At 67.2% G+C, this 57,335-nt stretch carries 55 protein-coding genes (1 of these 55 cut by a window edge); 5 read left to right on the top strand and 50 right to left on the bottom strand.

Going from position 1 to position 57,335, the window contains the following annotated elements; all coding sequences use genetic code 11:
• The 3 genes in view from zwf to pgl are tightly spaced (at most 42 nt apart) and all read left to right on the top strand, a layout consistent with a single transcriptional unit that may run on beyond the window.
• A protein-coding gene (gene zwf, locus E3227_RS09095; protein WP_136651238.1) for a glucose-6-phosphate dehydrogenase crosses the window boundary here: on the top strand, positions 1-1,506 show its 3' portion. The gene continues 30 nt to the left of window position 1, outside the view; the window shows 1,506 of its 1,536 coding nt (coding positions 31-1,536); its start codon lies off the left edge, out of view; it ends in the stop codon at positions 1,504-1,506.
• Positions 1,507-1,548: 42 nt separating this feature from the next.
• Positions 1,549-2,481, top strand: a complete 933-nt coding sequence (locus E3227_RS09090; RefSeq protein WP_136651237.1) for a glucose-6-phosphate dehydrogenase assembly protein OpcA — start codon at positions 1,549-1,551, stop codon at positions 2,479-2,481.
• A 25-nt stretch (positions 2,482-2,506) separates the two neighbouring features.
• Complete coding sequence (pgl, locus tag E3227_RS09085) at positions 2,507-3,223, top strand: 6-phosphogluconolactonase (protein WP_144318237.1); 717 nt, start codon at positions 2,507-2,509, stop codon at positions 3,221-3,223.
• On the opposite strand, the gene secG is transcribed toward pgl, so the two are convergent.
• From secG to E3227_RS08990, 19 genes are all read right to left on the bottom strand, one after another.
• Entirely contained in the window at positions 3,224-3,460 is a 237-nt protein-coding gene (gene secG, locus E3227_RS09080) for a preprotein translocase subunit SecG (protein WP_144318236.1), read from the bottom strand.
• Positions 3,461-3,478: 18 nt separating this feature from the next.
• Positions 3,479-4,261, bottom strand: a complete 783-nt coding sequence (gene tpiA, locus E3227_RS09075; RefSeq protein WP_144318235.1) for a triose-phosphate isomerase — start codon at positions 4,259-4,261, stop codon at positions 3,479-3,481.
• Positions 4,262-4,281: 20 nt separating this feature from the next.
• On the bottom strand, positions 4,282-5,499 hold the full coding sequence (locus E3227_RS09070; protein ID WP_144318234.1) for a phosphoglycerate kinase: 1,218 nt from the start codon (positions 5,497-5,499) through the stop codon (positions 4,282-4,284).
• A 106-nt stretch (positions 5,500-5,605) separates the two neighbouring features.
• Complete coding sequence (gap, locus tag E3227_RS09065) at positions 5,606-6,619, bottom strand: type I glyceraldehyde-3-phosphate dehydrogenase (protein WP_136651232.1); 1,014 nt, start codon at positions 6,617-6,619, stop codon at positions 5,606-5,608.
• A gap of 159 nt (positions 6,620-6,778) precedes the next feature.
• Positions 6,779-7,768 carry a DNA-binding protein WhiA gene (whiA, locus tag E3227_RS09060; RefSeq protein ID WP_144318233.1) on the bottom strand — a complete coding sequence of 330 codons (990 nt, stop codon included), beginning with the start codon at positions 7,766-7,768 and terminating at the stop codon, positions 6,779-6,781.
• Between the two features lie 44 nt (positions 7,769-7,812).
• Positions 7,813-8,772, bottom strand: coding sequence for a gluconeogenesis factor YvcK family protein (locus E3227_RS09055; RefSeq protein WP_136651230.1), 960 nt, complete (start codon positions 8,770-8,772; stop codon positions 7,813-7,815).
• 24 nt (positions 8,773-8,796) lie between these two features.
• Positions 8,797-9,672, bottom strand: coding sequence for an RNase adapter RapZ (rapZ, locus tag E3227_RS09050; RefSeq protein ID WP_144318232.1), 876 nt, complete (start codon positions 9,670-9,672; stop codon positions 8,797-8,799).
• Between the two features lie 19 nt (positions 9,673-9,691).
• Positions 9,692-11,761: an excinuclease ABC subunit UvrC gene (uvrC, locus tag E3227_RS09045; RefSeq protein WP_136651228.1), complete on the bottom strand. Its 2,070-nt coding sequence runs from the start codon at positions 11,759-11,761 to the stop codon at positions 9,692-9,694.
• 6 nt (positions 11,762-11,767) lie between these two features.
• On the bottom strand, positions 11,768-12,295 hold the full coding sequence (locus E3227_RS09040; protein ID WP_144318231.1) for a PH domain-containing protein: 528 nt from the start codon (positions 12,293-12,295) through the stop codon (positions 11,768-11,770).
• 97 nt (positions 12,296-12,392) lie between these two features.
• Positions 12,393-12,878, bottom strand: coding sequence for a 6,7-dimethyl-8-ribityllumazine synthase (gene ribH, locus E3227_RS09035; RefSeq protein ID WP_144318230.1), 486 nt, complete (start codon positions 12,876-12,878; stop codon positions 12,393-12,395).
• A gap of 32 nt (positions 12,879-12,910) precedes the next feature.
• Positions 12,911-14,167 (bottom strand): bifunctional 3,4-dihydroxy-2-butanone-4-phosphate synthase/GTP cyclohydrolase II, encoded by a 1,257-nt coding sequence (locus tag E3227_RS09030; RefSeq protein ID WP_136651225.1) that lies wholly within the window; start codon positions 14,165-14,167, stop codon positions 12,911-12,913.
• Positions 14,168-14,172: 5 nt separating this feature from the next.
• Entirely contained in the window at positions 14,173-14,766 is a 594-nt protein-coding gene (locus E3227_RS09025) for a riboflavin synthase (protein WP_144318229.1), read from the bottom strand.
• The gene (gene ribD / locus E3227_RS09020; protein ID WP_144318228.1) at positions 14,767-15,741 is read right to left on the bottom strand and encodes a bifunctional diaminohydroxyphosphoribosylaminopyrimidine deaminase/5-amino-6-(5-phosphoribosylamino)uracil reductase RibD; all 975 of its coding nucleotides are present in this window, start codon (positions 15,739-15,741) and stop codon (positions 14,767-14,769) included.
• The gene (rpe, locus tag E3227_RS09015) at positions 15,738-16,394 is read right to left on the bottom strand and encodes a ribulose-phosphate 3-epimerase (protein ID WP_144318227.1); all 657 of its coding nucleotides are present in this window, start codon (positions 16,392-16,394) and stop codon (positions 15,738-15,740) included. Before rpe ends, ribD begins: the two co-directional genes overlap by 4 nt.
• A 152-nt stretch (positions 16,395-16,546) precedes the next feature.
• Positions 16,547-17,971 (bottom strand): RsmB/NOP family class I SAM-dependent RNA methyltransferase, encoded by a 1,425-nt coding sequence (locus tag E3227_RS09010; protein WP_144318226.1) that lies wholly within the window; start codon positions 17,969-17,971, stop codon positions 16,547-16,549.
• The gene (gene fmt / locus E3227_RS09005; RefSeq protein ID WP_144318225.1) at positions 17,968-18,891 is read right to left on the bottom strand and encodes a methionyl-tRNA formyltransferase; all 924 of its coding nucleotides are present in this window, start codon (positions 18,889-18,891) and stop codon (positions 17,968-17,970) included. Before fmt ends, E3227_RS09010 begins: the two co-directional genes overlap by 4 nt.
• 22 nt (positions 18,892-18,913) lie before the next feature.
• Positions 18,914-19,414: a peptide deformylase gene (def, locus tag E3227_RS09000; RefSeq protein WP_136651219.1), complete on the bottom strand. Its 501-nt coding sequence runs from the start codon at positions 19,412-19,414 to the stop codon at positions 18,914-18,916.
• A 31-nt stretch (positions 19,415-19,445) separates the two neighbouring features.
• Positions 19,446-21,461 carry a primosomal protein N' gene (locus tag E3227_RS08995; protein WP_144318224.1) on the bottom strand — a complete coding sequence of 672 codons (2,016 nt, stop codon included), beginning with the start codon at positions 21,459-21,461 and terminating at the stop codon, positions 19,446-19,448.
• Positions 21,462-21,488: 27 nt separating this feature from the next.
• Positions 21,489-22,385 carry a VOC family protein gene (locus E3227_RS08990; protein WP_211346224.1) on the bottom strand — a complete coding sequence of 299 codons (897 nt, stop codon included), beginning with the start codon at positions 22,383-22,385 and terminating at the stop codon, positions 21,489-21,491.
• 116 nt (positions 22,386-22,501) lie between these two features.
• Here E3227_RS08990 and E3227_RS08985 point away from each other — a divergent pair, with 116 nt between their 5' ends.
• The gene (locus E3227_RS08985; RefSeq protein ID WP_144318223.1) at positions 22,502-22,981 is read left to right on the top strand and encodes a MarR family winged helix-turn-helix transcriptional regulator; all 480 of its coding nucleotides are present in this window, start codon (positions 22,502-22,504) and stop codon (positions 22,979-22,981) included.
• Here E3227_RS08985 and metK read toward each other — a convergent pair.
• From metK to pyrR, 11 genes are all read right to left on the bottom strand, one after another.
• Positions 22,978-24,222, bottom strand: coding sequence for a methionine adenosyltransferase (gene metK, locus E3227_RS08980; RefSeq protein WP_144318222.1), 1,245 nt, complete (start codon positions 24,220-24,222; stop codon positions 22,978-22,980). The genes E3227_RS08985 and metK overlap by 4 nt on opposite strands.
• Positions 24,223-24,289: 67 nt before the next feature.
• Positions 24,290-25,507 carry a bifunctional phosphopantothenoylcysteine decarboxylase/phosphopantothenate--cysteine ligase CoaBC gene (gene coaBC / locus E3227_RS08975; RefSeq protein WP_144318221.1) on the bottom strand — a complete coding sequence of 406 codons (1,218 nt, stop codon included), beginning with the start codon at positions 25,505-25,507 and terminating at the stop codon, positions 24,290-24,292.
• Positions 25,508-25,585: 78 nt separating this feature from the next.
• A complete protein-coding gene (rpoZ, locus tag E3227_RS08970) occupies positions 25,586-25,894 on the bottom strand; it encodes a DNA-directed RNA polymerase subunit omega (RefSeq protein WP_170228699.1) in 309 nt (102 codons plus the stop codon).
• A 28-nt stretch (positions 25,895-25,922) separates the two neighbouring features.
• Positions 25,923-26,513 (bottom strand): guanylate kinase, encoded by a 591-nt coding sequence (gene gmk / locus E3227_RS08965; protein ID WP_144318219.1) that lies wholly within the window; start codon positions 26,511-26,513, stop codon positions 25,923-25,925.
• A gap of 3 nt (positions 26,514-26,516) precedes the next feature.
• A complete protein-coding gene (gene mihF / locus E3227_RS08960; protein ID WP_136651212.1) occupies positions 26,517-26,840 on the bottom strand; it encodes an integration host factor, actinobacterial type in 324 nt (107 codons plus the stop codon).
• Positions 26,841-27,072: 232 nt separating this feature from the next.
• A complete protein-coding gene (gene pyrF, locus E3227_RS08955; protein WP_144318218.1) occupies positions 27,073-27,882 on the bottom strand; it encodes an orotidine-5'-phosphate decarboxylase in 810 nt (269 codons plus the stop codon).
• Positions 27,883-31,224, bottom strand: coding sequence for a carbamoyl-phosphate synthase large subunit (carB, locus tag E3227_RS08950; protein ID WP_144318217.1), 3,342 nt, complete (start codon positions 31,222-31,224; stop codon positions 27,883-27,885).
• A gap of 22 nt (positions 31,225-31,246) precedes the next feature.
• Positions 31,247-32,398 carry a glutamine-hydrolyzing carbamoyl-phosphate synthase small subunit gene (gene carA / locus E3227_RS08945; protein ID WP_144318216.1) on the bottom strand — a complete coding sequence of 384 codons (1,152 nt, stop codon included), beginning with the start codon at positions 32,396-32,398 and terminating at the stop codon, positions 31,247-31,249.
• Between the two features lie 18 nt (positions 32,399-32,416).
• A complete protein-coding gene (locus E3227_RS08940; RefSeq protein ID WP_144318215.1) occupies positions 32,417-33,700 on the bottom strand; it encodes a dihydroorotase in 1,284 nt (427 codons plus the stop codon).
• Positions 33,697-34,620, bottom strand: coding sequence for an aspartate carbamoyltransferase catalytic subunit (locus tag E3227_RS08935; RefSeq protein ID WP_144318214.1), 924 nt, complete (start codon positions 34,618-34,620; stop codon positions 33,697-33,699). Before E3227_RS08935 ends, E3227_RS08940 begins: the two co-directional genes overlap by 4 nt.
• Positions 34,617-35,183, bottom strand: coding sequence for a bifunctional pyr operon transcriptional regulator/uracil phosphoribosyltransferase PyrR (pyrR, locus tag E3227_RS08930; protein ID WP_136651206.1), 567 nt, complete (start codon positions 35,181-35,183; stop codon positions 34,617-34,619). The genes E3227_RS08935 and pyrR overlap by 4 nt, the downstream gene beginning before the upstream one ends.
• 203 nt (positions 35,184-35,386) lie before the next feature.
• On the opposite strand from pyrR, the gene E3227_RS08925 reads away from it, so the two are divergent.
• A complete protein-coding gene (locus E3227_RS08925) occupies positions 35,387-36,721 on the top strand; it encodes a TIGR01777 family oxidoreductase (RefSeq protein WP_144318213.1) in 1,335 nt (444 codons plus the stop codon).
• A gap of 629 nt (positions 36,722-37,350) precedes the next feature.
• Here E3227_RS08925 and E3227_RS08920 read toward each other — a convergent pair.
• From E3227_RS08920 to aspS, 20 genes are all read right to left on the bottom strand, one after another.
• Positions 37,351-38,109 carry an ATP-binding cassette domain-containing protein gene (locus E3227_RS08920; protein WP_144318212.1) on the bottom strand — a complete coding sequence of 253 codons (759 nt, stop codon included), beginning with the start codon at positions 38,107-38,109 and terminating at the stop codon, positions 37,351-37,353.
• A gap of 7 nt (positions 38,110-38,116) precedes the next feature.
• Positions 38,117-39,163 carry an ABC transporter permease gene (locus E3227_RS08915; RefSeq protein WP_136651203.1) on the bottom strand — a complete coding sequence of 349 codons (1,047 nt, stop codon included), beginning with the start codon at positions 39,161-39,163 and terminating at the stop codon, positions 38,117-38,119.
• Positions 39,160-40,158, bottom strand: a complete 999-nt coding sequence (locus E3227_RS08910; RefSeq protein ID WP_136651202.1) for a sugar ABC transporter substrate-binding protein — start codon at positions 40,156-40,158, stop codon at positions 39,160-39,162. Before E3227_RS08910 ends, E3227_RS08915 begins: the two co-directional genes overlap by 4 nt.
• Before the next feature lie 102 nt (positions 40,159-40,260).
• The gene (locus E3227_RS08905) at positions 40,261-40,515 is read right to left on the bottom strand and encodes a hypothetical protein (protein WP_136651201.1); all 255 of its coding nucleotides are present in this window, start codon (positions 40,513-40,515) and stop codon (positions 40,261-40,263) included.
• A 65-nt stretch (positions 40,516-40,580) separates the two neighbouring features.
• Positions 40,581-41,432, bottom strand: a complete 852-nt coding sequence (locus tag E3227_RS08900; protein ID WP_136651200.1) for a PPK2 family polyphosphate kinase — start codon at positions 41,430-41,432, stop codon at positions 40,581-40,583.
• 13 nt (positions 41,433-41,445) lie between these two features.
• Positions 41,446-42,012, bottom strand: a complete 567-nt coding sequence (nusB, locus tag E3227_RS08895) for a transcription antitermination factor NusB (RefSeq protein WP_144318211.1) — start codon at positions 42,010-42,012, stop codon at positions 41,446-41,448.
• The gene (gene efp / locus E3227_RS08890) at positions 42,012-42,575 is read right to left on the bottom strand and encodes an elongation factor P (protein WP_006840229.1); all 564 of its coding nucleotides are present in this window, start codon (positions 42,573-42,575) and stop codon (positions 42,012-42,014) included. Before efp ends, nusB begins: the two co-directional genes overlap by 1 nt.
• 69 nt (positions 42,576-42,644) lie before the next feature.
• Entirely contained in the window at positions 42,645-43,736 is a 1,092-nt protein-coding gene (locus E3227_RS08885) for an aminopeptidase P family protein (protein WP_144318210.1), read from the bottom strand.
• A complete protein-coding gene (aroQ, locus tag E3227_RS08880; RefSeq protein ID WP_136651197.1) occupies positions 43,723-44,169 on the bottom strand; it encodes a type II 3-dehydroquinate dehydratase in 447 nt (148 codons plus the stop codon). The genes E3227_RS08885 and aroQ overlap by 14 nt, the downstream gene beginning before the upstream one ends.
• Positions 44,166-45,215, bottom strand: coding sequence for a 3-dehydroquinate synthase (gene aroB / locus E3227_RS08875; RefSeq protein ID WP_136651196.1), 1,050 nt, complete (start codon positions 45,213-45,215; stop codon positions 44,166-44,168). The genes aroQ and aroB overlap by 4 nt, the downstream gene beginning before the upstream one ends.
• A gap of 12 nt (positions 45,216-45,227) precedes the next feature.
• Positions 45,228-45,782, bottom strand: a complete 555-nt coding sequence (locus tag E3227_RS08870) for a shikimate kinase (RefSeq protein WP_136651195.1) — start codon at positions 45,780-45,782, stop codon at positions 45,228-45,230.
• The gene (gene aroC / locus E3227_RS08865) at positions 45,775-47,001 is read right to left on the bottom strand and encodes a chorismate synthase (protein WP_144318209.1); all 1,227 of its coding nucleotides are present in this window, start codon (positions 46,999-47,001) and stop codon (positions 45,775-45,777) included. The genes E3227_RS08870 and aroC overlap by 8 nt, the downstream gene beginning before the upstream one ends.
• Positions 47,002-47,014: 13 nt before the next feature.
• Positions 47,015-47,419, bottom strand: coding sequence for a prepilin peptidase (locus E3227_RS08860; RefSeq protein WP_144318208.1), 405 nt, complete (start codon positions 47,417-47,419; stop codon positions 47,015-47,017).
• Positions 47,420-47,447: 28 nt separating this feature from the next.
• Positions 47,448-48,257, bottom strand: coding sequence for a shikimate dehydrogenase (locus tag E3227_RS08855; protein ID WP_144318207.1), 810 nt, complete (start codon positions 48,255-48,257; stop codon positions 47,448-47,450).
• Positions 48,257-49,405, bottom strand: a complete 1,149-nt coding sequence (mltG, locus tag E3227_RS08850; RefSeq protein ID WP_144318206.1) for an endolytic transglycosylase MltG — start codon at positions 49,403-49,405, stop codon at positions 48,257-48,259. Before mltG ends, E3227_RS08855 begins: the two co-directional genes overlap by 1 nt.
• Complete coding sequence (gene ruvX, locus E3227_RS08845) at positions 49,402-49,896, bottom strand: Holliday junction resolvase RuvX (RefSeq protein WP_144318205.1); 495 nt, start codon at positions 49,894-49,896, stop codon at positions 49,402-49,404. The genes mltG and ruvX overlap by 4 nt, the downstream gene beginning before the upstream one ends.
• A gap of 58 nt (positions 49,897-49,954) precedes the next feature.
• Positions 49,955-52,621 (bottom strand): alanine--tRNA ligase, encoded by a 2,667-nt coding sequence (gene alaS / locus E3227_RS08840; protein ID WP_144318204.1) that lies wholly within the window; start codon positions 52,619-52,621, stop codon positions 49,955-49,957.
• Positions 52,622-52,716: 95 nt separating this feature from the next.
• A complete protein-coding gene (locus E3227_RS08835) occupies positions 52,717-54,066 on the bottom strand; it encodes a replication-associated recombination protein A (protein WP_144318203.1) in 1,350 nt (449 codons plus the stop codon).
• A 10-nt stretch (positions 54,067-54,076) separates the two neighbouring features.
• Positions 54,077-55,309, bottom strand: coding sequence for a phosphotransferase (locus E3227_RS08830; RefSeq protein ID WP_136651187.1), 1,233 nt, complete (start codon positions 55,307-55,309; stop codon positions 54,077-54,079).
• 11 nt (positions 55,310-55,320) lie between these two features.
• Positions 55,321-57,129, bottom strand: a complete 1,809-nt coding sequence (gene aspS, locus E3227_RS08825; protein ID WP_144318640.1) for an aspartate--tRNA ligase — start codon at positions 57,127-57,129, stop codon at positions 55,321-55,323.
• Between the last annotated feature and the right edge of the window lie 206 nt (positions 57,130-57,335).

The following is a 57,335-nucleotide window of genomic DNA, read 5'->3' as shown; positions in this document are numbered from 1 at the left end:
CTCCGACAGCCAGAGGACAAGCGCCTGCCGCGCATCGCAGGGCCGTCGGGAATGGTGATTTTCGGCGTAACCGGCGACCTCGCGCGCCGCAAGCTCCTGCCGGCGATCTACGACCTTGCCAACCGCGGCCTGCTGCCCGCCGGTTTCAGCCTCGTCGGCTTCGGCCGCCGCGAGTGGAGCAAGTCGGACTTCGAGGATTACGTGCGTTCGGCCGTCGAGAAGGGCTCGCGCACGCGCTTCAATGAGAACGTGTGGAACCGCCTCGCCGAGGGCATGCACTTCGTCACCGGCGCCTTCGACGACGACGAGGCCTTTGAGAAGCTCGCGGCGCTTCTGGCGGAGATGGACGCTAACCGCGGAACCGGCGGCAACTGGGCTTTCTACCTGTCCGTGCCGCCGGAGTACTTCTCCGACGTAGTCCACCAGCTCGACCGCTGCGGTATGGCCACCCCGACGGGCAACCAGTGGCGCCGCGTGGTCATCGAGAAGCCTTTCGGTCACGACCTCGCCTCCGCGAAGAAGCTCAACGAGGTGGTTAACCACGTCTTCCCCGAGCGCTCCGTGTTCCGCATCGACCACTACTTGGGCAAGGAGACGGTGCAGAACATCCTCGCGCTGCGCTTCGCTAACCAAATGTTCGAGCCGGTGTGGAACGCCAACTACATCGACCACGTGCAGATCACCATGGCCGAGGACATCGGCCTCGGCGGCCGCGCCGGCTACTACGACGGCATCGGCGCCGCCCGCGACGTGATCCAGAACCACCTGATCCAGCTGCTCGCGCTCGTGGCCATGGAGGAGCCCACCTCGTTCTCGCCGCGCCGCCTGCGCGCCGAGAAGCTCAAGGTGCTGCGCGCCACCACCGCCCTGGAGCCCTTCGACGAGACGACCGCGCGCGGGCAGTACGCGGCCGGCTGGCAGGGCTCGGAGAAGGTCATCGGCCTGCGCGAAGAAGACGGCTTCGACCCGGACTCCACCACGGAGACCTACGCGGCCTGCACCCTGAAGATCAACTCGCGGCGCTGGGCGGGCGTGCCGTTCTACCTGCGCACCGGCAAGCGCCTGGGCCGCCGCGTCACAGAGATCGCCCTGGTGTTCAAGCGCCCGCCCTTCCAGCCCTTTGCCAAGGGCCAGACCGACCTGCTGACCGCCAACGCTGTCGTGCTGCGCATCCAGCCGGACGAGGGCGTGCTCATGCGCTTCGGCTCCAAGGTCCCGGGCTCCACGATGGAGGTCCGCGACGTGAACATGGACTTCTCCTACTCCGAAGCCTTCACCGAGGAGTCCCCCGAGGCCTACGAGCGCCTCATCCTCGACGCCCTGCTGGACGAGTCGAGCCTCTTCCCCACCAACGAAGAGGTTGAGCGCAGCTGGGAGATCCTCGACCCCGTCCTCGAGCACTGGGCCGAAAACGGCCGCCCCGATGCTTACGCAGCCGGTACGTGGGGCCCCGAGTCTGCCGACGCGATGCTCGCGCGCACCGGCCGCCACTGGCGCAGGCCTTAAGCACGGTTTGACCGAGAATAGACGATTGAAAGAGGCCCGGAGATGATCATCAAACTCCCCGACACCACGACGCGCCAGATCACCGCGACCCTTCTGCAGGCGCAGGACAACTACTCGATGGCCACCGGCCGCGTGCTCACCCTGCTCGTGGTCGCCGCCGCGAGCGACGACGTCGACTCCATCCTGTTGTCCGTGCGCGACGCGACTCAGGAGCACCCGGCCCGCGTGCTGGTCATGCTGCTCGGCGACTCGGACGAGCCGACGAAGCTCGATGCCGAATGCATCCTGACCGCCGACGCGGGCGCCTCCGAGATGGTGGTGATGCACCTGCACGGCGAGCTCACCCAGAATCTCGACTCCGTGGTCACTCCGCTGATCCTGCCCGACACCCCAATCGCCGCCTGGTGGCCGACGACCGCCCCGGCGAACCCGGCCGAGGCGCCCCTGGGCAACATCGCGCAGCGCCGCATCACCAACGCGCGCCGCAACGTCTCCGGCAACGCGCTCCTGCGCCTGTCCAACGGCTACTCCGAGGGCGACTCCGACATGATGTGGTCACGCATCACCCCGTGGCGCGGAATCGTCGCATCCGCCGTGGACCGCCACCAGGGCGAGGACATCACCGCTGTGCACATTTCCGGACCCGTGGACAACCCGAGCGTCGACATCGCCGCCGGGTGGTTGGCGAGCTGCCTCGGCGTCGACGTGACCCGCAGCCCGGGCCCGAGCGCCTCCGAGATCATCGAGAACGTCCCCATCACCGAGCTGCGCCTGACCTACGACCGCGGCGACATCGTCGTCTCCGTCATGGACGAGCACAGCGTGCGCGTCTCCGTCCCGGGCAGCCCCGACTCCTACGTCGCCATGACCGCGCGCACCGACGCGGAGTGCCTGGCCGAGGAACTGCGCCACCTCGACCCCGACACCGCCTACGCCAACGCGCTCGACGGCATCTCCCACGTGCACGTCGTCTAACTCACGAAAGGCCCCACCCTCGCTCATGGTTACGGTTTCACAGTTCCCTGACCTCGATTCGCTTATCGACGCCGCCACCGAACGCTTTGCCCACACCATCAGCGCCATCCACGCCGACCCGGTCGGTGGCGTCAACGGTGACGGCACCGCCCGCGTCGTCCTCACCGGCGGCACCGCCGGCATCCGTTTTCTCGAGAACCTGCGCGATGTGACGATCGACTGGTCGCGCGTCTTCGTCTTCTTCGGCGACGAGCGCAACGTTGAGGTCACGCACGTGGACTCCAACGAGGGCCAGGCCCGCGCGGCGCTGCTCGAGCACGTCGCGATCCCCGAGGCCAACATCTACGGCTACGGTTTGACCGGCGGCGACATGGGTGAGGCGGTGCGGCGCTACGAACGCGACCTGGGCATTGCCGCGCCAGAGGGCTTCGACATCCACCTGCTCGGCATGGGTGGCGAGGGCCACATCAATTCCCTGTTCCCGCACACCCGGGCGGTGCGCGAAACCGAGCGCCTCGCGCTCGTGGTGACGGACTCGCCAAAACCCCCCGCCGACCGGGCAACGTTGACCCTGCCCGCCGTCGGGCGCGCCGAGCGCGTCTGGCTGCTGGTTTCAGGCGCGGAAAAGGCGGAGGCGGCCGCGCACGTGGCACGCGGCGCCTCCGCCGAAGAGTGGCCGGCCGCTGGGGCCGCCGGGCGCGAAGAGACCGTGCTCTTCGTCACCGAGGACGCTGCCCCCTAGCTAGACCGCGAAGGACTGCGCAAGGTTCAGTCCGATGATGCACGTGATCCAGATAACGGCGATCACAATGGTGTAGCGGGTCAGGTTGCGCTCGACGATCGTCGACCCGGACAGGTTAGCCTGCACGCCGCCGCCGAACAGGCTGGACAGGCCGCCACCTTTGCCACGGTGCAGCAGGACGAACACCGTCAGCAGGATTGCGGTGATGACCAAGACGATCTCTAGAGCCAGAATCATGGATTACACCTTACACGACTAGCGCACAGCGTTAGCCGCCGCCGCGGCCAGCTTCGCAAATTCCTGGCCGTCAAGAGACGCTCCCCCGACAAGGCCGCCGTCGACGTCGGGCTGCCCGACGATCTCGCCGATCGTGTCCACCTTGACGGAGCCACCGTAGAGGATGCGGATCGCGTCGGCGGTGGGGTCGTCGGCAAGCTCGCGAACCGTCTCGCGGATCGCCTTGCACACCTCCTGGGCATCGGCCGACGACGCGGTCTTGCCGGTGCCAATCGCCCACACCGGCTCGTACGCGATGACCGTGCGACCCAGCTCCACCGTGCCCAGGGTGGCCAGGGAGCGGCGGGTCTGCTCGACGACGTAGGCGACGTGCTCCGAGCGCTCGCGGACGTCCTCCGGCTCGCCGACGCACACGATCGGGCTGATGCCGTGCTCGAGCGCCTTGGCGGCCTTCGCCGCGACAAGCTCATCGGTCTCTCCGTGCTCGTCGCGGCGTTCCGAGTGGCCGACGACCACCCAGGAGCAGCCGAGCTTGGCCAGCATCGCGGCCGAGATGTCGCCGGTGTGCGCCCCGTTGTCGTGCGGGGAGACGTCCTGGGCGCCGTAGGTGATCTGCAGCTTGTCGCCGTCGACAAGCGTTTGGATCGAGCGCAGGTCCGTAAACGGCACCGTCAGCGCGATGTCGACGTACTCGTACCCGTCCTTCGGGAACGCGAACGTTAGCTTCTGGGCGCTTGAGATGGCCTCGAGGTGGTCGAGGTTCATCTTCCAGTTGCCCGCAATAAGCGGCTTCCGAGGCATGTGTAAAGTCCTTTCTAGTCTTACTTGCTCACGACGCTCACGCCGGGCAGTTCCTTGCCCTCGATGAGCTCGAGGGAGGCACCGCCGCCGGTGGAGATGTGGGTAAAGCCATCCTCGTCGAGGCCGAGCGCGCGTACCGACGCCGCCGAGTCACCTCCGCCGACCACAGTGAAGCAGTCGTTGTTCTTCGTCGCGTCGATCATCGCCTCCGCGACTGCCTTCGTTCCGTCCGCAAAGTTTGGGAACTCGAACACGCCCATCGGCCCGTTCCAGAACACCGTCTTCGCGTCCTTGATCGCCGCCACGTAGTTCTGCGCGGTCTCGGGGCCGATATCGAGAGACATCCAGCCCTCGTCGATGTCATCGAGGCCCACGACCTTCTTCTCGGCGTTCTTGTCGAACTCCGGCGCGATCGCGAGATCCACCGGCAGCACCAGCTTGTCGCCGTAGGTTTCGATCAGCTTGCCGCAGGTCTCGACCATGTCTTCCTGCAGCAGGGACTTCTGCACATTGTGGCCCTGCGCGGCGAGGACTGTGTAGCACATGCCGCCGCCGATAACGAGCTTGTCGGCCTTCTGCGCCAGCGCCTCGATCACGCCGAGCTTGTCGGAGACCTTGGAGCCGCCGAGCACGACGACGTACGGGTGGGCGGGGTTGTCCTTGACGATGTTAAGCGTCTCCACCTCCTTTTCCACTAGGTAACCGGCGTAGGCCGGGAGCTTCTTGGCCACGTCGTAGACCGATGCCTGCTTGCGGTGCACCACGCCGAAGCCGTCGGAGACGAACGCGCCGTCGTCGGCGGCGAGGTCGGCCAGCTCCGCGGCGAAGGCCTCGCGCTCGGCGTCGTCCTTGGAGGTCTCGCGGGCGTCGAAACGCACGTTCTCCACCAGTAGGATCTCGCCCTCCGTCAGGCCGTTCGCGCGCTCGTGGGCGTCCTCGCCGGAGACGTCAGAGGCCAGCGGGACGAACTGGCCGAGGCGCTCGGACAGGGCCTCGGCGACCGGCTTCAAGGAGAACTCCGGCTTGAACTCGCCCTTCGGGCGGCCCAGGTGGGCGGTGACGATGACCTTCGCGCCGCCGTCGAGAAGCGCCTTGAGCGTCGGGATGGAGGCGTCGATACGCCCGGCGTCGGTGATGTTGCCCTCGTCGTCGAGCGGGACGTTGAAGTCGGAGCGAACAAGGACGTGGCGCCCATCGACACCCTCGTCGAGCAGCTGCTGAATGGTCTGAAGTGGCATGAAAGTCTCCTTCACAAGCTGGTGTAATGCGTCCATATCGAGTCTAGTGAGAAATGGGAAAGCCCGGGGTGTGCGCTTGCGCGCACCACCCCGGGCCGGGCCGGGCTTAGTTCAGCTTGTCCGCGACCGTCTTGGTCACGCGGATGAACTGCTCGGTGTAGCCGTACTCGTTGTCGTACCACGAGATGACCTTGAGCAGGTTGCCGTTGATCACGCGGGTCATACCGGCATCGAAGATGCCGCCGTAGGGGCTCTTGATGATGTCAGAGGACACGATCGGGTCCTCGGTGTAGTGCAGCGCCTTGGCCAGGTCGCCCTCCTGGGTGGCGGCCTTGACGGCGGCGTTGACCTCCTCGACCGTGGTGTCCTTCTCCAGCTGGACGGTCAGGTCGGTGGCGGAGCCGGTGATGGTGGGCACGCGCATAGCGAAGCCGTCGAGCTTGCCCTTGAGCGCCGGAATGACCTCAGCTACGGCCTTGGCGGCGCCGGTGGTGGTGGGCACGATGTTCTGGGCGGCGGCGCGGGCGCGGCGCAGGTCCTTGTGAGGAGCGTCCTGCAGGCGCTGGTCACCGGTGTAGGCGTGAATGGTGGTCATCAGGCCGGAGACGATGCCGAAGTTATCGTTGATGATCTTCGCCACAGGGGCCAGGGAGTTGGTGGTGCAGGACGCCGCGGAGATGACGGTGAGGTCGTTGGTGTAGTCCTCGTGGTTGACACCCCACACGAACGAGCCGTCGACGTTCTTGCCCGGGGCGGAGATGATGACCTTCTTCGCGCCGGCGTCGATGTGGGCCTGGGCGTCTTCCTTGGTGCGGAACTTGCCGGTGCACTCGAGCACGATGTCGACATCGAGCGCGCCCCAGTTGATGTCGGCCGGGTCCTTCTCCTCGGATACCTCGATGTGGTGCCCGCCGACGGTGATCGAGGTCTCGTCGTGCTCCACGGTGCGGCCGAGGTGGCCGTACGCGGTGTCGTACTTCAGAAGGTGTGCGAGGGTCTCGTTGTCGGTCAGGTCGTTGATCTTGACAACCTCGAGCTCGCCCTCGAAGCTGTCGAGGATGACGCGCAGGGAACTGCGCCCGATTCGTCCGAATCCGTTGATGCCGATGCGGGTAGTCACTGTCAGTCACTCCTTAAAGAGTTTCGGTTCACTTACCGGAACTGGAAGTTTCCTGAGTCGAGTTCCTCGCAGCCCCGTTGAGTCCCAGTGTAGCCCTGTTTGACCGTGCCCGCATGGTACCGATTTTGCCCGGTTTGCGCCCCAGGCGCCTGTGTAGTACTAGGGCGCGGACGCGTCGTCCTCCGCCGCAAGCGCCGATTGCGTATCGGCGATTCCGAGCTCGGCGGCGCGCTTGTCCGCAAGCGAGAGCAGCCGGCGGATCCGCCCCGCCACGGCGTCCTTGGTCATCGGCGGGTCTGCGAGACGACCGAGCTCCTCCAGCGAGGAGTGCCGGTACTCCACGCGCAGGTGCCCGGCTTCAGCCAGGTGCTCGGGGACGTCGTCGCCAAGGATCTCCATGGCGCGCTCGACGCGTGCCGCCGCTGCCGCCGCCGCCTGCGCCGAGCGCCGCGTGTTGGCGTCGTCGAACGTGGCCAGGCGCTGCCCGCTTTTCGCGGTCATCTGCTTCTTCTTGCGCTTCTCGTCCCAGCTCACGCGCGTACGCTGCGCGCCCATGCGGCTGAGTAGCACCGCGATGGCGTCGCCGTCGCGCAGAAACACCCGCTCCACCCCACGCGTTTCCTTCGTCTTCGCCGCGACGGAGAGCCGGCGGGCTAGGCCGACGAGCGCGAGCGCCGCCTCCTGGCACGGGCTGAGCACCTCGAGGCTCGAGCTGCGCCCTGGCTCGGTGAGCACGCCGCGCGCGAGGAAAGCCCCGCGCCACGCGGCTTCGACCTCGGCGATCGAGCCGGAGATGATGTGCCGCGGCAAGCCCACGACCGGGTGGCCCGACACCGTCACCAACTTCAGCCGGCGGATCACGTCTTTGGTGCCGTCGACCACGCTGACCGTGTACGTGGCGTCGCGGCGGCTCGAGTCCGGGCTCAGCGTCTGCACGCGCACGTCGACGTCGCATAGCTCGCGTAACGACGCCGCAAGCCGTTGAGCGACGCGCATCTCCGAAAACTCAGCGCACAGGCTCAGCCCGCGCGGGGTCTGAGCGACCTCGCCGGCGAAGCGGATCATGGCCGCGGCCTCGGCAAAACGGGTAGCTTGGGAGGGGTGCTCGACCAGCAGCAGCTCGTCTTTCACCTGGGCGGTTAGCGACACCGCGGTACCTCCATCTGCATTGCACACCGTAAAGTCCACACAGTTTAACTCGCCCCGCCGAGCGCGAGAAGCGCAGCCGCCAACTTTGCTGGGTCGTGCACGTTGCGCTCGGCCTCGTTGGCCGACTCCGTGCGCACGTCAGTGTAGGTGATCTCCCCGCCGACGCGTTGCGCGGTGCGCTGCAGGTGGGTGCGCTCGCCGGGGGTGGTGTTGACGTTGCTGTCCGCGAGGAAGTGATCGACCCGCAAACCAGGCGCGTGCTGCGAAAGCAGGTGGATGTGGCGCTCGGTAGTAAAGCCCTGGGTCTCCCCCGCCTCCGGCGACAGATTCAGCACGACGATCACCTTCGCCGCGGTCTCGTTGAGCGCCGTGACGACATCTGGCATCAGCAGGTGCGGGATCACGGAGGAAAACCACGAGCCGGGCCCGATCGTAACCACGTCGGCGTTCATGACCGCCGCGATCGCGGCGCTGTTGACGGGCGGATCCGCCGGCAGGATGCGCACGCGGCGCACCGAGCCGGGAGTCGTCGCCACCGCCACCTGGCCACGCACGGAGCGCAACACCCGGGGGTCGTCGTCAAGCCCAGCGACATCCGCCTCGATCTCCAGCGGCTCGTTACACACGGGGATGACCCGGCCGTTTGCGCCCGCCCAGGTGGTGAGTACGTCGAGCGCCGCCTGCATGCCGCCGGCCTTTTCGCTCAAGCCGGCGAGCAGGAGGTTACCCACCGCGTGCCCGGCCATCGCGCCGTTGCCCTGGAAGCGGTGCTGCAGCGTGTTGCGCCACAGCCGGCCGGTGTCGGTGTCGGGCATCAGCGCGGACAGCGCCATGCGCAGGTCCCCCGGGGGGATCATCCCGAGCTCGCGGCGCAGCCGCCCGGAGGAGCCGCCATCGTCGGCGACCGTGACGACGGCGTTGATGTGCTCGGCGCGGGCGCGTCGACACGCTAAAAGCGTTTGGTACAGGCCGTGGCCGCCGCCGAGGCAGGTGAAAGTGGTCATGGGTTAATCGCTTCGCTCTAAGGTCTAGTGGCGCTCGAGATCGCGGTGCAGGACGTGAACGTCGACGTTATCAAGCTCGCGCAGGCGCTTCGCAATGGCCTCGGAGACGGCGACCGACCTGTGGTGACCGCCGGTGCAGCCGATGCCCACGGTGACGAAATCCTTGCCCTCGTGGCGGTAGCCGGCGAGCATCGAGTTGAGCAGCGCGACGAAATTGTCCACGAACTCGGTCGCACCCGGCTGGGAGAGCACGTAGTCGGCCACGGGCGCGTCGACGCCACGGAACTGGCGCAGCCCCTCAATCCAGTACGGGTTGGGCAGAAAGCGCACGTCCATCACGATGTCCGCGTCGCGTGGCGAACCGTGCTTGAACCCGAAGGATTCTATGGTGACGTGCTGGCGATCGATCGGCAGCTCGCCTACCGACGCCTCCACGGCGCGGCGCAGGTCGTGCACGGAGAGGTTGGAGGTGTCAATAATCACATCCGCCTGCTCGCGCACCGCTGCGAGCTGTTCGCGCTCGCGCTCGATACCGACGCTTAGAGGGTCCACGCCCTGCAGCGGGTGCGTGCGGCGAACGCTGTCGAAGCGGCGGATGAGGACGTCGTCACGCGCCTCGAGGTAGAGCACGAACGGGGCGATGCCCTTCGCCTTGATCGACGCGATGGTTTCCAGCAGCGAGCCGGAGAAGTTGCGGGCGCGCACGTCGGTGACAAACGCGAGGTGCTCCACCGGCGCGGTGCCGGCGAGCGCCATGTCGGTCAGCTCCAGGATCATCGACGGCGGCAGGTTTTGCGACACGAAGTATCCCTTGTCCTCGAAGATCTTCGCGGCCGAGGACAGCCCTCCCCCCGACAGCCCCGTGATAATCACCGGCCGAATGCCCGTTGTGGTCTCCATGGCTGCCCATCCTAGCGCGCTAGTCGCGGTGGAGGTGCTCGTAGATCGACTCGGCCAGCTTTGGGCCGACGCCCTTGACCTGCTGGATTTCCTCCTTGGTAGCCTCGGTGATCTTCTTGACGCTGCCGAAGTGCTTGACCAGGTCGGTGCGGCGCGCCGGCCCCAGCCCCGGCACCCCGTCGAGCGCGGAGGCGCGCATCCGCTTGGAGCGCTGCTGGCGGTGGTACGTAATGGCGAAGCGGTGTGCCTCGTCACGGATCTGCTGCAGCAGGTACATGCCCTCGGAGTTGCGCGGCAGGATGACGGGCTCGTCGTCGTCGGGCACCCAGATCTCCTCGAGGCGCTTGGCCAGGCCAATGAGCTGCACGTCAATGATCCCGAGCTCGTCGAACACAGCCTGGGCTGCGTTGACCTGGGGCTTGCCGCCGTCGACGATGAAGAGCTGCGGCGGGTAGGCGAACCGCCTCGCCCCGGTTGTCTCGACGTCGGCGGCCTCGTCGGCAAACGTCAGCGCGGCGGCCTCCTCGTCCGGGTTGGCCAGCTTGTCCTCGGTGTAGCGCTTGAAACGCCTGCGGGTCACCTCGGCGATGGAGCCGACGTCGTCGGAACGTCCGTCGCCCGCGGCCTCCTTGATGCGGTAGCGGCGGTAATCGTTCTTGCGCGGCAGGCCGTCCTCGAACACGACGAGCGAGGCAACGATGTCTGTGCCCTGGATGTGGGAGATGTCCGTGCACTCCATCCGCAGCGGCGCCTGCTCCATGCCGAGCGCGTCCTGGATGTCTTGCAGGGCCTGGGAGCGCGCGGTGAGGTCGCCGACACGCTTGAGTTTGCGCTGGTTGAGCGCCTCCTGGGCGTTGCGGCCCACGGTCTGCATCAGCGCGGCCTTGTCCCCGCGCTGGGGCACGCGGATGTCCACCGGCCCGCCGCGCAGCTCGGCGATGAGGTCGGCGACCTCCTCGGCCTCCTCCGGCAGCGTGTCCACGAGGATCTCGCGCGGGATCGCGACCGGCGGCGTGACGGGCGCGTGGGACTCCTGATCCACGCCGCGCCGGCGAACCTTTGACTCCCGCAGCCGGGCATCCTCCGCCTGCTCCTCTTTCACCCTGTCCGCCGTGTCCGAGTAGTACTGCACGAGGAAGTCCTGCATCAGCGCCGGCACGGCCGGGTCGGCTTCGCCCTTGTCCAGCCGCTCCTGGCTGCCCGGCTCGTCGCCCGTCTTCTCCACGACCCAGCCGCGTTGCGCGCGGATGCGCCCGTCGCGCACGGTGAAGATCTGCACCGCGGCCTCGAGCTCGTCGGTGGCAAACGCGATCACGTCGGCGTCGGTGCCGAGGCTGAGCACCACCGTCTGGCGCTCCATCACCTTGTTCACGGCCCCGAGGTCGTCGCGAAGCCGCGCGGCTTTCTCGAATTCGAGCTCGGCGGCCGCGGCGTTCATGCGCTTGGTCAGCTGCTTGACGACGTCATCCGTGCGCCCCGACAAAAATGCCACAAACCCCCGCGCGATCTCGTCGTACTCCTCCTCCGAAACGCGGCCCACGCACGGCGCCGAGCACTTGTCGATGTAGCCCAGCAGGCACGGCCGGCCCAGCGCCTCGTGGCGGTTGAACACCCCGTTGGAGCAGGTGCGGATGGGAAAGACGCGGGTGAGCAGGTCAAGCGTTTCGCGCACCGCCCAGGCGTGGGAGTACGGCCCGAAGTAGCGCACCCCTTTGCGGCGCGGGCCGCGGTAGAAGAACGCGCGCGGGAAGCGCTCCCCCACGCTCACGGCGAGCATGGGGTAGGTCTTGTCGTCGCGGTACATGACGTTGAACCAGGGGTCGAAACGCTTGATCCATGTGTACTCGAGCTGGAGGGCCTCGACCTCGCTGGCGACAACGGTCCACTCCACCGAGGCGGCGGTAAAGACCATCTGACGGGTTCGCGGGTGCAGCTGCTTCGGGGGCTGGAAATAGTTGTTCAGCCTCGCGCGCAGGTTCTTCGCCTTGCCGACGTAGACGACGCGCCCGGCGCCGTCGCGGAACTTGTACACGCCGGGCTCGGTGGGGATGGTACCCGGCGCAGGGCGGTAGGACTCGGGGTTGGCCACGCGCGCCTAGCTTTCGGGCATGTACTTCGCCTCGAGGGCGCGGAACTTCTCGACGGCCTCAATCGCGCGCTGCCCGTCGCCGGACTGGATCGCCCAGAGCGGGACGTACTCGAACTCCGGCAGCTCGAGCCGGGCCATGCGCGACGAGCGCGGGAAGGTCAGCCCGTAGATCACCAGCCAAGGGTAGAAGCGGGTGCCGATGATGTTGCGCACCTCGACCCCGTCCTTGTTCACCCGGACGCGGGGCCGGGTGAGGCAGATCCAGGAGACAATGGAGATGATCAGGCCGACGCCGGGGAAGGCGAACTTGTCAATGGTGGTGATTGCCAGGCCCGTGAACTCGACGTCGAGCACCAGCGCCATGAAGATGTGCACCGCCATGACCAAGATGACCCAGCCGATGGCGACCTTCTTCAGAAACGGCGAGGTGATCTCAAGCTCCCACGGCTCCGTAGAAGTCACGGCGTGCGGATCGGCCGCGTAGAGGCGCAGCAGCTCCTCGTCGCTTAGCTTCTTGGTGTCTTTGGCCTCCACGGCACCGCCGTCCTCTCCACGCACGTCGCGCGCACGGTTGTCGCCCGTGCATGCGCGAGCAGTCTTTCGCTTGATCCTAACCCGTGCCGGGTATTTCCTAGCGCTTGGGCGCGGCCGCGCGGGCTTTGCGCAGCTCCGCGACGGCACCCAGCGCAGCGTACACGGCGTCGGCGCCCTTGTTTTCCTTGGCGTCCTCACCGCCGGCGCGCTCGAGCGCCTGGTCCTCGTCGTCGACGGTGAGCACGCCGTTGCCCACTGGGGTTTCCTCGTCCAAGGCGACGCGGGTCAGCCCGGCGGTGACGGAGTCGCACACGTAGTCAAAGTGCGCCGTCTCGCCGCGGATAACGCAGCCTAGGGCGACGACGGCGTCGTAACGCCGCGCGCAGGCCTGCGCTAGGACGGGCAGCTCAAAGGCACCGGCAACCCAAAACTCGTCGACCTTCGCGCCGAGGTCACGGGCGGCATCCACTGCGTGCTCGTGCAGCTGGGTGACGATCTTCTCGTTCCAGTGCGTAGACACGATCGCCACGGTCATGCCCTCGGCGTTGTGTCTCGGTATGTCGGGTGCTCCCTGGTGCGGCATCGCGTGCCTCGTCCTTTCTGTGTCGGGCGGGCCTACCGGCCGCCCGTGGTGTGGTCCGCGCTCCAGCGCTCCACGAGCGGCAGGTCATGGCCGAGCCGGTCGCGCTTGGTGCGCAGATAGCGGATGTTGTCGTGCGATGGAACAATCTCGATTCTAGTGCGCCCGTCGACACTCGGTCCATAACCTTCCAAGGCCGCGACCTTGTCGGGGTTGTTGGACAGGACATCGAAGGACGTCACGCCGAGGTCCGCGAGGATGTGCCCGGCGACGGAGTACTCGCGGGCGTCGATAGGCAGGCCCTGCTCGAGATTCGCGTCGACGGTGTCCAGCCCGGCGTCCTGCAGGCGGTAGGCCTCGAGCTTGGCCAGCAGCCCGATGCCGCGGCCCTCGTGCCCGCGCACGTAGACGATGACGCCGCGGCCGGCTTCCTGGACCCGGCGCATGGATTCGTGCAGCTGGGGGCCGCAGTCGCAGCGTCGCGACGCGAACACGTCGCCGGTGAGGCACTCCGAGTGGACGCGCACGAGCACCCCGGGCTGCGCCGCGACGTCGCCGACGACGAGGGCGACGTGCTCGGTGCCGTCGATGGTGTTGCGGTACCCGTAGGCCTGGAACTCGCCGAATTCGGTGGGCAGGCGGGTCTGCGTGCAGCGGGTGACAAAGTTCTCGCGGTGGCGGCGGTAGTCGATGAGCTGGGCGATCGAGATCATGACCAGGCCGTGCTCGTCGGCGAAGCGGCGCAGCTCGGGCCCGCGCGCCATGTCGGTCGGGTCCTCGGCCGAGACGATCTCGCACAGCACGCCCGCAGGCCTTAAACCGGCGAGCCGGGCAAGGTCGACGGACGCCTCGGTGTGGCCGTCGCGAGCAAGCACCCCGCCGGCACGCGCGCGCAGTGGCACGATGTGGCCGGGCCGAGTAAAGTCGCTCGCGCCTCGCGCGGGATCCGCCAGGCGGGTGATCGTCTCGCAGCGCGAGCGCGCGGAGATGCCCGTCGTGCCCGTCGCTGCATCGACCGTCACCGTGTAGGCGGTGGCGCGGGCGTCCTCGTTGCGCGCCACCATCGGCGGCAAGTTGAGCCTGTCGGCGTCGGCGTTCTCCAACGCGACGCAGATGTAGCCGGAGGTGTGGCGCACCATAAACGCGACGAGCTCGGGCGTGGCCAGCTCCGCGGCGAAGATCAGATCGCCCTCGTTCTCCCTGTCTTCGTTGTCCACGACGACCACGGCCTCGCCGCGGGAGACAGCGGCGATAGCCTCCTCGACGCTATCCAGGGAAATCGGGTCACTCATGGCGATTAATGGTAGCCCTGCGTCATCTTTTCGACGTACTTGGCCACGATGTCGACCTCGATGTTGACATCCTCGCCGGTAGCAAGGCTCCCCGCGGTGGTGTCGCTGAGCGTAGTGGGGATCAGCGAAACCTCAAAGTAGTCCTCTCCGATCGCCGAGACCGTCAAAGAGGTCCCGTTGACCGTGATCGATCCCTTCTCCACCACGTACCGGGCCAGCCCGGCGGGCAACGTAAAGCGCACCACCTCCCAGTTCTCCGAGGGCGTGCGCGAGACCACCTGCGCGACGCCGTCGACGTGGCCCTGCACAATGTGCCCGCCCATGCGCGCCCCCGCCGCGAGCGCCCGCTCAAGGTTAACGCGCGAGCCTGCGACGTAGCTGCCGAGGCGCGAGCGGTCGAGGGTTTCCTGCATCACGTCGGCGCTGAACACGCCGTCGGCGTTGTCGACGACGGTCAGGCACACCCCGTCGACGGCGATCGAGTCGCCGTGGCGCGCGTCGGCGGTGACCAGCGGCGCGCGCACGGCGATGCGCACGGCGTCGTCAAGCTTCGTCAGCGCGACAACCTCGCCGACCTCTTCTACCAGACCAGTAAACATCTACCTCTCCATTTCTATGAGTACGTCGCCACCCAGCACCGTGACGCGCGAAAGGGCAAAGCGCGGCGCGTCGGCCAGGGTTGCAGCAAGCGCGGTGTCGACCACGCCCGCGCCGGCGCCGAGCAGCAGCGGGGCTACGTAGGCCTGAACCCGGTCGACGAGGCCCTCTCGAAGAAAGCTCGCCGCCAGCCCCGCCCCGCCTTCGACGAGCACGTCGCGCGCGCCCGACTCCCACAGCGCCTCCAGCGCCGCGGCGGGGGTGGCGTACTGCTCGAAGCCGAGCCGTGTGAGGTTTCCCTCGGGCACCGCTCGCGTGCCGACGACCACCCGACGCGGCTGCGTTTCCATCAGCGTGCCGTCGCCGCGGCGCGCTGTGAGCGAGGGGTTGTCGGCGATCGCGGTGCCCGTGCCGACGACGATCGCGTCGCGCACCGCGCGGTCGGCGTGCACGTGGCGGCGAGCGTCCTCGCCGGTGATCCACTTGCTCGTCCCGTCCGGCGCCGCCGTGAAACCGTCGAGGCTGGCGGCGTACTTCAGCGTGACCGACGGCCGGCCGCGCGCGACTGAGGTCAGCCAGGGCTGCAAGGCGTCGACGCGCTGCAGGGCGTAGATCACCTCGACTCCGTGGCGTTCGAGGTAGTCGGCGCCGCCGGCGGCCTGCGGGTTGGGGTCTTTGGTGAGGTAGACCAGGCGCGTGATGTGGGCGTCGACAAGCGCCTGCGAACACGGGCCGGTGCGGCCGGTGTGGTTGCAGGGCTCGAGGGTGACCACCGCCGTGGCCCCGCGGGCCCTGTCGCCTGCCGCTCGCAGCGCGTTGATCTCCGCGTGCGCTCCCCCTGCCGGGGAGGTGCCCCCGGTGGCGATGAGCTCGCCGTCCGGGCTGAACAGGGCGCACCCCACGGGCGGGTTCGGCGAGGTGGTGCCGCGCACGGCGTCACCCGCACGCAGCGCAGCCGCGTAGTCGATCTCACTCACCGCGCGGCCTGCGCGAGGCGGCGCAGCGTATCGACGGCCGCCGCCGGGTCGTCTTTGCCGAACACCGCCGAGCCCGCGACAAAGGACTCCACGCCCGCGGCCGCCGCCTGGACGATGGTGGCCTCGGCGATGCCGCCGTCGATAGCAATGATGGTGTCTAGTTTTGCTGCGGTGATGTGTTCGCGCAGCGTGCGCACCTTGCTAAGCACCTCGGGCATGAACTTCTGCCCGCCGAAGCCGGGCTCGACGCTCATGATCATGACCTCCTCGAAATGCTCGAGGTCATCCAGGTAGGGCTCGATGGGCGTGCCCGGCTTGACTGCGAAGCCGGCCTCGACGCCGAGCTCGTGGACAGCCTTCGCCGCTGCGACGTGGTCGCTGGTGGCCTCGACGTGGAACACGAGGCGGTCCCCGCCTGCCGCGATGTAGGTTTCGAACCACTTCTCCGGCTGCTCAATCATCAGGTGCATGTCGAGGAACTGCTCTGTGACTCCGTCGACCGCCTTGGTCACGTCCGGGCCGAAGGAGAGGTTGGGCACAAAGTGGCCGTCCATGATGTCGACGTGGATGAGGTCGGCGTTGGGCACCTTGCGCACGTCCTCACCGAGCGCCGCGTAGTCGGCGGCCAGGATGGAAGGAGCGATGTACAACATGGTTCACAGCCTACTTTTCTCTGAGCTGGGGCGCGTCTTTGAGTCCGGGATCTTGGTCGGCGGGTGGGTGTGCTGTGTGTGTTCGGCTGTGCCTTCTCGCTGAGGTCTAGTAGCTATACCTCAACAACCCGGCCCCACCAGCCCACAGCGCACTACCTCCTACGAAGCACCGAGAAAAACATCGCATCGGTCCCGTGCCGGTGCGGCCACATCTGCACGCTCTTGCCCGCGCCCGTGCCCTCCATCGGGGGCAGGTAGGCGCTAGCGTCGAGCTCCTCGGCCACGCCTTCTGCGAGCACGGCGTCAACCACCCCGCGCGTTTCCCGCACGTCCGGCGAGCACGTGGAGTAAACAACGACGCCACCGGGCTTGACCAGGCGCAGCGCCGACTGGAGCAGCTCGGTCTGCAACTGGGTGAGCTCGCCAATCTCGGACTCCTGCTTCTTCCACCGCGCCTCGGGGCGCCGCCTCAGCGCGCCGAGTCCAGAACAGGGGGCGTCCACAAGCACGCGATCGTAGCCGGGCTCCAGGCCCGGGTCACGGCCGTCAGCGACGGTGACGGAGACGGGCAGCCCGCCGATGACCTTGCGGATCAGCTCCGCGCGGTGCTCACTGATCTCGACGGCGTCGACGTGCGCGCCCTCAATCCCGGCCAGGGAGCCGAGCAGCGCGGCCTTACCGCCGGGGCCAGCGCACAGGTCCAGCCACCGCCCGGCGTCTGCCTCGACGTCGACCTCGGCGAGCGCGCGGGCGATGAGCTGGGAGCCCTCGTCCTGCACGCCGGCCAGGCCGTCGCGCACCGGCTCGAGCACACCGGGGTCCCCCTCGTGCAGGTAGACGGCGTACGGCGAGTACCTGCCCTCGTCGCCGCCGGTGATCGCGGCGAGCTCGGCGGCGGAAATCTCGCCGGGGCGGGCGACGAGGTGGACAACCGGGCGCTGCGAGTCCGCCTCGAGTGCCGCCTCCAACTCCCCTTCTGCCCCGCTCGCGCCGAGCGCTGTGCCAAAGGATCGCGCGATCCACTCAGGGTGCGCGGTGCGAAACGCCACCGCCGCCACCGGGTCAGACGGGGTGAGATCGTCCAGCCACTGCTCGGCCGGGGTGCGGGTAATCGTGCGCAGGATCGCGTTGGCAAAGCCCTTCGCCTGGCCCGCCCCGGCCGCTTCGACGAGGCGCACGGACGTGTCGACGGCCGCGTGGTCGTCGACACGCGTGTACAGCAGCTGGTACGCGCCGAGACGCAGCGCAGCGAGCACCTCGGGCGCGATCTTGTCCAGCTCGCGCGAGGAGCACCGCGCGATCACGGCGTCGAGCACGCCCTGGGCGCGCAGCGTTCCGTAGGCGAGCTCGGTGGCAAACGCCGCGTCGCGGCCTGTGATGTTGCGCTCGCGCAGCAGCCTCGGCAGCACGAGGTTGGCGTACGCGTCGTCGGTGGCCACCCGGCGCACGACCTCGAAGGCCGCCTCGCGCGCGCCGTCGCCGATGCGCGTCGCCTTCACCTGCGGCTTGCTCACCCGCTTGCTCTCCCGGCGCTCCTCTCGCCGCCCGGACGCGCGCGACCTAAACCCACCACTCATGCGAACTCAATCCCTTCCGTGTCCTGCAGCCCGCGCGCCCAATCCGCGGCGGCCATCATTTTCTTTCCCGGCGGCTGGATCCGCGTCAGCGCCACGTTCGCGCTGGACGTTCCCACCTCCACCGAGTCCTTGCTCACGCGCACCTCGCCGGGGTGCAGATCCGCACCGCTTACAGACTCAACGCGCTCGAGCTTTACGCGCTCGCCGCCGAGCGTCGTCCACGCGCCCGGCGCCGGAGTGTGCGCGCGGATGGCGCGGTCGATCACCTCGGCGGGCTGGGCCCAGTCGATGCGCGCGTCGTTAGTCGAGATTTTCGGCGCGTAGGTGCCCTCGGCGGGCTGCGGGACTGCGGTGATGGTGCCGTCGGCAAGCCCGTTCATGGTTTCCACGAGCAGGTCCGCCCCGGAGTGGGCGAGGCGCGTCAGCAGGTCGTCCGCGGTGTCCGTGGGGTGGATCGGCTCGTGGATGTGGCCGAGGATGTCGCCGGTGTCCAGGCCGGCGTCGATGCGAAACGTCGTCGCGCCGGTGTCCGTCTCGCCGCTGCTTATCGACGCCTGCACGGGCGCCGCTCCACGCCACGCGGGTAGCAGGGAGAAGTGCAAATTGACCCAACCGTACTTCGGGATGTCCAGCATGTCCGCCGGGATCAGGTTGCCGTAGGCGACAACGGGCACAGCGTCTGGGGCGATCTCGCGCAGCACCTGGCGGATCTCCCCGTTGTCTTTCAGAGTCTGCGGCGTCAACACCTCGATGCCGTAGCTGTGCGCAAGCTCCTTGACGGGCGAGGGGTGCAGGCTGCGGCCCCGGCCCTTGCGCGCGTCGGGCCGGGTGATCACCGCGACCACCTCGTGCTCGGAGGCGATGAGCGTGCTCAACGCCACGGCGGCGGGCTCGGGGGTGCCGGCGAAAACAAGTCGCATGGTGTTTATCTCCTTCATCGTCTTACGCCTGCTGGAACCACTCGGAACCGCGAATGATGGTCATCGCTTCCTTGCGCGCTTCGGGCTCCATTCTGCGCATGAACATGATCCCATCGAGGTGATCGCTTTCGTGCTGGATGCAGCGCGCGAGAAGGCCCGTGCCAACAATCGCCAGCGGCCTGCCAAAGGCATCGACGCCTCGCGCCACCACCCGGTTGTGCCGGGAAACCTGGCCGCTGACCCCGGGCACCGACAGGCACCCCTCGCGCCCGATTTGCATGTCCTGCCCCGCCGCTTCCCAGGTCGGGTTAATGATGTGCCCGCGCATGCCCTGGCAATCGAAAACGAATACCCGCGCATCCACGCCCACCTGGTTGGCGGCGAGGCCGACGCCTCCCGCGTCGTCCATGGTGTCGAGCATGTCGGAGACGAGCGTGCGCAAGGAGTCGTCGAAACGCGTCACGGGCGCGGCGACGGAGTTGAGCACGGGGTCTCCGAAGAGACGGATCGAGCGGACTGCCATACCTGCGAGCTTAGCCAAGCGCCCCGGCGGCCTAGCCAATACGCACAGGGTCGACCTGGATCCGCAGCGGCGCGTCCTGCTTCCGCGCCGCGCGCAGGCTCGCCGCGGAGCGCAGCGCGCGGCCCAGCTCGGTGCGCCCGGACAGCGGGCTGCGCACCATCATGCGCTGCGCGGGCCCCAGCTCGCGCTCGTCCCACTCCCCCGGCAGCTGCACGCCGGGCGGCAGGTCCACGGGGCCGAGTGTCTCCGCGTGCGGCGGGAGCTGGGCGTGGGCGAAGAAGTCCTCAAGCGCCTTGCGCGGGGCGTCGACCACGGCGACGTGCACCGCGGGAGGCAGACGGGTCTCGGCGCGCTGCGCGAGCTCTATGGCGGCGTGGCCCGGCACGTCCCACCGGATTAGGTGCTGGACTACCGGCAGCGCGGGCTCCGCGACGACGACTACCTCGCCGTCGTCGCTGGCGGCGTCGACAAGCGTGCAGGCGGCGAGCCACTTCTCGTAGGTTTCCTCGGTCGCGCGCAGGTCGGGCCTGCCCAGCAAAGCCCACGTGTCCAGCAGGATCGCCGCGCCGTACCCGCCGTCGGCGACGCGCGGCTCCGCGCCCGGCGTCGCCACCACGATCATCGGTGTGCGCGGCACCTCGGCGATGATTTTTTCGCCCCACGACGAGCGCACCCGCGTCTTGGGAAACGCCCTGCCCAGCTCCTCGGCGGTGCGCTCGGTGCCGAGCACCACCGCGCGCAGCCGCCGCGAGCCACAGACGGGGCACACGTGGGCTGTGTCCATCCGCCCGCACCAGCGACACGTCGGGGCCGCCGCGGGACCTCCCGACGGCAGGCTCAACGGCCCGCTGCACCAGCGGCACCGCGCCGGGGTGCGGCACGCCCCGCAGGCCAGTGACTGCACGTAGCCGGTGCGCGGCACCTGGAACAGCACCGGAGCCCCGCGCTCAAGGGTCTTCGCGGCCGCGGCGAACGCCACCGAGGGCAGGCGCGCCTGGCGCGCGCGGGGGTCGCGCTCGAGGGCGAAGTCCGAGTCGCCGGCGGCGTGGATGAGTGGCGAGCGTGTGCGCAGTGTGCTTCGGGGCGCCACCAGCTCCTGCATCCACCCCGTGGACACGAGAAGCTGCGACTCAGCGGTGCGCGAGTGCCCGCCAATGACAAGGCATGCCTTCTGCTGCGCGGCGCGGGTGGTCAGCACCTCCCGCGCGTGGACGTAGGGCGCGCGGGGATCAACTAGAGAGTCGTCGCCGTCGTGCATGAGGACGATGAGGCGCAGGTCTTTGACCGGGGCAAACGCCGCCGAGCGCGTGCCGACGACCAGCCGGCCCTGGCCGTGGAGGATCGACAGGTAGCGCGAGTAGCGCGCCTGCGGGCCCTGCGACGCCGTCAGCGTTGTTACCTGCCTTGCACCGACGTGCTCGCGCAGCGCCGCCTCGCACGCGTCGACGTCGCGCTGGTCCGGCACGACGATGAGCACCCCGCCACCGGACGCGGCGACCTTGGCGGCAAGGGCGCTGACGGGATCGGTCCATTTCTCCCCGGGCGCGATCTGCCAGGCGGCGCGGGCGATGCGACCCTCGAGCACCGCGTCGACGAAGGATTGCCCGTGCTCGTAGGTGCTCCAGGCGGACAGATCGGGCTCGCCGACCTCGCCGAGCTCTTCCCAGTCGGTGGTGGTGTCGGTTTCCTCGGCCTTGGCGTAGCGGGCGGGGATGGCGGCGCGGTAGATGTCGGAGCGCACGCCCGCGTAGCGGGCGCTGAGGGCGTCGATAAGCGAGCGCAACTCAGCTGGGGCGACGACTTCGTCGCTGATGATGCGCTCGATGAAACGCAACTCGCCCTCGTGCTCTGACTCCGCGCGGCGCTCGGTGATGATGGCGTCGACGAGGCGGCCGGCGAAGCGCACGCGGGCGCGCACCCCGGGCTGCGCGGCGCGGGAGTCGGCCTCGGTGACAAGGTAATCGAATTCCCTGTCGAGGTGCGCCAGCCCGAGGAGCGGAAGCACCCGCACCACCGGCTGGCTGGCGGCGCCGGGTGAGTCAGTCATGGAGCCTGATTCTAGCCCGCGTTGACCCTACTGCTCGGCGGAGGTGACGCGGATCAGCGTGTTCCACGGGTCCTCGAAGGACAGGGTGCGCCCATCGTGGCGCGTGGTCACACCGTGGTCGTGCAGGCGCGCCTCCAGCGCGCTGAGGTCCTCGTCGCCCGGCAGGTCGATGTCGACCCGGCCCAGGCCCAAGGCGGCGGCGCGGGGGCCAGCGCCCTTGCTGTTCCATGTGTTGAGCGCGATGTGGTGGTGGTAGCCGCCGGCGGAGACGAACAGGGCGGAGCCGATCTCGCCCTTGACCTCGAAGCCGAGGGTGGAGACGTAGAACTGCCGCGCGGCGTCGATGTCGCCGACCTGCAGGTGGACATGCCCTAAGGTGCCGCCGAGCGTAACCGGTTCGCTCGGTGCGTTGCGCTGCAGAAACGCGCGCGGATCAAGCGGGTCGGTGGCCAGGGCGTAAAGGCCGCTAGGCTCGGTCACCCACTGCTCGCGGGGGCGGTCGGCGTAGAGCTCCACGCCGTTGCCCTCGGGGTCATCGAAATAGAAGGCCTCGCTGTAGATGTGGTCGGCGCTGCCGGTGAAGTTGCGGGGGTAGAGCTCGGCAACCTTCATCACGGACGCAGCGAGCAGCTCGCGCGTGGGGAAGAGGATCGCGGTGTGGAACAGCCCGGCGTCGTGGCGGCTCGGCGCCGGCAGGTTCGGCTCGCGGCGCAGGGTCATCAGGTGCTCGCCTCCAAGGCCCAGCAGGGCGGTCTCGCCGGTGTGCTCGAACACATCCAAGCCGACGCCGTCGTGGTAGAAGCGCACCATCTCGTCGAGGTCGCGCACGAGCAGCTCGACGGCGCCCATGGTCAGGCCGTCGGGCAGCAGGTCGTCGGGGTTTCGCTTAAGCAGGGAGTCGGGGTGCGGGGTCTGGGTGAACATGGGGGCACTCGCTTTCGCTCGGTTTCGTTGCTTTGTGAACTCAACGATAGCGCGTTTTAGTTCACGATGCAATCATTAGTTGTTCACAGTGCAACTGAAAGTGTAGGATGTATCCCATGTCCACTACCCCAGAACAGGAAGCAACCATCTACCTCGACGCCCAGGAACGCCAGGTCTGGGACGCACTGGTCGCCATCCTGGTTCGGCTCCCCGCCGCGCTCGACGCGCAGCTGCGTCGCGACGCCGGGATCACGCACTTCGAATACCAGGTGCTGGCGATCCTCTCCGAGAGCCCCGAGCGCACGCTGCGCATGAGCGACCTCGCCGGGCGGGTCGAATCCGCGCTACCGCGGCTGTCTCAAGTGGTCGCGCGACTAGAAAAGCGCGGCTGGGTCACGCGCACCCCCGACCCGGACGACGGGCGCTACACCCTGGCCAGCTTGAGCAACGAGGGCATGGCCAAGGTCGTCGAGACCGCGCCCGGCCACGTCGCCACGGTGCGTTCGCTGGTCTTCGATCCGCTGACCAAGACCCAGCTGCGCCAGCTGCAGGAGGGCGGGCGCAGGATTACCAAGGCGATCGAGGACGCGACTTAAAGCGCAGCGGCCTTCTGCAGGGCCTCGACCTTGTCCAAGCGCTCCCACGGCAAGTCAATGTCGGTGCGGCCGAAGTGGCCGTAGGCGGCGGTCTGCGCGTAAATCGGGCGTTTCAGGTCGAGTTCCCTGATAATCGCGTCGGGGCGAAGGTCGAAGACCTCCTGCACCGCCCGCTGGATGCTCAGATCAGTGTTGCCGTGCTTGGCCGTGCCGAAGGTCTCCACGTACAGCCCCACCGGGTTCGCGCGGCCGATCGCGTACGCGACCTGGACCTCCACGCGGTCGGCGAGACCGGCCGCGACGATGTTCTTGGCCACCCAGCGCATCGCATACGCGCCGGAGCGGTCCACCTTTGAGGGGTCCTTACCCGAGAACGCGCCGCCGCCGTGGCGGGCCATGCCGCCGTAGGTGTCCACGATGATCTTGCGCCCGGTCAGGCCGGCGTCACCCATCGGGCCGCCGACCTCGAAGGTGCCCGACGGGTTGACCAGCAGCGCCGTGTCGGCGTCGTAAAAGCGGCCCAGGCCGGCGTCCTCGATCACCCACTCGACGACCTTGGTACGCACGGCCTCTTCCAGCTCGGGGCGCAGGAACTTGGGGTCGTGCTGGGTGGAGATCACGATGGTGTCCAGGTGGACCGGAGTATCACCGTCGTAGGCGAAGGTGACCTGGGTCTTGCCGTCTGGGCGCAGGCCCACGACCTCGCCCATTTTGCGCACCTGCGCCAGGCGGCGGGACAGCCGGTGAGCCGTCGAGATCGGCAGCGGCATGTACTCGGGGGTCTCGTTGGTGGCGTAGCCGAACATCAGGCCCTGATCCCCCGCGCCGGACTGCTCGGATTGGTCGGTCGCGCGGTTCTCGCGGACCTCCTGGGAGTTGGTCACGCCGTGGGAAATTTCCTCCGACTGCTCGCCGATGGCGATGTTGACGCCGCAGGTACGACCGTCGAAGCCGACCTCGGAGGAGGTAAACCCGATGCCGACGAGCTTCTCGCGAACGATTTTCGCGATGTTGGAGTACGCGTCGGTGCTGACCTCGCCGACGACATGGACCTGCCCGGTGGTCACGAGCGTCTCGACGGCGACGCGTGCGTCCGGGTCCTGGGCGAGCATGTCATCCAGGATGGCGTCGGAGATCGCGTCGCAAATCTTGTCGGGGTGGCCCTCAGTGACCGACTCGCTGGTAAAGAGGCGGTGGAAGGTCTTCTTCTGCTCGCGCTGGGTGCTGGAGGGTGTAGACAAGGCGGTCTTTCCTTTGGTTTGGGAAGTAACTCCGACCAATATAGACCAAGCTGTCTAATTTGCCAAACTACTCATTCCCGCGCTCGATGACCTGCCACATCCGCGCGGCCACGACCTGCTTCGGGCCGTCCGCAATCTCCACCTCAGAGCCATCCGCGCCCAGCAGCCAGCCGCTGTTGCGGGGCTGGCCGAACACTGCTCCCCCGGCGACGGAATTGACCATCAGCATGTCCGCCCCCTTGCGCTTGAGCTTTGCCCTGCCGTTGTCGAACACGTTGTCGGTTTCGGCGGCGAAGCCCACGATCCTCGCCGCGGTCTGCCCAGCCTCCCGCTTGTCGACGAGACCCCGCAGCACATCCGGATTCTCCACCAGGTCAATCCGCGACAGCGCGTCGGAATCCTTGCCCTTCTTCAGCTTGGAGTCGGACGTGCTGGCGGGCCGGAAATCGGCCACCGCCGCTGCCATGATGATGATGTCGGCCTCGGCGGCGCGCTCGTTCATCGCCTCCTCGAGGTCGCGGGTTGAGCTCACGCGGATCACCTCGGCGCCCGCCGGGGTGGAGAGTTCGTCGGTGTCGCCCGCCACCAGGGTCACCCGCGCTCCCTTCTGCGCGGCGACCTCGGCGAGCGCGAAGCCCTGGCGTCCCGAGGAGCGGTTTCCGATAAACCGCACTGGGTCGATGTTCTCCTGGGTGCCGCCCGCGCTGATCAGTACGCGCTGGCCCTCAAGCGCGCGGCCGAACGGGCCCGTTTCCGCCACGGTGCGCGCTAGCTCAGCGATCTGCTCCGGCTCCAGCATGCGCCCCGGGCCGCTGTCCGCGCCCGTGAGGCGCCCGTGGGCCGGCTCGAGCACCGTGATCCCGCGGGAGCGCAGGGTTTTAACGTTGGCCTGGGTGGCGGGATTGAACCACATCTCCGTGTGCATCGCCGGGGCCAAAACGATCGGGCACGTGGCGACGAGGATGGTGGAGGTCAACAGGTCGTCGGCACGCCCGGCGGCAATCCGAGCCATCACATCGGCCGTGGCTGGAGCGACGACGATCAGATCCGCTTCTTGTCCGACGCGGACATGCTGGACCTCGTCGACACGCGTGAACACTCCCGTGTCCACAGGGTTGCCGGACAGCGCCTCAAAGGTCGCTGCGCCGACGAAGTTGAGCGCGCTCGGCGTGGGCACCACCCGCACGTCGTCGCCGCCCTCCTTGAAATCCCGGATGAGGTGACAGGCCTTGTAGGCGGCGATGCCGCCGGCCACACCGACGACCACATTGCGGGGTTGTGTCATGAATCCCGAGTTTAGCCCACCTGCAACGCAATGCGGCCGCACCCTTGAATCCAAAGGTGCGGCCGCTACTGCAGGCTCTTAGTGGCCTTCCTCGTGCTCGAGGAGACCCGCCTGGATCTCGCGCAGAGCGATCGACAGGGGCTTCTCGCCCTGCTCAGGGGTGACCAGGGGGCCGATGAACTCGAACACGCCCTCGTCCTGCTCCTGGTAGTAGCTGTTGATCTGGCGCGCGCGCTTCGCGGCGAAGATCACCAGCGCATACTTCGACGACACCTTGCCCAAAAGCTCGTCGATCGGGGGCGCGGTAATGCCCTCCGGGGTGTCGTAGACCAGGCTGTCGTCGCGCTCAGCGCTGCCAGCAGCCGCGGAGTCAGTCTCCGCCGTCAGGTCGTTGCTTACGTTGCTCAAAATGAACCTACTCGTTGTTGTTGTTGGGTGTGCTCAGCAGAATGTCCGCTATCGCTGACACTGCGTCACCGACGTTGTCGTTGACTACGACGCAGTCGAACTCTCCTCGAGCTTCCAGCTCCTCGCGCGCCGTAGCAAGACGGCGCTCGATGACCTCAGGGGACTCGGTGCCCCGGCCGGTCAGCCGCTCGACCAAGACGTCCCACGACGGCGGCGCGAGAAACACTGTCTGCGCCTCCGGGAGCAGGGCCTTGATGTTGCGCGCGCCGACCAGGTCGACCTCTATCAACACGGGGCGACCTACGGAAAGCGCGTCGCGCACCGGGCCCGCGGGCGTTCCGGAGCGCTGCAACCCGCCGTGGATGTCCGCCCACTCGAGCATCGCTCCGGCGTCGATGTGGCGCTGGAACTCCTCGGCGGTGACGAAGAAGTAGTCTTCGCCATCGACCTCGCCGGGGCGCGGGCCCCGGGTGGTCATGGACACCGAGAAATAGAGGTTAGGAACGTCAGTGCGCAGACGATGGACAACCGTGGACTTCCCCACTGCGGAGGGGCCGGCCAGTACAACTAGCCTTCCCCGCGGCGTCACGTCTGCCACTTTTTACGCCTCAGAGAAGCCGAAGCGCTCCAGCAGGGCGCGACGCTGGCGCTCGCCCAGGCCACGGAGGCGGCGGGTCTGAGCGATCTCGAGCTCCTCCATGATCTCGCGGGCCTTGACCTTGCCCACCTTCGGCATGGCCTCGAGCAGTGCGGAGACCTTGGTCTTGCCGATGATTTCGTCGGAGTCGGCCTTGTCCAGCACGTCCTTGAGATTAGTGTCGCCGCGCTTGAGCGATGCCTTCAGCTCTGCGCGCTGCTTGCGTGCCTCGGCTGCCTTTGCGAGTGCTTCCTTGCGCTGCTCATCGGTCAACTGTGGAAGGGCCACGGATTCCTCCATTTGTAGTAGTGAAAATGTTCGCCAGCGGGCCACGTGAGTCTTTCTCCCGCCGGGATTAAATCCCAACGGTGCAACTCGCTGATTTACGGCTCAGTGTAACACCGGGCCTGCTTATCGACGGTGAACGTGGCTGCACAGACGCGTATTTTACCACGTCACCGCGATGACGCACCTAAACTACCAGGCTTTTTCCCTACCGCCGAATACAACCCACACTTTTTCAGCGTTTTGCCAGCTCGCGGGCGCGTTTGCGCAGCTCACGGGCGTCTGGCCCGGCGGCGAGCACCGAGCGCGACACGTTCGGAAAAACCAGGTGCGCAGCGTCGCCGGCGACGCGGGAGACGTCGTCAAGCGTGGCTCCCTGCGCGCCCACCCCGGGCATGAGCACGACGGCGTTGAGCTCGTCGAGACGCGGCGGCCTAGCGACGGTCGCCCCGACCACGACCCCGATGTCACCGACTCCGTTTTGGGAGTTCGAGCGGTTGAGCTCGGCGCACGCGTCAACCATCTGCTGGGCAATGCTCACCCCGCCAACGGTTTGGGACTGGAACTGCTCGGCTTCCGGGTTGGAGTTCGCCGCCATGACGAACACGCCCTTGCCGCTCGCGCGGGCGAGGTCGAACGCGGGGGCCAGCGAGCCGACGCCGAGGTAGGGCGTGAGCGTAACCGCGTCGGCCTCGAGCGGCGAGCCCTCAGCCAGCCACGCGCGGGCGTAGCCCTCCATGGTGGAGCCGATGTCGCTGCGCTTGGCGTCGGCGACGACCAGGCTGTCCGAGGCCCGCAGCACCGCGAGCACCTCCTCGAGCACCGCGTAGCCGGCAGAGCCGAAGCGCTCGAAGAACGCCACCTGCGGCTTGACTAGGGCGACGTGGTCGGCGAACGCCTCGACGCAGGTCATGGCGAAGTCGCGTAGGCCAGCCGCGTCGTCGTTTAGCCCCCACTGCTCAAGCAGCGCTGCGTGGGGGTCGATGCCGACGCAGAGGCGGCCGAAGCGCTCGCCGGCGCTAACCAGTTGCTCGCCGAAGCCCATCTACTGCCCGCCCGCCGGGTTGTGGTCGAGCTCCTGCAGGCTCATGACGGTGACCTCGTTGTCGCGAATCGCCTCGATGCCCTGCACCGCGGCGACAACACCCTGGACCGTGGTGACCAGCGGGACGTTATTCGCGGCGGCGGTGGCCCGGATCTCGTAGCCGTCGTGGCGCGCGCCCGCGGAACCAGCCGGGGTGTTGAGGATCAGGTCGATCTCCCCGCTAGCGATGCGCTCGACGATCGAGGTGCCCTCGGCGCCGTCTCGGACCTCGGATGCCTTCAGCGCCACCTCGCAGTCGATGCCGTTGCGGCGCAGCATCGACGCCGTGCCGGCGGTGGCGACGATGGTAAAGCCCATGGTGGACAGGCGCTGGATCGGGAAGATCAGCGAGCGCTTGTCGCGGTTGGCCACTGAGACGAACACGGTGCCCTCAGTCGGCAGCTCGCCGAACGCGGCCGCCTCGGCCTTTGCGTACGCCACGCCGAACGAGGGTGCCAGGCCCATGACCTCGCCGGTGGACTTCATCTCCGGGCCGAGGATGGTGTCGAGCACCTCGCCGGCGGGCGTGCGGAAGCGGGTAAACGGAAGCACCGCTTCCTTCACCGCGATCGGGTGCTCCAGCGGCAGCGCCCCGCCGTCGTAGTCCGTCGGCAGCATCCCCTCGTCCTTGAGCTCGGCGATCGTCGCACCCATCATGATGCGCGAGGCCGCCTTGGCCAGGTGAACGCCCGTGGCCTTGGACACGAACGGCACGGTGCGCGAGGCGCGCGGGTTGGCCTCGATGACGTAGAGGATGTCGTCCTTGAGCGCGAACTGGACGTTCATCAGGCCCCTCACGCCAATGCCGTGAGCGAGAGCCTCGGCGGAGCGGCGCACCTTGGCGATATCCTCCGGTCCAATCGTCATCGGCGGCAGGGCGCACGAGGAATCGCCCGAGTGGATGCCCGCCTCCTCGATGTGCTCCATCACTCCGCCGAGGTAGACCTCGGTGCCGTCGCACAAGACGTCCACATCGATCTCGATGGCGGAGTCGAGGAAGCGGTCCACCAGCACCGGGTGATCGGGCGAAAGCTCGGTCGCGCGGTTGATGTAATCTTCCAGGCTCGCCTCGTCGTAGACGATCTCCATGCCGCGGCCGCCGAGGACGTAGGAGGGGCGCACCAACACGGGGTAGCCGATGCGGTCGGCCACCTCGCGGGCCTCGGCAAACGACGTCGCCGTGCCGTAGGCCGGCGCCGGCAGAGCCGCGGCGTCGAGAACCTTGCCGAACTCCCCGCGGTCCTCGGCCAGGTCGATGGCCTCGGGTGAGGTGCCCACCACCGGCACGCCGGCGTCGGCAAGCTGCTGCGCCAAACCGAGCGGGGTCTGGCCGCCGAGCTGGACAATCACGCCAGCGACGTTGCCGGAGGCCGACTCGGCGCGATAGATCTCCATGACGTCTTCAAAGGTCAGCGGCTCGAAGTAGAGACGATCTGCGGTGTCGTAGTCCGTGGAGACGGTCTCCGGGTTGCAGTTGACCATCACGGTCTCGTAGCCGATGCGCGACAGCTCCAGCGCCGCGTGGACGCAGGAGTAGTCAAACTCGATGCCCTGGCCGATGCGGTTCGGGCCGGAGCCCAAGATGATGACCTTGTCCTTGCCGGAGGCCGCAATCTCGCTCTCGGCGGCCTCGTCGTACTCGTACGTTGAGTAGTGGTAGGGGGTCTGGGCCTCGAACTCGCCGGCGCAGGTGTCGACGGTCTTGAACACCGGGTGCACGCCCAGCGACAGGCGCAGCGAGCGAACGCCCTGCTCACCGGCCAGCTCGGGGCGCAGCGCGGCGATCTGGGCGTCAGACAGGCCGTACACCTTTGCCTCGCGCAGGAGCTCCTTGTCTAGCACGGGGGCGTCGATAAGCTCTTGGCGGAATTCGACGAGCGCGGCGAGCTCGGCGAGGAACCAGGGGTCGATGTGGGAGGCCTCGTGGACCTGCTCGATGCTCGCGCCGAGGCGCAGCGCCAGCTCGACGTCGTACATGCGCTTGTCCGTCGGGGTGCGCAGGTCATCGAGCACGGCGCTGAGATCCGTCTCGCGGCCGGGCGCGAAGTAGGAGTCGGGCCGGGTCCAGAAGCCGTTGGGCTTGTCCTCCATCGAGCGCATGACCTTGTTCAGGCCCTGGATGTAGTTGCGGCCGATGCCCATCGCCTCGCCGACGGCCTTCATGGAGGTGCCGAGTGTCTCGTCCGAGCCCGGGAACTTCTCGAAGGCGAAGCGCGGCATCTTCACAATGACGTAATCCAGCGTCGGCTCGAATGCGGCCGGGGTGACGCCGGTGATGTCGTTGGTGATCTCGTCGAGCGTGTAGCCGATCGCCAGCTTGGAGGCGATCTTCGCGATCGGGAAGCCGGTCGCCTTCGACGCCAGCGCCGAGGAGCGCGACACGCGCGGGTTCATTTCGATGGTGATGATGCGGCCGTCGTCCGGGTTGACCGCGAACTGGATGTTGCAGCCGCCTGTGTCGACGCCGACCTCGCGGATGATCGCGATGCCTTGGTCGCGCATGGTCTGGTACTCGCGGTCCGTCAGTGTCAGCGCGGGGGCGACAGTGACGGAATCGCCGGTGTGCACGCCGAGCGCGTCGACGTTTTCGATCGACGCGATCACCACGACGTTGTCGTCGCCGTCGCGCATCAGCTCAAGCTCGAATTCCTTCCAGCCCAGGATGGACTCCTCGATCAGCACGTTGGCCTCCGGCGAGGCCTCGAGCCCGCCGCCGGCGATGCGGTCGAGGTCCTCCATGGAAAACGCCAGGCCAGAGCCGAGCCCGCCCATGGTAAACGACGGTCGGACCACAACCGGCAGGCCGAGCTCGGCGACGGTTGCGTGAACCTCGTCCATGGTGTGGCACACGCGCGAGCGCGCGGACTCGCCGCCGATCTTGGCCACGATGTCCTTGAACTTCTGGCGGTCCTCGCCGCGCTCGATCGCGTCGATGTTGGCGCCGATCAGCTCGACGCCGTGCTTGGCCAAGATGCCGGCCCTGTCGAGCTGGATCGCCGCGTTGAGCGCGGTCTGCCCGCCCAGGGTCGCCAGAATCGCGTCGACGGGGTGGCCCTGCTCCGCCTCGCGGGCGAGGATCTTGTCGATGTAGTCCGGCTCGATCGGTTCGACGTAGGTGTGGTCGGCGAACTCGGGGTCCGTCATGATCGTCGCCGGGTTGGAGTTAATCAGCGTGACCCGCAGGCCCTCGTCTTTGAGCACGCGGCACGCCTGTGTGCCGGAGTAATCGAACTCGCAGGCCTGGCCGATCACGATCGGGCCGGAGCCGATAACCAGGACGTGGTTGATGTCTTCCCTCTTCATGCGTGAGTTTTTCCTCTCCTGGTTACTTCTTGTTGGGGCTGGCGTTGTCCATCAGCTCGATGAACTGATCAAACAGCGGGTTGGCGTCGTGGGGCCCGGCCGCGGACTCCGGGTGGTACTGCACCGAGTACGCCATGCCGCTTTCCAGGGCGACGCCCTCGATGCTGCCGTCGTTAAGGCAGGTGTGGGTCACCAGCGCGGGGCCGAAGTCGGTATCGAAGCTCTCGCCCGGGCCCACCGGTGCTTCCAAAACGAAACCGTGGTTCTGGGAGGTGATGTCGATCTTGCCGGTGAGGTGGTTTTTCACCGGCACGTTGACGCCGCGGTGGCCGAACTTCATCTTCGTCGTCCCGAGCCCGAGCGCGCGGCCGAGGATCTGGTTGCCGAAGCAGATGCCGAACAGCGGCACGCCTGCGGCGATGACGTCGCGGGTGACGTTGACCATGGCGTCGGCGGTCGCGGGGTCGCCAGGCCCGTTGGAGATGAACACGCCGTCGGGGTTGTACTGCGTGATCTCGCTGTACGGGGTGTTGGCGGGCACGACGATGGTCTCAATGCCGCGGTCGGCGAAGTGACCCGGGGTGGCGCTCTTAATGCCCATGTCGTAGGCGACGACGGTGTAGCGCTTCTCCCCCTTGGCGGACACGGTGTAGGGCTTGTCGGTGGAGACCTCGTCGGCGAGGTCGGCGCCGGCCATCGAGGGCTGCTCGTTGACTCGCGCCACAAGCGTATCGACGCTCGCACGCGCAGCGTCACCGATGAAGATTCCCGCGGCGATCGAGCCTTCAGTACGCAGGTGGCGCACGACGGTGCGGGTGTCCACGCCGCAGATGCCGACGACGGACTGCGAGGCCATCTCCTCTTCCAGGGAGCGCTCCGCGCGCCAGTTGGACACGCGCTTGGCCAGGTCGCGGATGACCAGGCCCGCGACCCAGATCTGGTTGTCGTGGGACTCATTGTCCTCGTCGTTCCACCCGGTGTTGCCGATCTGCGGGGCGGTCATCACCACGATCTGGCGGTGGTACGACGGATCCGTCATGGTTTCCTGGTAGCCGGTCATGGCGGTGGTGAAGACCGCCTCACCGAAGACCTCCCCGGATGCGCCGAAGGAGTAGCCCCGGAAGACGTGGCCGTCGCCGAGCACGAGGACGGCCGGGATGCGTTCGTTTGTCATGGTAGAAATCCTTAGCTCTCAGTTGCTCTCAATGCTCGAGTGGGTCAGGGCGCCGCGCAGCAGCGTCAGCTCGACGCGCGCTGCAAAGTCCATGCCCTCGTAGGGGGTGTTCGACGCCTTGGAGGCCATCTCCTCGCCGCGGGCGGTCCACGCCGCAGTGGGGTTGACCAGCGCGAGGTTGGCGGGCTCGCCGACCGCGATGGGCCGGCCCTGGTCCGCGAGTTTCAGGATCTGCGCGGGGCGCTCGCTCATCACCTTGGCCACGAACCGCCAGTCGGCGCGGCCCGATTCGACGAACACCTTGGCCACGACGGCGAGCGATGTCTCCAGGCCGAGCATGCCGGGCTTGGCGTGCTCGAACTCCACGCACTTGTCCTCGCTGCCGTGGGGCGCGTGGTCGGTGGCGACGACGTCGACGGTGCCGTCGAGAAGCGCCTCGCGTAGCGCTCGCGCGTCCCGGTCCTCGCGCAGCGGCGGGTTTACGCGGAAGTTGCCGTCGTAGGTTTCGAGCTTCTCGTCGGTCAGCAGCAGGTGGTGCGGAGTGACCTCGGCGGTGACGTTAATGCCCTGGGCCTTGGCCCAGCGCAGAAGCTCGACGGTGCCTTCGGTCGAGGCGTGGCAGATGTGCAGGCGCCCGCCGTAGTCGCGGGTCATGATCGCGTCGCGCGCCACAATGGACTCCTCCGCCACCCGCGGCCAGCCGCGTAGGCCGAGCCGCGCCGCCGTCTCGCCCTCGTGCGCGCAGGCGCCCTCGGTCATCCTGTGGTCCTCGGCGTGCTGGGCCAGTAGCACGTCGTAGGCCTTCGCGTACTCGATGGCGCGGCGCATCAACTGCGGGTCATTGACGCACTTGCCGTCGTCGGAGAACATGCGCACATGCGAGCGGCTCATCAGCCCAATCTCGGTGAGCTGCTCGCCGCGAAGCCCCTGGGTGATCGACCCGACCGGGTAGACGTCGCAGGTGCCGTGGGCTTGGCCCTTTTCCCACACCGCGTCGGCGAGGAAGGGCTGGTCGATCACGGGGTTGGTGTTGGCCATGGTGAACACGGCGGTAAACCCGCCGCGCGCGGCCGCGTCCGAGCCGGTGGCGATGGTTTCCGTGTCCTCGCGGCCGGGTTCTCGCAGGTGCACGTGCATGTCGACGAGCCCCGGTAGCAGCACCTTGCCCCCGCAGTCGTAGGTGGCGCCGGCGCCGCTGGGGTCCACATCCGCGCCGATCTGCGCGATCACTCCGTCTTTAACGAGGATGTTGACCTCGTCCTCGCCATAGGGGCGGGCGTTTAACAGTGCGAGTGTGGTCATGAGTTGTCCTCTCCTGCCAGAAGCGTAAACAGCACCGCCATGCGGGTGTACACGCCGTTGGTTACCTGGTCGAGAACCACGGCGTTGTCGCGGTCGGCGACGCCGAAGTTGATTTCCATCCCGCGCAGCATCGGGCCCGGGTGCATGATGATCGCTGAATCTTTCAGCGCGGCAGCACGCGCCGCGGAGAGCCCGAACAGGGTCGCGTACTCGCGGTGCGAGGGGAAGAACCCGCCGTTCATCCGTTCCGCCTGCACGCGCAGCATCATGACCACGTCGGCGTCGGCGAGCTCGGCGTCGAAGTGGCTGCTCACGCGAGCGGGCCACGTTTCAACGCCCGTGGGGAGCAGGGTCGGCGGGGCGACTAGCACCACCTCGGCGCCGAGGGTCGACAACAGGTCGACGTTCGAGCGCGCCACGCGCGAGTGGAGCACGTCGCCGACGACCAAAACCTTGCGGCCCTGAACATCGCCGATGCGCTGGCGCATGGTAACGGCGTCGAGAAGCGCCTGCGTGGGGTGCTGGTGCTGGCCGTCGCCGGCGTTGATGATGCAGGTTCCCGGCAGCCACTGGCTCAGCAGGTGCGGGGCGCCGGAGGCCGGGTGGCGGATAATGATGGCGTCCGCGCCCACCGCCTCAACGGTCAGTGCCGTGTCCTTGAGGGATTCGCCCTTCTTCACCGAGGAGGACGATGCCGAGAGGTTGATTACATCGGCGCTCATCCACTTGCCCGCCGTCTCGAAGGAAGATCGCGTGCGGGTGGAGTTTTCGTAGAAGAGGGTGAAAATCGTGCGCCCGCGAAGTGTCGGTAGCTTCTTCATCTGGCGTCCGTGCAGGGCCTCTTTAAAGCGGTCGGCCTCGTCCATGATGCCGACGATCTCGTCGCGGGTCAGGTCCTTGATGTCAATGAGGTGCTTCACTGCGTATCCTCCCTGCTCAGCGTCACCGCGTCGGAGGCGTCGATTGGGGTCAGCGTGACGCGCACGTCCTCGCTGCGCGCGGTCGGGATGTTTTTGCCCACGTAGTCTGCGCGGATCGGCAGCTCCCGGTGCCCACGGTCGACCAGCACTGCGAGCTGGATTGCCGCTGGACGGCCGATGTCTGCGATGGCGTCGAGGGCGGCGCGGATAGTGCGACCGGAAAACAGCACGTCGTCGACAAGGATGACAATCCCGCCGTTGATCTCCCCCGGGATATTCGTCGGCAGCAGCGCGCGGTGCGGGCGGTTGCGCAGGTCGTCGCGGTAAAGCGTGACGTCTAAGCTGCCCACCGGGATCGAGGTGCCGGAGAACTCCTCCACGGCTGCCGCGATGCGCTCGGCCAGCGGGACTCCTCCGGACGGGATGCCGAGCAGCATCACGTTGGACGTGTCCGCGCCAATGGCGTTTTTCTCTATGATCTGGTGCGCTATGCGTGCGATCGTGCGCGCCACGTCGGAGGCGTTTAACAGCTCCGTCGCCGCGCGCGAATCTTTCTCGCTCACCGGACCTCCTTCCCCGCCTCTCTGTGCGGAATTTAAAGGATGTCGAACTTTAGGTTGTAAGTCTTCCGAGACCTGTCGCAATGCTACCAGTACCACGGCGGTGCGTTGCTAGTCACGGCGTCGGCCCTGCTGCAGCGGCCCGGAAGTGTCTACGTTGGTGTGCACACACCCTTGTCACCCGACGCTCGATCCGAGGCCACCTTATGAGCTTGAACGCTTCCCACCACGTCCTCGCACCACGCGAAAAAGTCTGGCAGTGGCACACCCGCCCCGGTGCGGTTGTCAGGCTTACTCCCCCGTTTTTGCCCATGCGACCTATCGAGCAGGCTCGCTCGCTTGCCGACGGCACCACCACCTTCGCCCTGCCAGCCCGCCAGCGCTGGGTGGCCAAGCACGTTGACACCGGCTACCGCGAGGGTGCCCAGTTCCAGGACACCGTGGTCAACCAGCCATTACGCACCACCACGCAGTGGGTGCACACCCACAGCTTCGCCGACGCCGGGGACGGCGCCACGACCGTGACTGACGACATTGACACCCGCGTGCCCCGGTTCCTGCTGGAAAAGGCGGTGGCCTACCGCCAGCACCAGCTCATCGCGGACTTTAAGTTCCTGTCCACCCTGCCCGACACCGCCCCGCTGACCGTCGCCATGACAGGGGCCAGCGGCCTTGTCGGCACCGCGTTGGCGGCGCAACTGGGTACCGCGGGGCATACGGTGATTGCGCTGTCACGCAGCCGCGGTGAGGGTGCCGGGACGCGTCATTGGGACGTCGATAAGCCCGCGGCTAACCTGCTTTCCGGTGTTGACGCGGTGATTCACCTCGCCGGCGAGTCAATCATGGGGCGCTTTACGGAGAAGAAGAAGCGCTCGATCCTCGAATCCCGAGTCGGGCCGACGGAAAAGCTGGCGCGGCTGGCCGCGGACAGCGGGGTCAGCACGTTCGTGAGCGCCTCCGCCGTGGGCTACTACGGCTCGGACGCCGGGGGTTACGAGCACGACGAGAGCGCTCCGCGCGGCACCGGCTTCCTCGCCGAGGTGTGCGAGCAGTGGGAGCAGGCCTCGCGTGTCGACGGCCTGCGCACCGTCAACATCCGCACCGGCCTGGCACTCTCCGGCGCGGGCGGGCTCCTCCCCGTGATGCGGCTGTCCGCCTCCACCGGCGCCGGCGCCCGCTTCGGCCAGGGCGAAAACTGGATGAGCTGGATTGCGCTCGACGACCTCACCGACATCTACGTGCGCTCGCTTATCGACGCCCGCTTAAGCGGCCCCGTCAACGCCACCGCGCCGCACCCGGTCACCAACGCCGAGTTCTCCGCCACTCTCACCGACATTCTGCGCCGTCCCGACATAGTGTCAATCCCGAAGTTCGGGCCCGCCGTCTTGCTCGGGCGCGAGGGCGCCGACGAGCTGGCGCTGGCAAGCCAGCGCGTCGTTCCCCGCGCCGCCACGGAGGCCGGGGCCGACTTTCGCTACCCCACGCTCGAGACCGCGCTCGCACACGAGCTCGGGCGGGAATCACTGGTGGACCAGGCCTGATGGATCGTGTGGAGGTTGGTGCGTGGGCGGTACTGTCGCGCGCTGGGGTGTCCGCGATGTGGGGGCGCCAGGTTTGGAGCGCGGCGTTTACAGTCCGCAATGCGGAGTCGCCTAGAGATGAAGCGCGGTGCTCAAAGTCCGGAATGCGGAGTCGCCGCAAACCAAGTCACGCCCCAAGTCGGCCCACTCAGTCCGCAATGCGGACTCATAACTAGCCAGGCTTTACCCTAAACTCGCCCGCAAAGTCCGCAATGCGGAGCCCCCAGGGATGAAGCGCGGCGTTTACAATCCGCAATGCGGAGTCCCCACGACTTGAAGCTCGCCCGCAAAGTCCGCAATGCGGAGTCGCCGCAAACCAAGTCACGCCCCAAGTCGGCCCACTCAGTCCGCAATGCGGACTCATAACTAGCCAGGCTTTACCCTAAACTCGCCCGCAAAGTCCGCAATGCGGAGCCCCCCGGTTTGGAGCGCGGCGTTTACAGTCCGCAATGCGGAGTCCCCACGACTTGAAGCGCGACCCGCAGAGTCCGCCATGCGGAGTCCCCGGGTTCAGAGCAATACGTTCAGAGTCCGCAATGCGGACTCGCCCAGACCCCGCAGCCACCTCAAACGCGGCAGCGGCTATAGCCCTACCGCTCCAGCTCGTGGCTTAATGCAGCGAGCTCTTCACCGCCGGCCATCTGCGCGGTGAGCTCCTCGAGTGTGATGTCGGCGCGCTCGGCGTTAATCTCCTGGCGCCCCAGCTTCAAAATGGTGAAGCGGTCGCCCACCAGGTACGCGTGGTGGGGGTTGTGGGTGACCAGCACAACAGCGACACCGCGGTCGCGCGCTGCCGCGACGAATCTCAGCACCACGCCCGACTGCTTGACGCCCAGCGCCGCGGTCGGTTCGTCGAGAATGACCACCCGGGCGCCGAAGTGAATGGCGCGGGCGATGGCGAGGACCTGGCGCTGGCCGCCCGAGAGGTTGCCGGCCTCGACGTCGACGTCGGGAATGTTGATGCCCAACTCGCGCAGGGCGTCGTCGCAACGCGCGCGCATCTCGTCCTGCTTCAAGGTGCCAAGCATGCCGCTGATCTCGTTGCCGAGGAAGAAGTTGCGCCACACGCTCAAGCTGTCGACGATCGCGAGGTTCTGGTACACGGTCGCGATGCCGTGGTTGATTGCGTCGCGCGGGGAGGAAAACGTGGTGGGGGTGCCGTCGAGAAGCATCTGGCCCGAGGTGGGTTGATGCAGCCCAGAAAGAATCTTGATGAGAGTCGATTTGCCCGCTCCGTTGTCACCGAGCACGCACAACACTTCGCCCTGATCAATTTCGAGGTTGACCCCGCGCAGGGCATCAAAGGCTCCGTAGGACTTGGTCACGTCCTCGAGCTGGATAATCGCCATGTCTTACCTACCTCGAATCCGTGTACCGAGCGAAGGCGGTGTTGGTGAACACCGCGAACAGCAGCATCGCACCGAGGAAGAACTTGAACCAGTCCGGGTTCCACCCGGCGTAAACAATGCCCTGGTTGGTCAGGCCGAAGATGAGCGCACCAATCGCGGTACCAATCGCGGTGCCGCGGCCGCCGTTCATCGAGCAGCCGCCGATCACGGCCGCGATGATGTACAAAAACTCGTTGCCGACGCCCTGGCCCGCCTGGATGGAATCAAACGCAAAGAGGGTGTGCATGCCGACGAACCACGCGGCGAAAGCGACCGTCATGAACAGGATGATCTTCACTCTCGCCACGGGCACACCCGACGCGCGCGCGGCGTCCTGGTTGCCGCCGACCGCGAAGATCCAGTTGCCAAACGTCGTCCTAAACAGTACGAACGACGCCACAGCGACGAACAGCAGCCACCACACGACGGTGATGCGGATGCTCACCCCACCGATGGAAAAGGAGCTAGCGAACACCGCCCGAGCCGAATCAAAACCCGCCATGTTGGAAATGCTCGGGGTGGCAACCTGGCCGGTCACCAGCTTGGTCACCGCCAGGTTCAGGCCCTGGAGCATGAGGAACGCAGCGAGGGTGATCAGGAAGCTGGGGATGCCCGTGCGCGTGACAAGCACGCCGTTGAGAGCACCGATGGCCAGCGAGATGCCCAGCGCAATGACCGCGCCGACCCACACGTTGAGGTGTAGGTTGTAGTTGAGCATCGTCGCCGCCAGCGCCGCGGTGGTCACCGCCACGCCGCTGGACAGGTCGAACTCGTCGCCGATCATCAGCAGGCCGACGGCCAGCGCAACAATGCCGAGCGTGGAGCTGGCGTACAGGACCGTGGCTACCGCGTCGAGTGAGCGGAACGCGGGTGCGACGAACATGAACAGCGCGAACACCAACGCCAGGCCCAGCAAGCTGGCCAGCTCGGGGCGGCGGATCAGGGCACTGACGCCGGAGTGGCGCCTGAGTCTGTCCTCGTCAGAGGCAGAGGCAGCCGTGGTTGCGGTGCTCATCGCATGCCAGCCTTCGCGGCCTCCGCGATCTTGTCCACGTTGCTCGCGTCGACGAAGCTCGGGCCGGTGTAGACGGGCTGGCCGCCGCCGATGGTGCCGCCGTTGCGCTTAGCCAACCACAGCGAGTCCACGGCGAGGTAGCCCTGCAGGTACGGCTGCTGATCGACGGCCCACTTCACGCTGCCGTCGGCAATGGCGTCGACAAGCTCAGCGTTCGTGTCAAAGGTCGCGATCTCAGCATCGGAACCGGCGTCCTTGACCGCGTCGATCGCGCGCATGGCCACCGGGGCCTGGAGGCCGAACACGGTGTCAATCCCGGGGTCTTGTGCCAGCTTGGCCTGCATCGTGGCCTGCGCCGAAACGAGGTCCTGGCCGTTGACGTAGAGCAGCTCCACCTTGCCGGAGTCGCCGAGGCCCTCCTTGACACCAGCGCAGCGTGCTTCCTGCGAGGAGTTGCCCTGCTCGTGGATGACGCACAGCACGTTCTTCGCGCCCTCGTCCTTCAGACGCTCGCCCGCGGCGGTGCCGGCAACGGTCTCGTCCTGGCCGAAGAAGCCGCTGAGCCCGTATTCGGCGTACTCGTTCATGCCGGCGTTGAGCCCGACGGTGGGAATGCCCGCCTCGACGGCGCGCTGCGCGGCCGGGCCGATGGCCTCGGCGTTGGGCAGGGTCACGGCGATGCCGTCCACGCCGGCGTCGATCGCAGACTGCACCAGGTTCGCCTGGTTGGGCGCCTGCGGGTCGGAGGAGTAGCGCAGCTCGATGTTGTCCTTCGCCGCCGCATCCTCCGCGCCCTTGCGCACGAGGTCCCAGAACGTGTCGCCGGGGGCGCCGTGGGAGACCATCGCGACAACGTAGCGCGGGGTGTCCACGCCGCCGGCTGTTTCACCGCCAGCGGAGCTCTCCGGCGCACCGCCGGTGGACGAGCACGACGCCAAAGCGGCGGCTGCAGAAACGGTAACGAGAGCGGCAAAAAGTTTTCGAGTATTTATCACCCCAACATAGTGGCGGAGCGCATCTGCCCTAGTCAAATGGGGTTTTTGCCACTTGAATCGATCAAGATCGCTTGACCTGCGCAGTCACTAACCCTTTTCGCCCTAGGCAAAGTAAAGAAAAACGGCAAAGGTCATAATCGGCCACGCGAACAGTGTGAGAATGAGCGCGGGGTAGAGAAGCCAGTCGCGTCTGCTCACTGCGGTTGCTAGGCCGTACACCACGGTGACTGCAAGAAGGACCACGTACAGATACCACGACAGATTGGGATTGTGGGGGCTGTTATACGGAGTTGCCACCCACACCGCAATAATCAGAAGCCACGCTACAGGCCGCCGCGATACCGTCTCCTGCGACATTCAGACCTCTTTTTCGCGGCGCGTTTCCATCACCGAGAACTTTAGCGGACCCGAGACCGCGACCCCTAGGAATGCGCGAGCCTCTCCAGCTCCACCTCGGGGTCGAAATCGGCCTCCGGCCACGACAGGCCAAGCGATTTCAGCGCGTCGTACATCAGGGTCTTGACCACGGTGCGGCAGTAGTCCTTGTTGTCGGACGGGATGCAGTACCAGGGCGCTGCGTCGGTGGAGGTGCGGGTCAGCGCGATCTGGTAGGCGGCCATGTACTGCGACCACAGGCGGCGATCATCGATATCGCCTGGGTTGTACTTCCAGTGCTTCTCCTCGTTTAGGATGCGCTCGCGCAGGTTCTCCTCCTGGAACTCGCGCGAAATGTGCGGCATGACCTTGATGATCTCCACGCCGCGCGCGGCCAGCTCGCTCTCCCACTCGACGATCGCGCCGTAGCGGCGCTCAATCTCCTCCGGCGGTGCCATCTGCTTCACGCGCTGCACCAGCACGTCCTCGTAGTGGGAGCGGTCAAACACCGCCACCATGCCAGGCTCCGGCACGTGCGGCTCGAAGCGCCACAGGAAATCGTGGGCGCGCTCCTCCTCGGTCGGCGGGCCGAACGCGTGGACGCGCACGCCTTGCAGGTCCATCGTGGAACCCACAACGTGCTTGATCAGCCCGCCCTTGCCCGAGGTGTCCATGCCCTGCAGGATCAAAAGGATGCTGCCCGCATCGCTGTTGCCCGCGCGGGCGTTGGCGAAGAGCATCTCTTGCAGGTCTTCGAGCTCGTCGTCGAAGGTATCGAAAGCCTTGTCCACCTTCTTATCGCTGTCGAGCCCCGGGGTCGCGGTCGGGTCGACGTCGGCAAGCTGGAAGTTCTCGTCGACGCGGAATTGCTGCGCTTCCTCTACAGAAATCCTGGCCATGGTTTGTCCTTACTTAAGCCTTGTGCGGTTCGTCGCGCTCGATGTCCAGCGCGCGGGGCTCGGCGATCGGCGCCTCGGCGATGATCTCGCCGAGCACGTCTTCGCGCTCAGCCGACTCGTCGGCGGGTGAATCGGCCTCGGGCGCCGGGAGCGTCTTCACAACGTCGTCAAGCACCGCGTGAATGTACGGCGGTGCGGCGTGGCCCGCGTACTCCTCCGCCATACCCAGCGCGTTAGAAATCGCGATCGGCGCGGCGACGTCGTCGTTGAACAGGATCTCCCAGGCGGCGACACGCAGAATCTGCCTGTCGACGGCCGGCAGGCGACCCAGCTCCCAATCCTGGGAGAGGAACCGCTCGACCGCGTCGTCGACGTCGTCAAGCTTTTCGGCAACCCCGGTGATGATCTCGCGGGTGTACTCCGCAATCGGCGCGACCGCGTTCTGCGGGTCCTGGGCCAGCTCGATGCGGTCCTCGACCACCGCGACGGGGTCGATGTCGCGCGTCTCGGCCTCGAAGAGGATATCCACGGCTCGGCGGCGCGCCCGGTACCGCGCGCCGCGGCGCTTGTAATCAGTCATTACTGGTTCACGCGCGAGAGGTACTCGCCCGTGCGCGTATCCACCTTGACCACGTTGCCGGTCTCCAAAAACAGCGGGACCTGGATCTCCGCGCCGGTTTCCAGCGTCGCGGGCTTGGTGCCGCCCGTGGAGCGGTCGCCCTGCAGGCCCGGCTCGGTGTGCTCGATCTTCAGGTCGACCGAGATCGGCAGCTCCGCGAACAGTGCCTCGCCCTCGTGGAAGGACACCTGCACGCGCATGTTCTCCAGCAGGAAGCGCGACGCCTCGCCGAACTTGTCCTCCGGCAGCTCGTACTGCTCGTAGGTCTTGTCGTCCATCACGACGTAGCTGGTGCCGTCGTTGTACAGGTACGTCATGTCGCGGCGGTCCACCGTCGCGGTCTCCACCTTCACGCCGGCGTTCCAGGTCTTGTCCACGGTCTTGCCGGAGACGACATCCTTGAGCTTGGTGCGCACGAATGCGGGGCCCTTGCCCGGCTTGACGTGCTGGAACTCAATGATCTGCTGCAGCTTGTTATCAACCTTGAGCACAAGACCGTTTTTGAAATCGGCGGTAGTTGCCACGTGACGTGCCTTTCCTAGTGGTCGGGAGTGGTATGCAAACACGACAATGCTACACCACCGGCGGAGGACTTAAACAATGGTCAGCGCCTTGTCCCACTCGGTGATCACCTGCGGCGCGCCGGAGGTGATGATCAGCGTGTCCTCGATGCGCACCCCGCCCTTGCCGGGGACGTAGATGCCGGGCTCGATGGTCAGCAGCATGTTCTCCTCCAGCACGCCCTTGCCGGTCGGCGCGGCGGCGGGAGCCTCGTGGACCTCTAGACCGATGCCGTGGCCGGTGGAGTGGGTGAAGTAGTCGCCGTAACCCGCGTCCTCGATGATCTCGCGCGCCGCCTTGTCGACGTCGACAAGCGCCGTGCCCGGAGTCGCCGCATTGATGCCGGCGAGCTGGGCGCGCAGCACGATGTCGTAGATTTCGCGGGCGAAGTCTGTGGCGTGGCCGACGACGAAGGTTCTCGTCATGTCCGAGTTGAAACCCTGGCGGTGCATGCCGAAGTCGATGGTGACCAGGTCGCCGTCGACAAGCGTGCGCTCGCCGGCGCTGTAGTGCGGCATGGCGGAGTTCGGCCCGGAGGCGACGATGGTGTCGAAGCTGGGCCGCTCGGCGCCTAGCACGCGCATGCGGTACTCGAGGTCGGCGGCGATGTCGCGCTCGGTGCGCCCGGCGGCGAGCTCGCCGGCCTCGACGAGCCCGGTCAGCGCCTGCGCCGCGAGACGCGCGGCCTCGGTGAGACGGCGCAGTTCAATGTCGTCTTTGGTCAGGCGGATCTGCTCGATCACGCCTGTCACGGGCACGAGCGTGACGCCCTCTGGGCACGCTTTGGTCAGCCGCTCGAGCGCGGCGACGGAGACGTAGTCCGCCTCGAACCCGACGCGGCGGCCCTCCGGGACCCCCGACAGCAGCGCCTCGGCGCACTGGCGGGTGATGGTGGCCTCGATGTCCGGGACCTCGACCGCGACCTGGGTGGTGTAGCGGCCGTCGGTGGCGATCTCGGCCGAGAGGTCCTTGGAAATCTTCAGCGCGGCGTTCGAGCCGGAGAAACCGGCCAGGTAGCGCACGTTGATCAGGTTGGTCACCAGCATCTCGTCGACACGCTGCGCGGCGAGCATGCTCGCCAACTTGCGACGGCGGGTGGCAAAGCGGGTATCAGCAAGCGGCATGGTTCCTCCTGACAAAGTAATCGAGGGCGAGGTCGTAGCCGGTCGTGCCCAGCCCGGCGATCACCCCGATGGCGATCGGCGAGAGGTACGAGTGGTGGCGGAATTCCTCGCGGGAGTGGACGTTGGAGATGTGGACCTCGATAAAGCCCGCGCCGTCGGCGACCTCGGCCAGCGCGTCGCGCAGCGCGACAGACGTGTGGGTCAAGCCCCCGGGGTTGATAATCACGGCCCAGCCGCCGTCGGCGGCCTCGTGCACCCAGTCGATGAGCTCGCCCTCGTGGTTACTTTGGCGGCACTCGAGTTCCACGCGGCGCTCGGCGGCGGCCTCGCCAAGCCGCTTGACGACGTCAGCGAGCGTCTCGGAGCCGTACACGTCGGGCTGTCGCTTGCCCAACCGGTTCAAGTTGGGCCCGTTGAGCACTAAAACCTTCATGAGATAGCAGAATACGCGTCGCGCATCTCCTCGATGGTCGAATCCTCGATTCGGGTGCACGAGCCCAGAGAATCGAGCACGACGAAGCGCACCCGGCCGTCGCGGTTCTTCTTATCGCGCGTCATCGCCTCATACAGTTCGTCGAACGCGCCCGCCTCGTAGGTTGTGGGCAAGCAGATGCGTTCGAGGATGTTTCGGTGCATCTCCACGATGTCGTCGCCGATCAGCCCCCTGTTGCGCGCGAGGTGGGCGACGAACATCATGCCGACGGCCACGGCGTTGCCGTGGCGCCAGGTGTAGTTTTCGCGCAGCTCAATCGCGTGGCCAAGCGTGTGGCCGTAGTTGAGGATCTCCCGCAGGCCGGATTCCTTCAAGTCCTGGCTGACCACCGACGCCTTAACGGCCACAGAGCGCTCCACCAGCTCCGCGTAGTGGGCCTGGGGGTCGTCCATGTAGAGCTCCAGGATCCGCGGATCCGCGATAAACCCGGTCTTAATCAGCTCCGCCGAGCCGGAGATGAGCTCCTCTTCCGGCAGCGTGATGAGCCGCTCAAGGTCGATAAACACCGAGTCCGGCTCGTGGAAGCTGCCCACGAGGTTCTTGCCCGCGGCGGTGTTGATCCCGGTCTTGCCCCCGACCGCGGCGTCAACCATCCCGAGCAGTGACGTGGGCACCTGGATGACCTTGATCCCGCGCATCCACGTCGCGGCCACGAAACCGGCCAGGTCGGTCGCAGCGCCGCCGCCGACACCGATGACGACGTCCTGGCGGGAGAATTTCTTCTCCCCCAGCAGCTCCCACAGCCCGGACAGGACCTCCATGGTTTTGCCGTCCTCAGCGTCGGGCACGGGCGCGAGGACGCACTCGACGTTGGCGGACTCCACGGCCCGGCAGATCTCGCGCGCCACGGCCGCCAGCGGCACCTGGTGGACGATGAGCACTTTGCGCGCGCCGATCGCACCCACGCGCTCGGCGACGCCGGAGAGGTTGCTGTGCCCGATGTGGACCTTGTACGGGGAAGGCCCGTTGACCTCGACTACTGCCATGTTCCTACTCCTTCACAGGGAATCGATGATTCCCAATACCTCGGCCACCACGCGCTGCGGCGGCCGCTCGTCGGTGCGCACGCGGTGGCTGGAGACCTCCCGGTACAGGTGCTCGCGCGACGCCAGCAAGTCCCGGTAGTGCTGCGCCGGGTCGGCCGCGTTGAGCACCGGGCGCGTCGTCTCGTTGGCGGTGCGGCGGATTCCTTCCTCCGCGCTGACATCAATCCACACCACGGTGTGTGCTTGGAGGAGCGTGCGGGTGGCGTCGTTAAGCACTGCTCCCCCGCCGAGGCTGACCACCCCGCCGGTCGCGAGCGCTGTGGCGACGTAACCGGCCTCGAGCTCGCGGAAGTTCTTCTCGCCGTGCTCGAGGTAGACCTCGCCGCAGGCCTTGCCCTCCCCCTGCTCGATCAGCTCATCGGAGTCCACCAGCGGCAAGTTCAGAGCGCTCGCTAGACGACGCCCAATCGTCGACTTTCCGGCGCCCGGCGGCCCCACCAACACCACGCGCGGGCGCGAGTGCACCACTGCAGCCGTCGCAGCTACATCGCCATGCGTATCACTCATCCGTACCTCCAATACCCGGGAAAGCCAGACGCTTCGAAACATAGTCATTGTAGGAGACAACGTTGGCTTTGACCTCCGCAAGACTGTCGCCGCCGAACTTCTCGGTCACAGCGCGCGCGAGCACGAGCGCCACCATCGCCTCGGCGACCACGCCGCCGGCGGGTACGGCGCAGACATCGGAGCGCTGGTGGATGCCCGTCGCCGCCTCACCGGTGGCCATATCGACGGTGCGCAGAGCGCGCGGCACCGTGGAGATCGGCTTCATCGCGGCGCGCACCCGCAGCTGCTCGCCGTTGGTCATGCCCCCTTCGAGCCCGCCGGCGCGGTTTGTCAGGCGGCGGACGCCGTCGCTGTCGCGGACCATCTCGTCGTGGGCTGCGGAACCGCGGCGGCGCGCCTCCTCGAAACCGTCGCCGACCTCCACGCCCTTGACCGACTGGATGCCCATCAACGCCGCGGCGAGCTGCGCGTCTAGGCGCGCGTCGCCGGAGATGTGCGAGCCCAGGCCGATGGGCAGGCCGTCGACGGCAACCTCGACGATGCCGCCGAGGGTATCGCCGTCCTTCTTCGCGGCTTCGATCCGCGCCACCATGTCCTCCTCAGCGGCCTTGTCGAATGCGCGAACGGGCGAAGCATCGACGGCCTCAATGTCGGCAGGCGTCGGCGCGTGTCCGCTGTACGGCGCCGACTCCCCGATGGAGATCACGTGGGAGACGATTTCCACGCCGAGGACCTCGCGCAGCAACGAGCGCGCGACGGCACCCGCGGCGACACGCGCCGCCGTCTCGCGCGCCGAGGAGCGCTCCAGGATCGGGCGCGCGTGCAGGTGCCCGTACTTGACCATGCCGGCAAAATCAGCGTGCCCGGGGCGCGGCCGGGTCAGCTGCGCGCCGCGGCCGGAGCTCATTGCCTTGGCCACCTCGGGGTCATCCATATCCACCGGCTCCGGGGACATGATCGTGGTCCACTTCGGCCACTCGGTGTTGGCGATCTGGATGGCGATCGGGCTGCCGATGCTATAGCCGTGCACCACGCCGGTGAGCAGGGTGAGCTCATCGGCCTCAAACTTCATGCGCGCCCCGCGGCCGTAGCCGAGGCGGCGGCGCGCGAGCTGGTGGCCGATCTCCTCCTTGGTCACGGGCACGCCAGCAGGCATGTTCTCGATCAGGGCGACAAGCGCCTGGCCATGGGATTCCCCAGCGGTGGTCCAACGAAGCATGCGCAACATTGTGTCACAGGTCGCCTTGCGCCAGCGCATATAGGCCAACCAGCCACGCCGCCGCGAGCATCGACGGACCGTGCGCCAGCCCACGCCTGCGCGTCACAGCGGCTGCGACCAGCGTGAACAGGCTGGCCGCCAGGATCGCGGCGAACACACCCCCGACGCCCGCCAGCAGAGCGCACGCGATGCCCAGCGGCACTGCCAGCTTCACGTCCCCTCCGCCCATACCGGACCCGGCAACCAGGTACAGAGACGGCCAGAGAAACCCCCACAGCCCCACCGGGTGCGCCACGCACGCCACGAACGTGACGACGGCCCCTGGCAGCGTCAACCAATCCGGCAGGCGCAGCCTGGTTAGATCGAAATACGTCAATGCGGCGCTCCACGCGAGCGCCGCAGCCCCCCACAGCCACATAAGGTGTGAGTCTACGCCACGGCCCGGCCTAGCGCCTGGGGTACAACAGCGCCTCGCGCATCGCCTCGCGCGGCGCGGCAACCCCGGTGAACTGCTCAAACTGGCTAAACGACTGTTCGGCGAGCATGACCAGCCCGCCCACTGACGTGTACCCGTTGGACGCCGCGGCCGTGGCAAGCGGTGTGGGCCAGGGATCATAAATCACGTCCACCACGGGCGCGTGGCCGAGCAGCTTTGCGTGCTCCTTCAACGCGTGGGCGGGCACCGTGGACACAATCACGTCCGCATCGATCGCGAGTGCCCTAACATCCGCGTCAAAGGACGTGAACTGCAGCTGCGCGTCCTTGACCAGCGGGCGAACCTCTGCACTGCGGTCGCTGCGGTTGAGCACCGTGAGGTTGTTCACCCCACGCTCGCCAAGCGCCCACAGTGCCGGGCGCGCCGTGCCACCCGCGCCGATGACCAGGGCGGACGTGATAGGGGCGTCGCCAAGCAGGGCGGTAAGCGCCCCGGCGATGCCCTCGCAGTCGGTGTTGTCGGCGCGCCACCCGCCGTCGATACGCGTGAGCGTATTCGCTGAGCCGACCGCTGCCGCGCGCTCGGTGGCCTCAGTAGCGAACTCGAGCGCGGCGAACTTCGCGGGCATGGTCACCGAGAAGCCGCGAAAGGTCTCGTCCGCGCGGCCGACGATTGCGGGCAGCTGCGCGGCGGTGCATTCGATGCGCGAGTACTCCCAGTCGCGCAGCCCCGCCGCGGCATAGCCGGCGTTGTGCAGCACCGGCGACAGGGAGTGATCAATCGGCGAGCCGAGCACGGCCGCGCGGTGGTTGACACTCATTAGCGCTGCGAGTCCAAGATGCCGGACTCGTAGGCGCGCTGAGTGTCCTCCAGGTGCTGCTCGAAGGTGTCGTTGAACACCGTCGTGCCGTCGGAGTCGATGGTGACGAAGAACAGCCAGTTGCCCTCGGCGGGGTTCTCCATTGCGGTGATTGCCTCGAGCGACGGCGAGGCGATCGGGGTCTCCGGCAGGCCGTCCATCGCGTAGGTGTTCCACGGGGTGACGCGCTGGCGCGCCGAATCGCCCGTGGCGACCTCGACCGTGGGCAGGTCGTAATTGACGGTGGAGTCGAACTCCAGGCGCATCGGCGCATTCAGGCGGTTGAGGATCACGCGCGCGACCTTGTCAAACTCGCCCGCGGGGGCCTCGCGCTCCACCAGCGACGCCGCGACCAGCAGCTCGTAGGGGGTGATGCCGACCGTCTCCGCGCGCGCGACGATGTTGGTGGAGTCGTACAGGTCCGCCGAGCGGGAAATCAGGTCGGTGAGGATCGTCTCGGCGTCCGCACCCGGGTCGATGATGTACTCGCCCGGGGCGATGAGGCCTTCGAGGCGCTTCGGGTCGCCGGCGCGCGCGGTGACCGTCTCAGCCGCCCAGTCGGGCACACCGAGGTCAGCGGGGTTCGTGTTCGCCGCGACCTGCTGGAGCTTCTCGACGGTCACACAGTCCTGCGTCGGCTGATCCCCGCAGGAGACCTGCTGGATCTGCGAGTAAATGCCCTGGCGGGTCTGCCCGCCGACGACGTTTACGTCCATCAGCGTGGCGCCCCCGTTGACCTGCAGCGGCGTAATCCGGTTCGCCGGGTCGAGCAGGGCAGCCACCGCGGCCTCCGCGCTCATGCCCGACTGCAGGCGGTAGAAGCCCGGCTGGATGTTGTGGGAATCCGGGTGCGCCATCGCGGCGGACTGGAAGGCGGAGTTCGACTTCACCACACCCTTTTCTTCCAGCTGGGGGCCCAGCGCGGAAACGCTTGAGCCCTCGGGGATCTCCACGACCTGCTCCTCGCCGGTTCCTTCGCCCTGGAAGTCCCCGCCGCCGGCCGAGCGCGCCGTGCCAATCCACGCGATAAGGCCCACGATGAGCAAAATGGATGCGACGATGACGGCTACGCCGAGGGTGCGCTGCCGGGCGATTCGTCCAGTTGTCATGGGTGAGTCTCCTTGAGAGTAGTTAGTCGGCCATCGAGCCACGATTGCAAGATCTCCACCGCCGCAGCTTGGTCGATCACCTTGCGGCCCGCTTTCGCGCTCACCCCGGACGCGCGAAGCGCGTGCGTGGCGGCCACGGTGGTGAGGCGCTCGTCGCCCATCCTCACCGGGACGCCGCAACGTGCGCGAAGGCGCGCCGCAATGTCTTCGGCGTGCTTGACGCTTTTCGAACCGTTGCCCTTGAGGTCACGGGGCAGACCGACGACGACCTCGACGGCCCCGTAAAAACCAATCAGCTCAACGAGGCGGTCGACGTCCGCCCCGTCGTCATCTCCGAAAGTAGTCACACGGTCCACGGTTTCAACGGGCATGGCCAGGCGTGCGTCGCGGTCGGAGACGGCGACACCGATGCGAACGGTCCCGACATCAAGACCGATGCGTCGGCCGTTGCCCGGGTCGTCCGCCCCTGGTGTGTCGGGGAGCACCTTCATAGCCTGTCCTCGCTCGTGATAGTAACGTGTCCGATTTGTTATCTTACGGTACGAGGACCTAAGCCTGTGCCAGGTGATCCCTAACTGCGTTGAAGCCGGCCGAAAGCCCTTCCGGATTCGAGCCCGAGCCCTGCGCCAGATCCGGCTTGCCGCCGCCCTTGCCGTCAACGTAGCCGCCGATGAGCTTGACCAGGTCACCGGACTTGACACCCGCCTGGACCGCGGACTTCGTGGCCGCCACCGCAAACGGCACCTTGCCGTCGACGCTGGAGGCGAGCACGACCACACCCGGCTGGGTGCCGAGGCGCTCGCGCACGTCGGACGCCATGGTGCGCAGGTCGCCGGCGCCGAGGCCGTCGGGAAGCGTCACGGCGACAAGCGAGAACTCGCCGACGCGCTGCGCCTGCTCGACGTACTGCGCGGTCTGGCTGGAGAGCTGCTGGCGGCGCATTGCCTCGAGCTCCTTCTCCGCGGCGCGCAGGCGATCGGTGAGCTGCGCGATGCGGTCCGGCAGCTGCTCGGTCGGCGTTTTCAGCTCCGCTGCCAGACCCGATGCCAATGCGGCCTCGCGGGAGAAGTAGCGGAAGGACTCCAAGCCTGAGTACGCCTCAATGCGCCGCGCGCCGGAGCCGACGGAGGATTCACCGAGCACCGCCACGGGGCCGATCTGGGAGGAATGGTCGACGTGCGTGCCGCCGCACAGCTCGATGGAGAACGGTCCGCCGATCTCCACGACGCGCACGACGTCACCGTAGTTCTCGCCGAACAGCGCCATCGCGCCCATCGCCTTCGCCTCCTCGAGCGAGGTCTCGATGGTGTTGACGGCGAAGTCGGCGTCGACGGCCTGGTTGGTGATCGTCGCGATCTCGCGCATCTGCTCGTCGCTGAGCTGCTCGGTGTAGTTAAAGTCAAAGCGCAGGTAGCCCGGCTTGTTCAGCGAGCCCGCCTGCACCGCGGTGGGGCCGAGCACCTGGCGCAGCGCAGCGTGGATGAGGTGGGTGGCGGTGTGCGCCTGACGCGCGCCGTGGCGCCACGCGCTGTCGACCTCGGTGGTCACGCCCTGGCCCAGGTCAAGCCCGCCGTTTTGCACGGTGGCTTTGTGGATCCACAGCTTCTTGCCCACCTTCTGCACGTCGGTGACGTTGAGCACGGTGTCGCCGACGACGATGCGGCCGCGGTCGCCCATCTGGCCGCCGGACTCGGCGTACATCGGGGTGACGTCGAGGATGACCTCGACCTCATCGCCCTGGGAGACCTCGGTGACCTTCTCGCCGTCGCGCACGAGGCCGATGACGGTGCCGTCGTGGGTCAGCTCGCTGAACCCGACGAACTCAGTCGGGCGGGTATCGACCCACTCGCGGTAGAGGGACTCGTCGACGTTGCCCTGCTTCTTCGCCTTGTTGTCAGCCTTGGCGCGCTGGCGCTGCAGCGCCATCTCCCGGTTGAACTCCTCCATGTCCACCTTGAGGCCGGACTCGCGGGCCATCTCCAGCGTCAGGTCGATGGGGAAACCGTAGGTGTCGTGCAGCTCGAAGGCTTGGGCTCCCGGCAGCGTGCCGGCCCCAGCAGCCTTCACCGATGCCGCGGCCTCCTCGAAGCGGTGCGTGCCGGACTCCAGCGTCTTCATAAACGCGCGCTCCTCGGCCACGGCGACGCGGACGATGCGCTCGCGGTTGTCGGCGATCTCGGGGAACGACGGGGTCATGGTGTCCATGATCGTGTTCATGAACGACTCCAGCACCGGCGCGGTGGCGCCGAGGAGGCGTGCCGAGCGCACGATGCGGCGCAGCAGGCGGCGCAGGATGTAGCCGCGGCCTTCGTTGGACGGCGTGACGCCGTCCAGGATGATCATCATCGCGGTGCGCGAGTGGTCGGCGATCACGCGGAAGCGGACGTCGTCACGCTGATTGCCCGCGTTGTAGCGCGCGCCGGTGAGCGAGATGGCGGCGTCGATCACTGGGCGCAGAAGGTCCGTCTCGTAGACGTTGTCCACGCCCTGCAGGATGCAGGCGACGCGCTCAACGCCCATGCCGGTGTCGATGTTCTTCTTCGGCAGCTCGCCGATGATCTCGAAACCCTTCTTGTCGCCCTCGCCGCGGATCGACTCCATGAACACGAGGTTCCAAATTTCGAGGTAGCGCGTGTCGTCGGCGATGGGGCCACCCTCTTTGCCGTGCTCGGGGCCGCGGTCGTAGTAGATCTCGGAGCACGGCCCGCAGGGCCCGGGCACGCCCATGGACCAGAAGTTGTCCTCCATGCCCATGCGCTGGATCCGCTCGGCGGGCACGCCGATAACGTTCTCCCAAATGTCGGCGGCTTCGTCGTCGTCAAGGTAGACGGTGACCCACAACCGCTGCGGGTCAAGCCCGTAGCCGCCCTCGGAGACCGGGTTGGTCAGAAGCGCCCAGGCGTGCTTGATCGCGCCTTCCTTGAAGTACTGGCCGAAGGAGAAGTTGCCCGCCATCTGGAAGAACGTATTGTGGCGGGTGGTGATGCCGACTTCTTCGATGTCGAGGGTGCGCACGCACTTCTGAATGGATGTCGCAGTGCCCGAGGCAAACGGCGGGGTCTGCTGGCCCAGGAAGTAGGGCTTAAACGGCACCATGCCCGCGTTGACGAACAGCAGCGTCGGGTCATCCAAGATCAGCGAGGCACTCGGCACCGGCTCGTGTCCGGCGTCGACGAAGTGCTGGGTGAAACGCTCTCGGATCTCATGGGTCTGCACGGGCGATATCCTTTAACAAGTGGAAGGGGAGTAAAACCGCAAACCACTTTACCCGCGCGGGTGCCCTCGCCGGCGATCGACCGCGTGGCGGGGCGCTAGCTGCCGCGCACCATCCGCCGCAGCCGGCCCAAGTATTCCCTGATCCGCTTCTCCGCGCCATGGCCAGCCGGGTCGTAGTAGACGGCGTCGTCGAGACCCTCCGGAATGTAGCGCTGCTGAACCACCCCACGCTCATCGTCGTGCGGGTAGACGTAGCCCACGGCGTTTCCCATCGCCTCCGCATTCTTGTAGTGCCCGTCACGCAGGTGCGCGGGGACCGGGCCAGCTTTGCCCTTAGCGACGTCCGCCTGAGCGCGGTTGATCGCTTCGTAGACGGCATTGCTCTTCGGCGCCGTGGCGAGGTGGATCGTCGCCTGGGCGAGGGCGAGCCGCCCTTCCGGCATCCCGATGAACTGCACGGCCTGGGCCGCGGCCGACGCCGTCTGCAGCGCGGTCGGATCCGCCATCCCGATGTCCTCCGAGGCGTGGATGACCAGGCGGCGCGCGATGAACCGGGGGTCCTCCCCCGCCTCGATCATGCGCGCCAGGTAGTGCAGAGCCGCATCGACGTCCGAGCCGCGGATCGACTTGATAAACGCGGAGATGACGTCGTAGTGCTGGTCCCCGTCGCGGTCGTAACGCACGATCGCGCGGTTGACGTTGTCGTGCACCACCTCGACGGTGATCGCGCCGCCATCGTCGATCGCTTCGGCGGCGGCTTCGAGGTAGGTCAGGGCGCGGCGCGCGTCACCGCCGGCGAGCAACACGAGCTGCTCGCGGGCGGCCGGCTCGAGCGTCTTGTCCCCGCCCACGCCGCGTTCGTCTTCCATCGCGCGGTCGAGCACGCGGCCGATGTCATCGGGCTCAAGCGAGCGCAGCTGCAGCAGCAGCGAGCGCGACAGCAGCGGCGCCACGACACTAAACGACGGGTTCTCCGTCGTCGCCGCGACCAGCAGCACGGTGCGGTTCTCCACCGCGGCGAGGAGTGCATCCTGCTGTGTTTTGGAAAACCGGTGCACCTCGTCGATAAACAACACAGTTTTCTCGCCGCGCGCTATGTCGCGGCGGGCCTGCGCGATGACCTCGCGGACCTCTTTGACCCCGGACGACAGCGCCGACAGACCCACGAAGTTCTGCCCCATCGTTGACGCGATCAGCGAGGCGATGGTGGTCTTTCCCGTCCCGGGCGGGCCGTAGAGGATCACGGACGCCGCGCCGGAGCCCTCGACGAGCCGGCGCAGCGGCTTGCCCTCGCCCAGCACGTGGTCCTGGCCGACGACATCGCTTAGGCTCTGCGGGCGCATCCGCGCGGCGAGCGGGGCGGACTCCCCTACGGCGAACAGGCTGGAGCCGCGGTTGCCCGCCGCGCGGGCGGCCAGATCGTTGCCGAACAGTCCCTCCTCCATGGCCGGCCGCCTAACTCAGCCTGCGCGCCACCGCGTGCGCGAACTCGGAGATTTCCTTGTACGCGGGGTCGTCACCAGCGCCGGAGTAGCGCGCGAGTGCTTCGAACGTCTCGTACAGATCGCGGCGCACGAGCTTCTCGTCGGCTGTAAACGGCCCCTGGTGCGAGGGCCGCAACAAATCGCCGCTGACCTCGAACTCTTCCAGATGCACGCCCGCACCGACATCGACTCCCGCAGCCTGGAAATCAGCGGTGATTGTCTCGTCCTGCTCCCACACCTCGCTGTGGGCGTTGACGTTGAGCACGGAAACGCTGGACAGCGCCCAGGCGATAAGCGCGGCGGTGATCCGTGCATGCAGGGTCTCCGGTCGCTCCACTTCCGGCCACAGCCCGCTGACCTCGCGCACCCAGGCCTCGGTGAACACGTGGGCTTCCTCGTCGGTAATCGGGTCGGTGGAGATGTAGTTGGGAAAGCCCGCGATCACCGATGCGAGGTCGAAGGTGACGTCGCGAAATCCCGCCCACTCGTAGTCGAGGAATTGGATCGTCCCGGCGTAGATCACGTTGTCGGGCGCGAGGTCGAAGGGTGTGAACGCGCGGTTTCCGCCCTTGAGCAGGCGGTAGCTACCGTGTTCGGCGACGGTTTTGACCTCGTCGGGCACCTCGATGCCGGCCTGCTCCATCATTTCCAGCCCGAGCCGGATGCGGTGGAAAAGCAACCGGTCGCGAAGGTTTTGTACTCCCTCGGCACCGCTGTGGGCGCGGGTCAGGCGGCTAAAGAGCACGTTGAACGCGTCTTCCTTGTCGGCTGTGCCGGCGTGCATCCTGCCCAGTGCCGAGCCGAAGGAACGCAGCACGTTGACCCGCTCTTCAGCGGTGGACTCCGCGAGCAGGCTGTCCAGGGTGTCGCCGTCGCCTGAGTCGGTGATGATAATGATGCGCTTGTCAACGTCGTAGCCGAGGAGCACCGGGCCTGGTCGCACCTCTTCGCTTAACGACGTCGTGAACTGGTACGCCACGACCTCCCGCAGGTACGCCGCGTCCTCGAGGGGGTCACCGACTAGCGGAGAGTACTTCACTACCACGGAGCGGTGCTGCAGGAAGGGGTTCGTGGCCACCTTCGCGCGGTAGACGCCGGCGAGGCCCGAGCCGGGCAGGCGGGTGGCGTCGACAAGCTCCTGCGCCCCGCCAAAGCGGCGGGTCAGGATGCCCTCAGCAGCGGCGATGACGTCGCTTTGCTCCATGCGTCGGCTCCTTAGTTGGGGGCGCCCGAATCAGCCGGGGCGTCAACCTTCTTCGGTTTGAAATCGACACCGGTTTCCTTGCGCTGTGCCGTCGGAATCGGCGCGGGCGCATCGGTCAGCGGGTCCACGCCGCCGCCGGACTTCGGGAAGGCGATGACGTCGCGGATGGAGTCGAACCCTCCGAGCAGCGAAACAATGCGGTCCCAGCCAAACGCGATGCCGCCGTGCGGCGGGGCACCGAAGGCGAAGGCCTCGAGTAGGAAGCCGAACTTCTCCTGGGCCTCTTCCTCCGTGATCCCCATGACCTTGAACACGCGCTCCTGGACGTCGCGCTGGTGGATACGGATCGAGCCGCCTCCGATCTCGTTGCCGTTGCAGACGATGTCGTAGGCGTACGCCAGCGCCTCTGAGGGCTCGGAGTCGAAGGAGTGAAGGTACTCCGGCTTCGGGGAGGTAAACGCGTGGTGCACAGCGGTCCACTTGGAGTGGCCCAGCGCGACGTCGCCCGACGCGGTGGCGTCTGCGGAGGGCTCGAACATCGGCGCGTCGACGACCCACGTAAACGCCCAGTCGCCCTCCTTGATCAGATCGAGCTTGCGTGCGATTTCGCCACGGGCTGCGCCGAGCAGCGCGCGGTAGCTCTTGGTGTCGCCCGCGGCGAAGAAGATGCAGTCCCCCGGCTTCGCACCGACGTGTTGCGCGATGGACGCCTTTTCCGCGTCGGTGATGTTCTTGGCCACCGGTCCGGACAGCTCGCCGTCCTCCTGGACCAGGATGTACGCCAGGCCCTTGGCGCCACGCTGTTTCGCCCACTCCTGCCACGCATCGAGTTGGCGGCGCGGCTGGGAGGCCCCGCCTTCCATGACGACAGCGCCGACGTACTCGTTTTGGAACACGCGGAAGGGGGTGTCCTTGAAGAACTCGGTGCAGTCCACCAGCTCAATGCCGAAGCGCAGGTCGGGTTTGTCCGAGCCGTACTTCTCCATGGCCTCGGCGTACGTCATGCGCGGGATCGGGGTGGAGATGTCCACGCCGATAAGCTTCCACAGCTCGACGAGGATTTCCTCGGCCAGCTCGATGATGTCCTCCTGGTCGACGAAGCTCGCCTCGATGTCGAGCTGCGTGAACTCCGGCTGGCGGTCGGCGCGGAAGTCCTCGTCGCGGTAGCATCGCGCGATCTGGAAGTAGCGCTCCATGCCGGCCACCATGAGCAGCTGCTTGAACAGCTGCGGCGACTGCGGCAGCGCGTACCAGGAGCCGGGGCGCAGGCGCGCCGGCACGAGGAAGTCGCGCGCGCCCTCGGGCGTGGAGCGGGTCAGCGTCGGGGTTTCAATCTCGGTGAAGTCGTGGCGGCTGAGCACCTCGCGGGCGGCGCGGTTGGCGTCGGAGCGCAGACGCAGCGCGGCGGCCTGGCGCTCGCGGCGCAGGTCAAGGTAGCGGTACTTCAGGCGGGTTTCCTCGCCGACCTCGTTGGAGGAGAAGTCCTCGACCTGGAAGGGCAGTGCGGCGGCCTTGTTCAACACCGTCAGCTCGACTGCGTTGACCTCGATCTCGCCGGAGGCGAGGTTCGGGTTGGCGGAGCCCTCCGGGCGCGGCTCGACCACGCCGGTGACCTGGATGCAGTACTCGCTGCGCAGGTCGTGAGCCGCCTCGGCGACCTCGGACTCGCGGAACACCACCTGCGCGAGACCGGAGCGGTCGCGCAGGTCGATGAAGATAACGCCTCCGTGGTCGCGGCGGCGCGAGACCCACCCGGTGAGAGTTACTGTCTGGCCATCGAGTTCTGTGCGGAGGTCTCCGGCAAGGTGGGTGCGCAGCACTGTCTTTTTCCACGTCCTTCTAGTCACGGGGTTGTTGCCTTAATGAATAGCAGGCCGGTTGTGTCGGCCTCGTACGCGGCAACGCATAGCGGGCTTCTACTCTACTCTTTCTCCCCGCACGGCACCCGAGTCGGCCCCGTGAGCCGCCTGCGACGCCGACGCGCGATGTTTCAGGCAGCGCAAGCGCGCGGTGAAGGTCAGTGTTT

It is taken from the genome of Corynebacterium sanguinis, from assembly GCF_007641235.1.
Lineage (GTDB): Bacteria > Actinomycetota > Actinomycetes > Mycobacteriales > Mycobacteriaceae > Corynebacterium > Corynebacterium sanguinis.
This window is presented reverse-complemented; position numbering and strand designations above follow the sequence as displayed.

Bases quoted from the DNA above. Each gene is read 5' to 3' on its own strand.
- E3227_RS08990 (WP_211346224.1), bottom strand. From the start codon at position 22,385: ATGTTCACCCAGACCCCGCACCCCGACTCCCTGCTTAAGCGAAACCCC.
- E3227_RS09025 (WP_144318229.1), bottom strand. From the start codon at position 14,766: ATGTTTACTGGTCTGGTAGAAGAGGTCGGCGAGGTTGTCGCGCTGACG.
- rpe (WP_144318227.1), bottom strand. From the start codon at position 16,394: ATGTTGTACATCGCTCCTTCCATCCTGGCCGCCGACTACGCGGCGCTC.
- carB (WP_144318217.1), bottom strand. From the start codon at position 31,224: ATGAAGAGGGAAGACATCAACCACGTCCTGGTTATCGGCTCCGGCCCG.
- E3227_RS09030 (WP_136651225.1), bottom strand. From the start codon at position 14,167: ATGAGTGACCCGATTTCCCTGGATAGCGTCGAGGAGGCTATCGCCGCT.
- nusB (WP_144318211.1), bottom strand. From the start codon at position 42,012: ATGACTGATTACAAGCGCCGCGGCGCGCGGTACCGGGCGCGCCGCCGA.
- E3227_RS09070 (WP_144318234.1), bottom strand. From the start codon at position 5,499: ATGCCACTTCAGACCATTCAGCAGCTGCTCGACGAGGGTGTCGATGGG.
- rapZ (WP_144318232.1), bottom strand. From the start codon at position 9,672: ATGGAGACCACAACGGGCATTCGGCCGGTGATTATCACGGGGCTGTCG.
- secG (WP_144318236.1), bottom strand. From the start codon at position 3,460: ATGATTCTGGCTCTAGAGATCGTCTTGGTCATCACCGCAATCCTGCTG.
- aroC (WP_144318209.1), bottom strand. From the start codon at position 47,001: ATGCTTCGTTGGACCACCGCTGGGGAATCCCATGGCCAGGCGCTTGTC.
- E3227_RS08905 (WP_136651201.1), bottom strand. From the start codon at position 40,515: ATGTCGCAGGAGACGGTATCGCGGCGGCCTGTAGCGTGGCTTCTGATT.
- aroQ (WP_136651197.1), bottom strand. From the start codon at position 44,169: ATGAAGGTTTTAGTGCTCAACGGGCCCAACTTGAACCGGTTGGGCAAG.
- E3227_RS08925 (WP_144318213.1), top strand. From the start codon at position 35,387: ATGAGCTTGAACGCTTCCCACCACGTCCTCGCACCACGCGAAAAAGTC.
- E3227_RS09010 (WP_144318226.1), bottom strand. From the start codon at position 17,971: ATGAGTGGTGGGTTTAGGTCGCGCGCGTCCGGGCGGCGAGAGGAGCGC.
- E3227_RS08995 (WP_144318224.1), bottom strand. From the start codon at position 21,461: ATGACTGACTCACCCGGCGCCGCCAGCCAGCCGGTGGTGCGGGTGCTT.
- ribH (WP_144318230.1), bottom strand. From the start codon at position 12,878: ATGCCGCACCAGGGAGCACCCGACATACCGAGACACAACGCCGAGGGC.
- mltG (WP_144318206.1), bottom strand. From the start codon at position 49,405: ATGACAACTGGACGAATCGCCCGGCAGCGCACCCTCGGCGTAGCCGTC.
- E3227_RS09055 (WP_136651230.1), bottom strand. From the start codon at position 8,772: ATGACCACTTTCACCTGCCTCGGCGGCGGCCACGGCCTGTACCAAACG.
- ruvX (WP_144318205.1), bottom strand. From the start codon at position 49,896: ATGAAGGTGCTCCCCGACACACCAGGGGCGGACGACCCGGGCAACGGC.
- pgl (WP_144318237.1), top strand. From the start codon at position 2,507: ATGGTTACGGTTTCACAGTTCCCTGACCTCGATTCGCTTATCGACGCC.
- aroB (WP_136651196.1), bottom strand. From the start codon at position 45,215: ATGGCAGTAGTCGAGGTCAACGGGCCTTCCCCGTACAAGGTCCACATC.
- E3227_RS08920 (WP_144318212.1), bottom strand. From the start codon at position 38,109: ATGGCGATTATCCAGCTCGAGGACGTGACCAAGTCCTACGGAGCCTTT.
- E3227_RS08940 (WP_144318215.1), bottom strand. From the start codon at position 33,700: ATGACCACACTCGCACTGTTAAACGCCCGCCCCTATGGCGAGGACGAG.
- fmt (WP_144318225.1), bottom strand. From the start codon at position 18,891: ATGCGACTTGTTTTCGCCGGCACCCCCGAGCCCGCCGCCGTGGCGTTG.
- E3227_RS08885 (WP_144318210.1), bottom strand. From the start codon at position 43,736: ATGCCGCTTGCTGATACCCGCTTTGCCACCCGCCGTCGCAAGTTGGCG.
- E3227_RS08900 (WP_136651200.1), bottom strand. From the start codon at position 41,432: ATGGCCAGGATTTCTGTAGAGGAAGCGCAGCAATTCCGCGTCGACGAG.
- pyrF (WP_144318218.1), bottom strand. From the start codon at position 27,882: ATGGGCTTCGGCGAGCAACTGGTTAGCGCCGGCGAGCGCTTCGGCCGC.
- E3227_RS08985 (WP_144318223.1), top strand. From the start codon at position 22,502: ATGTCCACTACCCCAGAACAGGAAGCAACCATCTACCTCGACGCCCAG.
- E3227_RS08835 (WP_144318203.1), bottom strand. From the start codon at position 54,066: ATGGAGGAGGGACTGTTCGGCAACGATCTGGCCGCCCGCGCGGCGGGC.
- tpiA (WP_144318235.1), bottom strand. From the start codon at position 4,261: ATGCCTCGGAAGCCGCTTATTGCGGGCAACTGGAAGATGAACCTCGAC.
- E3227_RS08855 (WP_144318207.1), bottom strand. From the start codon at position 48,257: ATGAGTGTCAACCACCGCGCGGCCGTGCTCGGCTCGCCGATTGATCAC.
- E3227_RS08915 (WP_136651203.1), bottom strand. From the start codon at position 39,163: ATGAGCACCGCAACCACGGCTGCCTCTGCCTCTGACGAGGACAGACTC.
- E3227_RS09090 (WP_136651237.1), top strand. From the start codon at position 1,549: ATGATCATCAAACTCCCCGACACCACGACGCGCCAGATCACCGCGACC.
- coaBC (WP_144318221.1), bottom strand. From the start codon at position 25,507: ATGACACAACCCCGCAATGTGGTCGTCGGTGTGGCCGGCGGCATCGCC.
- def (WP_136651219.1), bottom strand. From the start codon at position 19,414: ATGGCAGTCCGCTCGATCCGTCTCTTCGGAGACCCCGTGCTCAACTCC.
- carA (WP_144318216.1), bottom strand. From the start codon at position 32,398: ATGACAAACGAACGCATCCCGGCCGTCCTCGTGCTCGGCGACGGCCAC.
- E3227_RS08830 (WP_136651187.1), bottom strand. From the start codon at position 55,309: ATGGAGCAAAGCGACGTCATCGCCGCTGCTGAGGGCATCCTGACCCGC.
- E3227_RS08870 (WP_136651195.1), bottom strand. From the start codon at position 45,782: ATGAGTGATACGCATGGCGATGTAGCTGCGACGGCTGCAGTGGTGCAC.
- E3227_RS08860 (WP_144318208.1), bottom strand. From the start codon at position 47,419: ATGTGGCTGTGGGGGGCTGCGGCGCTCGCGTGGAGCGCCGCATTGACG.